Raw genomic sequence first — 56872 nt, 5'->3', positions numbered from 1 at the left:
CCCGCCGACCTGAAGCGCACTCACACGCATGGCCTGCTCGGCATGCGCCAGCGCGTGGCGGCGCACGGCGGCCGCTTCGATATCCGCCGCGGCGTGCCGAACGGCACCGATATTCACGTGGTGATGCCTTGCGTCAGCACGACCGCGTCGGCGCTCGACGCTCCGTCTGCTTCGATGTAGCCGCGCAGGTGGTACTGCGCGGATGCACAGGCGCCTGTAGGACAGCGCCGACGCAAACAACGGATCGCGCCTACAACAAAATCGCGGCGTGACCGACATCGCCGCGACGCCCCATTTTTTAAGATGCAATCAGACCAGATCGGCTGGCGCGATGCCCGGTTGGTCGACAGGGAGCGCGCGCCGCTCATCAGGCGCGTCAATCGATGCATTCTTCAGAAGGGGAAAACTCATGACTCGACTCATCGCCATCGCTTTGCTTCTGATTACCGGCACTGCGGCCCTCGCCGGCTGCAACACCGTGGCTGGCGCCGGCCAGGATATCTCCAGCGGCGGCCACGCCATCACGAACAGCGCGGAAGAAGCCAAGTAACGCGGCTTGCTGGCGCCGTGGCGGCGTCAGCGAGATCGCTTTCGATGTGATCTGCAAGTTGAGCCCGATGCGTTTGCGCGTCGGGCTTTTTTACGTGCTGCGGGGTGGCAAGGACACGCCATCGCATGCCAATCGCGCCGCACACGATGTTGGCCGACACATAGCAACGCGGCGACCCACCATTGGTGGATCGCCGCCCTGCTCCTCCCTGCCATGCCGAACTACGTCGGTCTTATAGTTGCCTGTTAATCGCTAATGGACTCGCTTTTGAGCGCCTGTTGAGGGCCGCTTGACCGCTTATTGGCCCGTCAGCGTGTTGGCCAATTCAATCGCCGGCGTGCCGGTGTTACCGCCCTGTGCAACCAGCAAGTGAATCTGGCCCGGCAGCAACTGGCTCAACGTGCCGGCGATCGGCACCGTGGTGACCAGCCAGTCCGCGTTGTTAGCAAGACTAAACGACGCCGACTGGAAAATCGCCGTCTTGCTGCCTGCTACCGTGGCGATCGCGATATAGGTGCCACCCGACAGATACAGCGAGTCCTGACCGCTAGCCGGTACGGCATTGCTGAACGAAACACCCGCCATCGTCGGACTGACAGTGTTGATGTTGGTCCCGGCCGGCACGATATAGAGGTCGAGATTGGTCGCGTTCGCCGAGGCATTGAACGCCCGCACGCGTGCGTCGTTCGACAGCAGGCCCTTGTCGAACGGATCGTCGATCAGGCCGATACCGGGGCTCGTGAGGCCCGGCAAGGCGATCACGGTGTATTCATGACCGTTGGCCACGTCCGGGAAACTGCCGCTGGCAAGCGCCGTCTTGGTGCCCGTGGCGGCATACGCGACCGTGGTCGCGCCCGTGCCGATGTTGGTGAAGTTCGTCACACCCAGGTAGGCGACATTGGTTTGTCCACCTGGCGCCGAGCCGTTGACGAGGAAGTCATAGGGCGAACTGCCGGGCACGGCATTTTCGAAGTGGATTTCCGGATCGGTGATCCCCAGCGTTTTCGCGGCGTCGCTGCCGCTGCCACCGCAAGCTGTCAGGACGGCCGCAACGCCAATCATGGCCGCCATGGTTCGGATTAGCTTCATATGTGCACCTGTATCGATGTCGGGTCTCGACCCATTAGTTGTACGAACGCCGTACCCGCCGGATGGCGCGTTCGTTTTCAGGCGAACGGCCCCGATGAGCTGTCTCAGCGACGCTCTCTCTTATCCCTGTTGCGCATCGGTTCAGTGTGACGCGCGTGATATGGACGCTCGCATTCAGCAATCGATGTGCCGCATGCACCAGACTGGATCAGATACCGTCGGTACAGGCCTGGTGGCCAACGAGTTCGCAGGATTAGAATTTTTCCTCGGAAGGTTCGGCCGATCGGCGGTGTATTGTTCGGGCGCACCCCACTTTTACAAGGTCCGTTGCATGCCTTACCGATTCTTGCTCGCCGAACTCGACCTCGGCTTCACGACTCTGCGCAACCGGGTCGTCATGGGTTCGATGCATACGGGCATGGAAGACCGCTTCTGGAACTACCCGAAACTCGCCGCGTATTTCCGCGAGCGCGCCAGAGGCGGCGCCGGTCTGATCATCACGGGTGGCATCTCGCCGAACCGGCAAGGCTGGCTGCTGCCGTTCGGCGGCACGCTAAACTCAGTGTTCGACCTGCGCAATCACCGCCTCGTGACCGAGGCCGTGCATGCCGAAGGCGGCAAGATCGCGCTCCAGATCCTGCATGCGGGACGCTATGGGTATCAACCGTTCGTGGTGTCCGCTTCGGCGCTGAAGTCGCCGATTTCGAAGTTCAAGCCGCGCGCACTGACGCTGGCCGGCGTGGCGAAGACCGTGCGCGACTATGCACGCTGCGCGCGGCTCGCCCAGCGCGCCGGTTACGACGGCGTCGAGATCATGGGCAGCGAGGGATATCTGCTCAACCAGTTCCTCTGCCCGCGCACCAACCAGCGTACCGACCGTTACGGCGGCAGTCTCGAGAACCGCATGCGGCTTGCGCGCGAGATCGTCGAAGCAGTCAGGGCCGCGTGCGGCGAGCGCTTTATCGTGGTGTACCGGTTGTCGCTGATCGATCTCGTCGAAGGCGGCAATACGTGGGAAGAGACCGTGCAGGTCGCGCAGGCTCTGGAAGCGGCCGGCGTCACGATGTTCAATACCGGGATCGGCTGGCACGAGGCGCGTGTGCCGACCATCGTCACCTCGGTGCCGCGAGCGGCCTTTGCGCCGCTCAGCGCGCGCCTGAAGGCAGCAGTCAAAGTACCGGTGATCGTCTCGAACCGCATCAATACACCGGACGTCGCCGAAGATCTGCTCGCTCAGGGCGCGGGCGATCTGGTGTCGCTCGCGCGGCCGCTGCTCGCCGACCCGGACTTCGTCATAAAGACCGCCGAGGGGCGCACGCACGAGATCAACACCTGCATCGCGTGCAACCAGGCCTGTCTCGATCACACGTTCCAGAACCGGCGCGCCACCTGTCTCGTCAATCCGCGCGCGGGACGCGAAACTGAACTGGTGTACCGGCCGCTCGCCAGTCAGGAGACGCCGCGGACGATTGCCGTGGTGGGTGCCGGGCCGGCCGGGCTATCGGCAGCAACGGTGGCCGCCTCGCGTGGCCACCGTGTGACGCTGTTCGATGCGAGCACAACCATCGGCGGACAGTTCAATCTCGCGATGCGTGTGCCGGGCAAGGAAGAATTCAGTGAGACGATCCGCTATTTTCAGAGCCAGTTGCAGCGGTATAGCGTCGACGTGCGGCTCGCCACTCGCGTCGATGACGCGCTGCTCGGCGCGGGCGGCTACCACGACGTGATCCTCGCCACAGGCATCGCTCCGCGCCGTCCGGCGATTCCCGGCATCGACGGGCCAAACGTCTTGACCTACGTCGAGGTGCTGCGCGGCGCACCCGTAGGCCGCAGCGTCGCGGTAATCGGCGCCGGTGGGATTGGCTTCGACGTCAGCGAGTTCCTGCTGCATCATCCCGGCGAGCCGCTGCCGCAGCCGCGCGACGCGTGGCTCGAAGAATGGGGCGTCGATCTGGCCGTGCGCGAGCGCGGCGGTCTGAAAGCGCCGCTGCCTGCGCAACCGGTACGCGACATCTGGCTGTTGCAGCGCAAAGCCGGCAAGCTCGGTGCGGGGCTCGGCAAGACCTCGGGCTGGGTGCACCGGGCCACGCTAATGCGCAACGGTGTGCGGATGCTCGACGGCGTGTCGTATCTGGAGATCAGCGAACGCGGGTTGAAGATCGCTCGCGAAGGCACCGAGCAGTGGCTCGAGGTCGAGACGATCGTGATCTGCGCGGGGCAGGAATCCTTGCGCGATCTGCAGCCGGCCACGCCGCCTGCGGACGGCCCGCGGTATCACGTGATCGGCGGCGCGGCGCTGGCCAGCGAACTCGATGCCAAGCGGGCAATCCGCGAAGGGGCGGAGCTGGCGGCGCGTTTATAGTCAGGCAACGCGGGGGCGCGTTGCGGGCCTCTGCCCCTCACGCCAGACCACGGCGCCGGTAATCGAACCAGAACGACAGACCGACACTCGCCAGGATCACCACCGTCGCAATCACCGTTGCGCCGGTCACCGGTTCGCCGAGCAGCAGCGCGCCAAGCGCGACCGCCACCACCGGGTTCACGTACATGCAACTGCTGGCGATGATCGGACTGGTATGCCGGATCAGATAGCCGTACGCGACATACGCAGCCATGGTGCCGACCAGCATCAGGTAGAAGAACGCCAGCAGCGGCAGGATGTGCAGTTCGGCCATGCGCTCGCCGGACAGCCACGCGACGATCGTCGACATCGCGCCACCCAGGCCGATCTGCAACGCGGTAGACATAAACAGGTCCGACGGCAGTTTCAGCCGTCCAGCCAGATGCGCGCCGCCTGCCCAGAAGAGCGCGCCACACAGAATTGCGAGACTCCCGCCGGCCGAACCCGACGCTCCACCGCCCTGGCTCAGGATCGCAATCCCCACGAGTCCGAGGCCCACGGCAAACCATTCGCCCCGCCCGATCTTGCGTCCCGCCACAGCGGCGATGACGGTAGCGAACAGCGGCACGGTAGCGACCATGACCGCGGCAGTGCCGGTGCCGACCGTGCGCATGCCGAAAGCCAGCATCCCGCTCGAGAGACCCACCAGCATCGTACCGACCAGCCCGGCGTTGCGAATCTCAGCGGCGTTTGGCCAGACCGGGTCACGACGCGCGGCGAAGACGAACAGGCCGATGCCCGCAAACAGGTTGCGCAGGCCGGACAGAAGGAGCGGCGGGAATGATCCGAGCGCCACGTGCACGGCCAGATACGTGGAGCCCCACACGAGGTAGACGACGCTCAGCGCGAGCGCAATCCGGCCAGCATGAGACTGAGGCAGGCGAAAGGCAAAACGGAGGGGAAAACGGCCAGGAGGTTGCAGCGACATGCGTTCAATCCATCCATGTCGTTCGAGGCGTTGCGCCCCCGCTGGGGACGCTGGGTCCAGATGGCGGGCGCCGCATCGTGGATGCGGCCTGGCAGGCAAGGCTCAAAGACATGGTGGTAGAACGGGCAGAAGTACTTGGGGACGGCAACGGCGGACAACCGCGGCACGCACCGCAGCATTATGCAGGAACGCGGTTGGGCGTCCATGAAAGAATCGTAAATTCTGTATCCGGAAAGCGGCTGGGCATCCGTGCGAGCGACTGCCTGCCGAACAGACGCCGCGACGGCTAGAGCATGCGAGGTTTCAAGTCTCCGAAAATCAGGTGCGAGGTTCAGATCGAGGGTTACTCATGGCGAAGGCGTCGACCTCAATCGATCGCCGGCGGCCTCACTGACAGGCGGCCAGTTCCGTCACCTGCAACACCTCGCCGGTGGATGCGTTTTCGACGAAGGCCACGACGCCGAACCTGTCCGGCTGCGCGTGCTGGTCGGCGGCATCGGTGGCATCGAGTGCGATCTCGCGGCGAATCTGCGCGCTGCCGCCCGCAAGCGGCACCGGACCGATCCATTGCCGCACGACGCGTTCGTGATGCAGCGTCGCGCCATTGTTTTCGCCGGCGCGCACTTGCGACGTCAGCGCGTTTTCATAGACAGCGACGTACGCGTTCAATGGATCGTGGACCGTGGCTTTGGACGTGAAGCGCGCGTCGACGCCGAAACCGTTCGTGCCCTGAGCAGGCGGCGCGAGTTCAAGCGCAACGTCTGCCTGCGCCGGCTCGGCGGTCACCTCGTGAACACGCTCATCGAAGCTCTCGGACCGGGACCAGCTACGCAACTCACGCCCTGACACGAAGATTTCCGGCGTGTAGATCGTGTGGCCGCCGGCGAGATCGGTCAGCGTCTGCTGCCGTTCAGTGAAACGATGCTGGGAGAAGCGGTCGTTCCAGCCAAGGCTGTTCCAGTAGTCGACATGCAAGGCAAGCGGCACGACGCCTCGAGCGGCACCGCTGTCCTTCCACTGACCCAGCCAGTGATCCGCCGGCGGGCAGCTATTGCAACCCTCGCTGCTGTACAACTCGACCAGCGCGACACGGTGGGCCGGGCTGTGCGCCTTGCACATCGCATCGGCGGCCTGAGCGGCACCGCTCGTGGCTAGCGCGGCAAAAAGCGCGATGGCACGCACCATCGGCGAGTCGGCAAAGCGGCGCGTGAGTGAACGCACGCGTACAGGCATAAGCGGATACGCGTGGGAACGCATAAGGGGATTCATGGCAGGCTCCATCTGGAAATCTGCACGTTAGTCGGCGAGCGTCGCCCGTTATGACAGCGCCTCTGAAATTTTATTGCGGGACTGGAGGACATGGCGTGGCTGACGATAAAGATCGGGCAACGCCACCTTTCATGCTGCGGCGCATCACCCCGCGCAGCCCAATAGAGATAAGCACGACAGGCTGTAAGCCGGCCACCATTCGGGCCACGCCGATTTCGAGACCGGTTGCCAAGCACTGCGCCGGCGGTGTATCGTGTGCGCTGCTAACGCGGGGGTCCTGCGTCGCACGGAGGTTGGAGGTCCGTGTTGCGTGGGTGAGAAATACCCTTTGAACCTGATCTGGATAATGCCAGCGCAGGGAAGCGTACGGAATTCGTAGCGCAGCACCGCCTCATCCTCTGGCGAATTCCGACAACTTCCATTTCGTCTCCTGCTTAGCGGCCCCACATAGAGCTTTGCATGGAGAAATGCATGAACGCCAATCCGAAGTTCCTTTCCGCCGACGCTCACGTCGATGCGGCCGCTGTCGCCCCGCTGCCGAATTCCCGCAAGATCTACGTCACTGGCTCACGCGACGATATCCGCGTGCCGATGCGCGAAATCAGCCAGTCGGATACACCGGACAGCTTCGGCGGCGAGAAGAATCCCCCGGTCTTCGTCTACGACACGTCGGGCCCCTACTCCGATCCGGATGCCACGATCGATATCCGCGCGGGTCTGCCGGCTTTGCGTCAACGCTGGATCGAAGAACGCGGCGACACCGAAGCGCTAAGCGGTCTGTCGAGCGACTTCAGCCGCGAACGCGCCGCCGATACGGCCACCGCCGATCTGCGCTTCCAGGGCCTGCATCGCACGCCGCGCCGCGCCAAAGCCGGCGCCAACGTTTCGCAGATGCACTACGCGCGCAAAGGCATCATCACGCCGGAAATGGAGTACATCGCGATCCGCGAAAACCAGCAGCGCGCGGCGTATCTGGAGTCGCTCAAGACGAGCGGCCCGAACGGCGAGAAGCTCGCTGCGATGATGGGCCGTCAGCATCCCGGCCAGGCATTCGGCGCGAGCGCCTTCGGTCCGAACGGCCTCACCGAAATCACGCCGGAATTCGTGCGCGACGAAGTGGCCCGCGGCCGCGCGATCATCCCGAACAACATCAACCACCCCGAAAGCGAGCCGATGATCATCGGCCGTAACTTCCTCGTGAAGGTCAACGCGAACATCGGCAACTCGGCGGTGACCTCGTCGATCGGCGAAGAAGTCGACAAGATGACGTGGGCGATCCGCTGGGGCGGCGACACGGTGATGGATCTTTCCACCGGCAAGCACATCCACGAAACGCGCGAGTGGATCATCCGCAATTCGCCGGTGCCGATCGGCACGGTGCCGATCTACCAGGCGCTGGAAAAGGTCAACGGCAAGGCCGAAGACCTGACGTGGGAAATTTTCCGCGACACGCTGATCGAACAGGCCGAACAGGGCGTCGATTACTTCACGATCCACGCCGGCGTGCGTCTTCAATACGTGCCGCTCACAGCGAAGCGCATGACGGGTATCGTCTCGCGCGGCGGCTCGATCATGGCGAAGTGGTGCCTCGCGCATCACAAGGAAAGCTTCCTGTACGAGCACTTCGAAGACATCTGCGAAATCATGAAGGCCTATGACGTGGCCTTCTCACTCGGCGACGGCCTGCGTCCCGGCTCGATCTACGACGCCAACGACGAAGCGCAACTCGGCGAACTGAAGACGCTCGGCGAGCTCACGCAGATTGCGTGGAAGCACGACGTGCAGACAATGATCGAAGGCCCGGGCCACGTGCCGATGCAGCTGATCAAGGAGAACATGGACCTGCAACTGGAATGGTGTGACGAAGCGCCGTTCTATACGCTGGGACCGTTGACCACCGACATCGCCCCTGGCTACGACCACATCACGTCAGGCATCGGTGCTGCGATGATCGGCTGGTTCGGCACGGCGATGCTCTGCTACGTCACGCCGAAGGAACACCTGGGTCTGCCGAACAAGGACGACGTCAAGACCGGCATCATCACGTACAAGCTCGCGGCCCATGCGGCGGATCTGGCGAAGGGTCACCCGGGCGCGCAGGTGCGTGACAACGCGCTGTCGAAAGCGCGCTTCGAATTCCGTTGGGAAGACCAGTTCAACCTCGGTCTCGATCCGGACAAGGCGCGTGAATTCCACGACGAAACGCTGCCGAAGGACTCGGCCAAGGTCGCGCACTTCTGCTCGATGTGTGGCCCGCACTTCTGCTCGATGAAGATCACGCAGGACGTGCGCGAGTTCGCCGCGCAGCAAGGTGTGACCGACGACGAAGCCTTGAAGAAAGGCATGGAAGTGAAGTCGATCGAGTTCATGAAAAAGGGCGCTGAGATTTATCAGCGGCAGTGAGGCCGGTGGGTGGCACCTGCAGGATGCGCCACCTCGCTTCTCGTGCAACTCAAGGGCTCGCCGCTGGCGAGCTCTTTTCTTTTGCGGGCACGGTTTGAAGCGACCCGAATGCGCGCCAATCCCGACAAGCCCTTACCCAGGACACATCCGGCACGGCACTGAAATAAGCGGTAACCTGTTTGCAACCTGACCCGAATCGCTCAGGGGTATTCTGAGTGGAAGATGCCGGTTTGCAACCTCTCGAACATTAACCATCGCGGCATCGAGCTGCATCAGGAGCATGCCATGAGTCCACTTTCGGCTATCACCCGTCTTGGCGCCGCGGCTGCCGCGCTCGCCCTCGCGGGCTGTTACTACCCCTACGGCTACTATCCCTACGGCGCAAACGGCTACTACCCAACCACGGGTTCCTCGCAGACGTCCGTGGCGGTGAATGCGAACGGCGAGCCCGTTGGCGCGCTGAACCAGCACAACCCGATCCCCGCGCCGCCACCGCCGTCGGTAACGGCTTCGGGTAGCTATGTAGTGCCGTCACCGGCGGCGACCGCGGCTAGCCAGCAGATCTATACGCCGGCCCCGGATGTCGGGCCGGCCTATTCCGCTTATCCCTATGCGGCTTATCCGTATGCGGCCCCGGCCTATCCGTACTACGGATATGGCTACGGTTATGGTTACCCGTATTGGGGACCATCGGTATCAGTCGGGTTTGCCGGCTTCTGGGGCGGCGGCTGTTGCTGGGGTGGTGGCTGGCACGGCGGTGGCTGGCACGGCGGCGGTTGGCATGGCGGTGGCGGAGGCCATTGGCACTGAGCCGATGAACCGATGAGCCACGTCGGAACACACACCCAGCATCACCTATTTCCACGGCCTGTGACAGACCCAATCTGACCGCCAGGTCAGGCCCGCGCCAGGTGCCAGCCACCTGCGCGCCATCTAGGCCCATTGCCGCCCATACGCCGCTGGTTTCCCCGTCTTGACTGCGCCAGCGCGCGCTCTATCCTGATGCTGCCGCATGCATTATCTGTTTAAATAGAGAACACGGTGCTGTCCCACACGCAGCCATACCGTCATCCGTTCTGCCACATTCGACGCGTCACATAACATGCAGCGGGTCGCGTCGACTCGAACAACAACGAAGGAGACGTGATGTTTCACCAACTGTTGACCCCGATTAGCAATTCGCTATTCCCGTCGTTCATCGTCGCTGCACTACCTATCCTCGTGGTCCTCGTGCTGCTTGGCTGGGCCCGTCGCCCGGCATGGCAGGCGTCGCTCGCCGGACTGATCGTCGGGCTGCTGGTGGCGATCTTCGGCTGGCAATTTCCGGTCGGGCTTGCCATCAATACGGTCGTCGCCGGCGCGGTCTTCGCGCTCTGGCCGATCATGTGGATCGTCGTCGCGGCGATTCTGCTCTACAACATCGCGCAACGCTCGGGACGCTTTGCCGCGTTCCGCATGTGGATGATCGACAATCTGCCGAACGACCGCCGTATTGTGCTCGTCGTGATCGGCTTCTCGTTCGGCGCGCTGCTCGAAGGCATCTCCGGCTTCGGCACACCGGTCGCGATCACCAGCTCACTGCTGATCCTGCTCGGCTTCCCGACACTCGAAGCCCTGACCTTCACGCTGATCTTCGATACCGCGCCGGTCGCCTTCGGCGCGCTCGGCGTGCCGGTCACCGTGCTCGCCGCGGTCACGCACCTGCCGGCCAACAGCCTCGCCCAGATGATCGGCCGCCAGTTGCCGTTCTTCGCGTTCCTGCTGCCGTTCTATGTGATCGCCGTGTATGCGGGCTTTCGTAACATGCTGCGCATCTGGCCGGTGCTGCTGGTGGCCGGCGGCAGCTTCGCCGTCACCCAGTTCATCTCCTCGAACTACGTCAACTACAGCCTGACCGACGTGCTCTCGTCGCTGGTTTCGCTGATCGTGACGGTGTCGTTCCTGAAGTTCTGGAAGCCTGCCCCGGATCCGAAGTTCGCCATCAACGTCGATCGCATCAACGAAGTGCGCGACAGCAAGATCAGCGGCGCGCAGGGCTGGTATCCGTGGATCATCGTGTCAGTGGTCGTGATCGTCTGGACGATCGCCAAGGTCTTCACGATCGGCGACGTCAAGGTGCCGTGGCCCGGTCTCGACAAGGCGGTCTACATCACGCTGTATCACACGGCGTATGGGGCCATCTGGGACTTCCAGCCGCTCGCCACCGGCACGGCCATCCTGGTTGCCGCGATCATCACGGCGTTGCTGGTTAAGCTCTCGCTGGCCGAGTTCGGCCGCGCCATCGTCGACACCTGGGTGCAGACGCGCATCGCCATTCTGACGGTAGCGACCATCGTCGGGCTCGCCTATCTGATGAACTACTCCGGGCTCACCTACACGCTCGGTCTCGGCGTCGCGTCGGTGGGGGCATTCTTCCCGCTGGTGTCGGCGTTCCTCGGTTGGGTTGCCGTCTTCCTCTCGGGCAGCGACACGTCAGGCAATGCGCTGTTCGGTAATCTCCAGGTGGTGGCTGCCAACCAGCTCAACCTGAACCCGATCCTGATGGCAGCGACGAACTCGTCGGGCGGTGTGATGGGCAAGATGATCTCGCCGCAAAACATCTCCACCGGCGTTGCCACCACCGAACTCAAAGGCAAGGAAGGTGTGGTGTTCGCCAAGACGTTCAAGCACTCGCTGATTCTCACGATCGTGCTTGGCATCATCGTGTGGCTGCAGCAAAACTATCTGCAGTGGATGATTCCGCACTGAGCGAGCGCATAGCCGGAGGCATGACGGCGGGCACGCTTGAGGGCGTGCCCGTTTTTTTTTGCCTCGGCTTTCCGTCAATTTTCCTCACATAGCCGTGAGAATTGCTCGTTTTACGCAAACGAGCGCGCCGCCTACCCTATCCCCGTCGAAGAAGCCGGTCGGCAAGAAGATCTTGCTGTTTCATTCCAGCGTGAAATATCCGCGCGTTCACGCGGGTACCATCACTTCGCGTCCCGACTCAACCGCGCGAGACGCGCCTCAAATGAACTCCAGAAATCTGCTCCAGCTCATCATCCTCGCCGCCCTATGGGGAGCGTCGTTCCTTTTCATCCGGGTCGGCGTGACCGACTTCGGGGTCGCCCCGCTGATGGCCCTGCGGGTCGGCATCGGCGCACTGTCTCTCGCGATCGTGCTAATCGTGCGACGTCCACTGCGCGAGTCGCTCGCCACGCTGCGCAGCCGGGCCGTGCCGCTGGTGATAGTCGGCATTCTCAATTCGGCGGCGCCTTTCTGCCTGTTCGCGTATGCGGAGTTGACGCTGTCGGCGGGCGTTACCTCGGTGATCAACGCCAGCACGCCGCTGTGGGGCGCGCTCGTGGCCTTCCTCTGGTTAAAGGACCGCTTGAGCGCGTTGCGCAGCCTCGGCCTCGTAGTCGGTTTCCTCGGCGTGTTGATGCTGGTATGGGATCAGATTGCCTCGCCCCACGGCGGCAGCGCGACGCCATTGACCACCGCGCTCGCTGCGGCCGCCGCACTCGGCGCGACGCTGCTGTACGGCATTGCCGCCAACTATGCCAAACGGCACCTGAGCGGCGTCGACGCGCTCACCGTCGCCACCGGCACGATGACCGGCGCCACCGTGGTTTTGCTGCCGCTGGCGGTGATCTACTGGCCGGCCGCGCCGATCTCGCTGAACGCGTGGGGAGCGGTTATCGCACTGGGCGTTGCCTGCACGGGTGTCGCGTACATGCTGTACTTTCATCTGCTCGCCGCCATCGGTCCTGCAAAAACCATCACCGTCACCTTTGTGATCCCGATCTTCGGCATCCTGTGGGGCGCACTGTTTCTCGGCGAAAGCGTCTCGCCGGGGATGCTCGAAGGATGTGTGGTGATTCTGATCGGTACCGCGCTCGCCACGGGTGTGGTCAAACGGATTCCGTGGGTGAAGCCGCGCCGTCCCAGCAGCGCAGACACCTAAAACCGCTAGCGCAAAAAAAATAGCCCGCGCTTCATGGAAGCGCGGGCGAAACCGTCGCCCTACGAGGATAGGCGACGGGGCCACCAGGGCCGCGCGCGACGCGCGCAGGCCATCATCGGGCAAAACACCGGGTCGTTAGCCCGGGGCTGAATCGTGCTGTAGTGAGGCAAACCGACGTCGCGCGCCAGCACCGCGTGAGCGGCTTGCGTGCGGCCAGTCAGGCCTCATGAGGTAGATAAAGCAGCTTGTGTGCCAATCTGAAATACCTTTGACACGAAAACGCAGGTCATTGATTTTTATATTTATTTTTCGCGTCGTCGGGAAAAGAGGCGGGCTTTTGCGGCGCGTTACGCCGTAACGTCACGTTACGCGCGCTCGGCACACAAGCCCGCCCGGGCGGTGCGCCGTTCAGCGCACGCGCCATTTGGCGCGTGCCGCCACGCCCCGGACTCGCGTCGGCGCATGCCTCGACTCATGCGCCGAGAGGGCCGCGCCGCACACCAGCGCGAGAACGAGCAGGCTGGCTGCCCACATCCAGTAGGGAATCACGTCGAACATGGCAGGTCTCCTTGGTCTTGGTTCAGGCAGACAAGCAAACTCCATGCGAGGCGCACATCCGTTGCTGGGCCAGCCATAAGGCGCCGGCCACGGGCATAAAAAAGCCCGCCTGGAAGCCATACCAGGCGGGCTTTTGACGAAGCAGCGAGGGCTCAGTGCAACTGATCGACCACGAGGGCCATGATCTCTTTGGCCGGTTGCGACGAGTCGATATTGCCCTTGTCGTCAACCACGGCTACACGGGTCTGATCCGGCGTAACGGCCCGCACGTTCACCAGATACGTCTTGGCGACCTTCTCGGTATGGCCGTGCATGACCTGGCTCCAGAAGCCCTGCTCTTCCGAGCGCATGTCCTTCGGATCGACATAGCGGATCGAATACAGCCCGCGGGTACGGTCGCGGGTATCGACCGTGAAGTTGCTGCGGTCGAGCGCAAGACCCACGCGCGCCCATGCGCGATCGTACGGCTCGCCCAGCGTGAGTTCGGTGGAGGTGAACTGAGCCGAAGTGTTCGACGTCTGGTTCTGGTCCGGGAAGGGCTGCTGGGCTGCCAGCGCGACGTTTTGCGCAGCCGTCTTCGCAATAGCGGAACTCGACCCGGCGGTCGCCGCGCCCGGCGCCGTCTGCGTGCCGGCCGGCGAGAGAGCCGTGCTTTGCGTATCGCCCGAAGCGCCGCGCGCATCGGCCAGCGCCAGCGACGCCATCAGGCGCTTCAGGTATTCGGTTTCGAGGCCGGGATCGTTTGGCTTGGGCTGCCACGTGGTCGACTCGTTGTTCGCGCCGCTCAGGGCTTCCTGCATGCCCTTCTGGCTGATGAACACGTAGGTGCCGCCGTTCGGCGCCGTTTCGAGGCGGGTGCGGTACTTGTTACGCTCGGAAGCCACGTACGAGTTGCCCATCGCCTTCGACAGCGTGTCGCGGATCAGGCCGTCGTTGATCTGCGCGTGGGTCTCGTTCCAGTCGGTTTCCATCACGCCCTTGTCGCGCTGGTCGACCACCAGCAGGAAGCCCTGTTCCTGCCAGAAACGGCGGATTTGCGCCCAAGCCTGGTCGGGCGTCTTGTTGTCGATGACGAGCCAGCTTTCGGTGCCGTCACGCTGGATATGCATGCCTTTGACCGGCGGCAGCACGCCCAGGCTGGTAACCGGCGCCTGTGCCTGCACCTGGTTGAGGGCGGACAGCGAGGTTTGACCGCCCTGCGGCGGAAGCGAGCGCTGATCGGACGTCTCATCGATCAAGTTCGGCGGCACTGCCAGCGACACCTGCTTCGATTTGGAGTCGCTCTTGTAGTCAATCTGGGTCGGCGACGAGGTACCGCAACCGGCGACGCCGGCAACCAGCCCGCCTGCCACCAGCAATACTGCATACCGCTTGGTAAGACGAAGATCAGTCATGTTCAGGGAATCCTTCCGCTACGCCACGGCAAGTTTCCGTGGATCAACCCGTTATTTTACCGATCCCGGACCGACCTGTGCAAAAAGCCGGTTTGGCCCCTGCTGGACGACACCGAAAACACGGTTTTGAGGGCTTGCATCCACCCCTCGCCGAAGCGGTTGATAACACCTCGAAAAACGCGCCGAGCGCGCGCCAAAATCTGACACGAGGGGCAGATTTAGCTCCCACTCCGTCGGTGCAATTTAACAATTCACAACACTCCCGACAGCAACGTCAGAGAGTCCTGTCAGAAGCAATATCTCCTTGTTTTAACGGACCATTCCCGACTTCCGCGCCCGCTTCCTTTTGAGATTTGTAGCCAGTCCGCCAGGCCCCACCCACATTGATCAGGAAACCTCAGTGATATCTTGAATTCGTCATATTAAAAAACAATGAGAGGGCCGCCATGCAAGTGTCGAGGAACATCCTAATGCCTTTCTACAGAGGCGTCGTGCTATCGGCGGCGATCTCCGTATTACTTCCCGTGACAACCGCTCACGCGGCGCTCGGCGGCACTCTGGCCGGCATCGCGGGAACCCCGCCGGTGCCAATCCTCAACGGCGCCGTGGAGCGCCTCACGAGCGTGGACGCGGGCGGCACGACGATCAACGCCTACGCATCGAACACCGGTCAGATCTTCGCCTACACCTGGCAGGGCCCGACCGTGCCCGACCTGCCGGCGCTGCTCGGCCCCTACTACGCCTCCTATCGGGCCGGGGCGGCCGCTGCGCTCGCGGCGAGCCATGACCTGCACGACTCGCGCGTGGTCCAGCCCGACGTGATCGTCGAATCGGGCGGTCAGATGCGCAGCTACGTGGGCCGCACGTGGCTGCCGGGCGCGCTGCCTGCCGGCGTCACCCCTGACGATCTGCCATGAAGGAGCCCGCCATGAGGACCCACCTCGTCTTCTTTCTTTTCCTTTCCAGCGTGCTTTGCAGCGTACTCGCCGCCTGCGGCGGCGGAGGCGGGAGCGCCGCCAGCGGTGCCGCCGCGCCGGCGGCGGCGTCTGGCTCCACGAAAACGCCGACCACCCCAGCCAGCGCTCCGGCGGCGGTCGGGCAGTCCACCACGCCGAATGTGCAGCCGATCGCAGTCACCGCGGCGCCCGGACTCACCCGCAATATGCTCACCACCAGCGTCACGATCTGCGCGCCCGGCACCAGCAACTGCGCCACCATCGACAACATTCAGGTCGACACCGGCTCGCAGGGCTTGCGCATCCTCGCCTCGGCGCTGCCGGCCAGCCTGCAACTGGCGGCCCTGCCATCGGGCAGCGGCAGCGCCGGCGAATGCGCGGTGTTCGGCGGCGGCTACACGTGGGGAGCGGTGCGCAGCGCGGATGTCAGGATGGCCGGCCAGCTCGCCGCGTCGCTGCCGATCCAGCTGATCGCCGATCCCGTCGTGCCCACCGTACCGTCGGACTGCGCCGGCACAGGCCTCGCCATGCAGACAGTGGCCACATTGCGCGCCAACGGCATTCTCGGCGTTGGCCTGTTCGCGGCGGATTGCGGCGGCACCTGCAACAGTTCCGCGGCGCCGCGCTGGTACTACAGCTGCACCGCGAGCGGCGCCTGTCAGGCGAGTGCCCAGCCGCTCGCCCAGCAGGTCACCAACCCCGTGAGCGCGTTCCCCCTCGACAACAACGGCGTCGTGATCGACCTGCCGGCGGTGGCGGCGGGCGGCGCGCCGTCGGTGGCGGGATCGCTTATTTTCGGGATCGGCACCCAGGCCAATAACGTGCTCGGCGGCGCCACCGTGCTGCGGGCGAATTCACAGAGCGGCTACGTGACCACGGTCAGCGGCGCGCAAACGTACTCGCAAAGCTACCTGGACAGCGGCTCGAACGCGCTCTTTATCGCCAACGCGGGGTTGCCTGAATGCGGCCTGTGGTATTGCCCGGCTGCGACGGTATCGGCCAGCGCGAGCATCCGGGGCACGGACGGCACCAGTTCGACGGTGGCCTATTCGGTGGGCAATTCGAGGACGCTGTTCAACAGCACCAACAACGCCTTCGACAACCTTGCCGGCATCACCAGCAACAGCTTCGGCTGGGGCCTGCCATTCTTCTACGGACGGCGCATCTACACGGCCATCGAGTCGCGCCTTACCTCGGCCGGCAGCGGTCCTTACTACGCCTTCTGAGACATGACGATGGGGTCCCGGCCTGCGTGCAAGGAAAATTCCCAAAGTCCCAGGCCGGGCTTATTTGATACAGGCCAACTGCGATAATCCGATTCTTGAGCGGCAACATTTCAACATTGTTAGTCGTGCCTATCTTTAAAGAATCGAAACCATGGCGTTCACGCTTTCGCCTGCAGATCTTCATTGCTGCTCGCGCGACGAAGATCCCGTTGTCTGTATAGAAGATTGAAGGAATGGAAGACTCATTTTTGCTCGACGAATTCGAGCAACTCGTATATAGCCAGGCGCACGACCAGGCTTCGGTCAAGTTCGTCGCGGCGCTGGCGCTCCTGCAAATGAAGCGTGGCCAGCTGGATGAGAGCTTTCGTGCTTCGGGCATGGAAGGATTATCAACTGCCGAGCAGCATGAGCGCTTTTGCACGCGTCTGACGAGTGCAGCATCCACGCTATTCGCCAACCCGGAGTATCGCCCTCACGCAGTATGCTTGCAGCTGATGCTGACGCTGCACGAGTGGATCAGCGTGCTGTTTTCATCCACGGCGTTCGGCAACGCGGATCACGTGGTACGCCACCTGAATCCGCGCGGTCCTACCGACCGGCAATTCATGCCCGGCGACCGTTTCGTCGAAAAGCTGTGCGTGCTCTATTCGAGCGAGTCGGACCTTGAGCTCGACTTTGCCGCCCTGTGGGCGCACGACAAAACCATGGCCGCCTGCCTCGCATTGGTCCTGATGGCGCCGCTCTTTCACGGCTCGGCCAATGCACACGGCAAACGCGAGGCGCTGCTGGAATGGCTGCCCGGCAGGCTGCGGCAGATCGACGATCTCGACGACCTGCCCTCGGCCGTACTGCACAACGCGTATATGTTCTGCAGCTACGCCGACACGCCGCGGCGTCACGCGGTGAAGCGCGACATCAACGTGCTGGTGCGCCGCAAGCTCGACCAGCTTGGCCTGACCGATCTGCCTCCGCCTGTACAGCCGCGCCTCACCGACGGCGCGCGGCGCGGCAAGAAACCGTTGATGCTGGTGGTGGTCGAGTGGTTCGGCGGCGCGCATTCAATCTATCGCACGCATTCGCGGACCATCGAAGCCGCCCGCGAGCATTTCGAAGTGGTCGGCTTCGGTTTCGGCTACGCGATCGACGACGCGGGCCGCGCCGTCTTCGACCGCTTTATCGAACTCGAGCAGCCGGACTACATCGGCGAATGCCTGAAAACGATCCGCGATTTCGCCGTGGCCGAGCAACCGGACGTGCTCTATATGCCGAGCGTCGGTATGTTCGTCCTGACGGTGTTCATGTCGAACCTGCGGATCGCGCCGCTGCAGATAGCAGCCCTGGGCCATCCGGCCACCACCCACTCGGACAAGATCGATTACATCAGCGTCGAAGAAGATTACGTCGGCGATGCGGCATGTTTCAGCGAACGCCTGCTAAGACTGCCCAAGGACGGCCAGCCGTACCGGGCATCGCTCGCGCTGCCCGAGATCGCTCCACGCGTGCCGCAGCGGCGCGAGACTGTCCAGATCGTCATCACCGCGAGTCCGATGAAGCTCAATCCGGCCTTTCTCGATGCCTGCAGGCAGATTCAGGAGCGCGCGGGGCTTCCGGTGCAATTCCACTTCATGACCGGCAATAGCTACGGCTTGCCGCTCCAGCACATGCGCCGCGTCATCGGCGCGGCCGTGCCCGGCGCCATCACGCATGGCTTTCACCAATACGCCGACTACCTGGCGCGCGTCGACGATTCGGATCTGTTCCTGAGCCCCTTCCCGTTCGGCAACACCAACGGGATCGTCGACGCGTTCACGCTTGGCCTGCCGGGGGTGTGCAAGACCGGTCCGGAGGTGTTCGAGCGTATCGACGGCGCGCTGTTCGCACGCGCTGGCATGCCGGCATGGACCACGGCGCAGACAGTCGAGGATTATGTCGAAGCGGCGGTGCGAATGGTGACCCGGCACGACGAACGCGAGGCCTTGCGCCGCCAGTTGATCGAGACCAAGGCGGTGGAGCGGTTCTTCGAGGGATGTCCGGAGGTATTCGGCGAGCGCGTGCTGCGTCTCGTGCGCGAGGAGCGCAGGCGTAATGCGCGAGCGGCGGTGGCTGGTGCTGCCGGTGCTAACACCGTCGCCCACGCTTGAGGTTTGGAGAACGCGCGCCCGGGTCACGGGCCGCCGGCCTGCACGCCCCGCCAGAAGATCAGACGGGGCTTGGCGGCTCAACTCACGGCAACGCGGTTATTCCTGGGTATCGCTCGCGGCGGTGTCGTTGGTCTTCACGAGTTCCGGGGGCGCCAGCCAACGGAACGACGCCAGATTCAGGCCGTCGAACCTGCATTCGACAGCGGCAGACTTGACCACCTTCTTGGGCTTGACCGGTTTGCCATTCGCCGCCGCCGCAGAGGCGCCCGACGCAGCTGCGACGACCGTGGCTGGCTTGGCCGTCGTGCTCACCGCGTCCGACGCCGCAACCGACGAGTCCACCGCAGCAGCGGCCGCCGCCGAAGCCATCTGCCCGTGCGACGCCCGCGGACTAGCGGAGGCCACTGAAACAGCCGAAGCCGCCGCAGCCCCCGAGGCCCCCTTGGGCGCCGACGCCGCCGCGACTTCCGAAGCCGTCTGCATATGCGACAGCGACGCCTCGACCACCACCCGCGAACCGTGGATGCCGGTACCCGTGTGATCGACGGACAGCTTGTCGATCGACGCCTCGGGCATCTGCTCAGGCGACACGTCAGCCAGCTTGCTGCGCATCGCCTGTTCACACGCGTCGGTGTTCTTGTAGACTGCCGTGCACCCCGCGAGCACCACGGCGGCGGTCGTTACGCATGCGATAGATAGAGTGCGGATCTTCATTGATATTCCGGTTTTCAGGCTGTCGGCATTGTAGCGTACGGGCCGCGCTGCGCGCCTGAAAGCCGGACGCATGATCCGCACCTGCGGATCATGCGCACATACGCTCAGTTCGACGGGGCCACAGCGGTGCGCACACCGGCGAGCGGCGCGCCGTACCCGCCCGCCTCCACATTGTTCGGCAGTCCATTGGCCAGTTGCGCGCGCGGATCCACCGGGTTGAGGTTCATTTCACCGGCCTGCTGATTGCCGTGCGACGGATATTCGCTGCCCAGCGCCGCGTTCGGCATCAACTGCTTGCCGTTCTGAGGGGCATTCACATCGTCCTGCGGAGAAAGCCCCTGCGCGCCTGCTTGAGCCGCGACGCCCAACGCTGCCGCACACAATACGGCCTGCCAAAACTTCTTCGATGTTAGTTCCATGTTGCCTCCGACAAAGTGAAGTGGGTCGCGTACGCCGCATTGCCCGCAAGATTGCGCGCAAACATATCTGCAAACTCATCTGCCAAATTAGCTGCAGTAATTCGACCGGACCTTGTACCAGCATAGACGAGTCGCGATGCTCTTGCATGGCAGGACTGCCATGTACGCATCCTTTATACGCAGGCCGCGCGCGGCTGGTTTCAACCTTCGTGTTTCGCCCCTTCACTTCGCTTGAAAAGCCGTATGCTGTTTACGTTTCACCTCCGTTTCAGGGGTGCCATCGGTAACCCGCAGTCACGTGCGGAAAAACCGGTTCTCCGGCCGCGGCAGCCCAAGATTTTCGCGTAACGTTGCGCCTTCGTATTCACGCCGGAAAATACCTCTGCGCTGCAACTCGGGAATTACCTTGTCGACGAAATCGTCGAGGCCGCCAGGCAGGTACGGGAACATTACGTTGAAACCATCCGAGCCTTCGCCGACCAGCCACGCCTCCATCTGATCGGCGATCATCGCGGGCGTGCCCACCATTTCCAGTCCTGAATAACCGCCGATGCGCTGCGCCAGTTGACGGATGGTGAGCTTGTCGCGCTCGGCCCATTCAACGACGCGCAAGCGGCTCGTGCGGCTCGCATTGCTCTCGGGAATTTCCGGCAGCGGACCATCTGGATCGAAGCCCGACACATCGTGTCCGAGTGCGATGGAAAGCGACGCGATACCGCTGTCGTAATGCACGAATGTGTCCAGACGTGCGCGCTTTTCCAGCGCCTCATCGAGCGTGTCGCCAACCACCACGAACGCGGCCGGCAGAATCTTCATATGGTCACGCGAGCGCCCGAGTTTCTCCATGCGGCCTTTGACATCTGCGTAAAAGCGTTGACCGTCCGCAAGCGTCGTCTGCGCAGTGAAAACCGCCTCTGCAGTTTCGGCGGCGATCTGCCGTCCCGCTTCGGATGAACCGGCCTGGACGATCACAGGCCAGCCCTGCACCGGACGTGCAATGTTGAGCGGCCCGCGCACCGAATAGTATTCGCCCTTGTGATCGAGCACATGCAGCTTGTCCGGATCGAAGAAGATGCCGGACTCGACGTCGCGAATCAGCGCATCGTCGGCCCAGCTGTCCCACAGTCCGGTGACGACATCGAAGAACTCGCGCGCGCGGCGATATCGTTCGTCATGCTCAACATGTTCTTCGAGACCAAAGTTGAGCGCGGCGTCCGGGTTCGAGGTGGTGACGAGATTCCAGCCCGCGCGGCCGCCGCTGATGTGATCGAGCGAGGCAAAGCGGCGCGCGACGTGATAAGGCGCGTCGAACGTCGTAGACCCCGTGGCGATCAGGCCGAGACGCTCGGTCACGGCGGCGAGCGCCGGCAACAAGGTCATCGGTTCGAACGAGGTGACCGTGTGACTGCGTTTGAGCGCCTCCACCGGCATGTTGAGCACGGCCAGATGATCGGCCATGAAAAACGCGTCGAAACGTCCACGCTCGAGTGTCTGTGCGAAGCGCTTCATGTGCGAGAAGTTGAAGTTGGCGTCGGGGTAGGCGCCCGGATAGCGCCATGCGCCGGTATGGATCGTCACAGGGCGCATGAAGGCGCCGAGGCGCAACTGGCGTGGCGGGCGTGGCTGGCTAGACATGCAGGACTCTCCGGTTGATCGGCTAACTGGCGAGTTACGATACGCCGAATCCACGGAACCTGCTGAAACCGCGCCCGCGTGCAAAGCGCGCCACAAACGCTTATCTTTACGCCTGTTGCCGTTTGCATTGCGGCCCACCCGAACCCATCACAGGCGCCATGACTCACCACTCCCATCCGATGCTTCGCACGCTGCGCAACACCCTCGCCGGACTGACCGCCACGCTACTCGTTGCGGCCTGCGCGTGCGTCCCATCGAACGATAGCTCGCTAGCCTCGGCCGTCGCCGGCCCGCAGCGCAGCGACGCCGCGAAGGCGCGCGACGTCTATCGCCATCCGCAAGGCACGCTGCAGTTCTTCGAGATCGCGCCGACGCAAACGGTCCTCGAAATTGCGCCGGGTGGCGGCTGGTACACGGACATTCTCGCGCCCTACCTGCACGATCACGGCACGCTCTACGAGGCCGAATACGAAAGCCCGTCGCCGGCCGCCGCGGCAGAAGAGAAGGCAGGTGACGCCGCATTCGCCCGCAAGCTGGCGGCGACACCGGCCCTCTACGGCAAGGTCGTCGTCGGCACGCTGCAGGCGGGACAGTTCAATGGCTTCGAGGCGAACGGCAACGTCGACCGCGTTCTCACGTTCCGCAATATCCACAACTGGATCAAGGACGGCCAGATCGACGCCAACCTGCAAGCGTTCTACCGCGCGCTGAAGCCGGGTGGCATCCTCGGCGTCGAAGAGCATCGCGCGGCGCCGGGCACGTCGCTGCAACAGATGATCGACAGCGGCTATGTCACCGAAGCCTACGTGATTGAACATGCGCAGGCCGCCGGGTTCAAGCTGGCCGGCAGCAGCGAGATCAACAGCAATCCGCGCGACACCAAGGACTATCCGCACGGCGTCTGGTCCCTGCCGCCGACCTACGAAGGCGGCAGTGTCGATAAGGCGCGCTTTGCCGCGATTGGGGAATCGGATCGCATGACGTTGAGGTTCGTGAAGCCGAATTGATGACACGCAGCAGGCCGGGCGGTGCGTGGTGGCAAAGACGCACGGGTCCGGGAACGGAAGGGGTTGCGCATCGGGAACGCCACGAAAATCGTCGTCCTGACGCCGATCAATACGGATAGTTCGCCGAAAATCGAATGGCGTTTCCGCTGATGTCATTCACGCACTTTCGCGACCTCAGCATCGCCAGGTTCAACTTCGTCGTCAAAATCGGCAACATGATTGTCGGGCCGACTTTCTGCATGTCCGATCACGCCGGTAAGCCAGGAGCGCAACGCGACGACCTTCGCGCAGTTAGCGAGATCGCGCGGCGAGACGAGATAGAAGGCGCGATCGGTCGTGACCGACTTGCCGAACGGCGCGACCAGTCGGCCGGCGCGCAGGTCGTCCTCGACATAGGCGCGCCGGCCGATGCATACGCCCTGGCCGTCTGCGGCGGTCTGCATGGCCATCAGCGCGAGATCGAAAGTGAGGCGCGGGCCACCCGCCAGGTTGGCAGGTAGCCCGGCCGCCTCGAGCCAGATGCTCCAGTCGTTGCTGGTCACTCCGCTCACCTGCAGCAGCGTGTGATGGGCGAGATTGTCGATGCTTGTGAGCGGATGTTTGCCCGTCAGCAACTTCGGACTGCATACGGGGAAAATCTCATCGGCCATCAGCCAGTCGGCGCGCAGCCCTTTCCATTCACCGCTGCCGTAACGAATTGCCGTGTCGGCGCCGCCGACCACGAAATCGACGAGGTCGGTAGAGGCGCTTACGCGAATGTCGATCTCGGGATGCTCGAGACGAAACGAGCCCAGACGCGGCAGCAACCATTTTGACGCAAACGTGGCAAGTGTGGAAATGGTGAGCGTGTTGTTATTACAGCCCTCGAGCAATTGCTCGGTGGAAAAACGCAGTTGATCGAACGCAAGGCTCACACCTTGCAGATAGGCCTGCCCCGAGGCAGTCAGTTCGAGCCGCTCTTTGAAGCGGTGAAACAGGCGGATTCCCAGTTCATCCTCGAGACGCCGGACCTGATGGCTGATCGCCGTCTGTGTGACGTTCAGTTCGGAGGCCGCTTTCGTGAAACTCATATGACGCGCCGCACATTCAAATACTTTCAGACCGTTCAGTGATGGAAGTTTTCCCGCCATTGGATCGCACCGTGTACTGGGTAGCGGTAAAGAAACAGAGCTTTAGCAGCAGAGATTCGAACGGTATTAACCGGTTGTGGGCATATCAAAGTTTTCCGACAGAAAACATGTCACCTGGATGATTAAATCAACGAACCGGCGCACTGAAACCAGGCCCATGACAATTTCTCATATGGTAGCACGCAAGATGTCATTTGCCGAGAAGCTGGCTTCTTGCGATGCTTCGCGCCGTATCTTTGCCGTAAATCCCACCCGTAAGCAGCATATTCAATCGACGGATATACCAATGAATAATCTCAATAATATCGACATCGGCGCGTTGACTAAACCGAGGGCGCGTAATGCAGCAAGAATGGCAGAAATTAGCGGACCTCATTTTAATGCAGCATATGAGAAAGGATTGATGGGCGTATCGTGCCGCGTGGGCGATTTTCGTCGCATCGAAATCGCGGCCACCGGGCAGCAGGTGGTTGACTACACACGTTGCGGCTATCTGAACCTCGACAGCCATCCGCGTGTGCTCGCCGCCGCTCGCGCCGCGGCCGACGAGATCAAGTCGGTGCACTTCTCGGTGGCGCGCACACGCCTGTCAGCAGAACCACTGGCCCGTCTGGAACGCACGCTGTCGAACCTGTTCCATGTCAACGGCGTGGTCGTGTTCCCGACTGTTGCAGCCGCCAACATGGGCGCGCTACCGCTGCTCGCGGCGGGCCTGTTCACGGATGGTGTCAAGCCACTGATCGTATTCGACCGCTTCGCCCACGTCACACTGCAATATCATATCCCTGTGCTGCGTGAGGAAACCGATGTGATCGTGATCGAGCACAACGATCTCGAACAGCTCGAGCGTCTGTGCCAGACCCATCCGCTGGTCGCCTATGTCGGCGACGGCGCCTACTCGATGGGTGGCGCGGCACCTGTGCGCGAACTACGCGCGCTGCAGGACAAGTATGGCTTGTTCGTCTATCTCGACGACGCACACGGCATCTCGGTCGTCGGCAAGCGCGGCGAAGGTTTCGTTCGCTCGCAACTACGCTCACTCGATCACCGCACGATCGTCGCAGCCTCGCTCGGGAAAGGCTACGGCGCAGCAGGTGGCATGTTGATGCTCGGCTCGCGCGACATCGAAAACGCTGTGCGCCGTTATGCGCCAACCTACGGTTTCTCATGCGCGCCGAGCATGGCTTCGGTGGGTGCGGCGCTGGCATCGGCCGAGATCCACATGAGTGAGGAACTCGGCATGCTGCAACGTTCCCTGCAGCAGAACCTGGCTCTATTCGATCACGTGATCCCGACCGAGACGATCGGCAGTCAGTTGCCGATCCGCATCTACCGCATCGGCAATGAGGAGCGCGCAATCGCAACAGGCGAATATCTGCTCGAACGCGGTCATTACGCCTCGGTGGTGTTCTTCCCGACCGTACCGCGTGGCGAGGCTGCACTACGCATGGCTGTCACAGCAGCACACGATCCAGACGACATACGCGAGCTTTCCGCCCTGCTGCGCGCGGCCGAGAGCGAGGAGACGATGGAGATCAATCGCGTGGCCATTGCGGGTTCGGGCGAAGCCGCGCCGGCGCTCGTCTGACGCCATCCGTTTCGGGAACATACACATGAAAAAAATCGATCTGGGTCAATCGTTCGCGACGGCGATCGTCGATTTCGACATCGCCGCGGCAACGGACCGCGAAATCGCCGCGATCCGCGAGCTGACGTACTCACGCAAGGTCGTCGCGCTGAAGAAACAGCCGATGAATCGCGACGCGTATCTGGGTTTCGGCCGGCACTTCGGCGAACCAGAACAGTTTCGGCTCAAGAACTATCACGACCCCGACTACCCGAACATCCTCGTGATCGACAACCGGAACGGGGGCGCCAGCGGTCTATCGGTAGGCGCACGCAAGCTCGGCAACATGTGGCACAGCGATTCCTCGTATCTGACCGAACCGCTGCCGCTCACTTTCCTGCACGCGCAGCGCGTGCCAGACGGCGAAGGCCAGGGCGACACGCTGTTCATCGACATGCAGGAGGCGCTGCGCACGCTGCCGGCGCGCCTGCGGAAGCGCATTGAGGGTCGTCAGGCGACGCACGACGTGCGCTGGACCTATAAGGTCAAGCAGAGCGATCTCGGTGAATCGGTGCAGGAGATCTTCCAGCGCCTAGCCACCACGTTCCCGGCCGTCTCGCATCCGACCATCGTGCGTCATCGCCACACGGGCCACGAAACGCTCTACTTGAGCCCCGGCTACACCACGCATATAGAGGGATATTCGGACGAAGACAGTCGCGCGTTGCTCGGCGAGATCTTCGCCCACGTGCTGCAGCCCAGACATATTTTCACCTACCACTGGGGAACGAACGATCTCCTGATCTGGGATAACCGCTCGGTGATCCACTGCGCGACCGATCTGCCGCGCGAGGCTGAACGCATCATGCATCGGATCGGTATCAACGACGGTGGATTCTTCGCCACGCAGGAAGAGGGGGTGACGGCATGACGGATTCCCAGGCAAACGCCAACGGCGGCAAGAAACGGCTGCTGGTCGCGCACATTCTCGGGCATACGGGCAAGGATATCCTCGCCGCTCGAGAGGATGTCGAAGTGATCGAGTTCGCCAACACGATCGGGCAGGACGCGTTTCGCGCCCTGCTGGCCGCCCAGCCGGTCGTGCACGGCGTGATCCTCGGCCTGACCGCCTTCGGTCGCTCCGAACTCGCAGCCGCCAAGGGCCTGCAGGTGGTGTCGCGGATCGGCGTCGGCTATGACGCCGTGGACGTGCCGGCCATGAGCGCGGCCGGCATCCCGGTCATGATCGGCACCGGCGCGAACTGCGACACAGTCGCCGAGCACACGTTATCGTCCATGCTCGCGCTCACCAAGCGCGTGCACGAACTCGACGCGCTGGTTCGGATGAACCGATGGCACGAACGCTACCGCTATCTGCCGGGTGAACTACGCGGCCGTGAGGTGCTGATCGTCGGATTCGGCCGGATCGGCTCACGCGTCGCACGGCTGTGTCAAGCCTTCGGTATGCGCGTGCGCGCCTATGACCCGTACGTGGCCCACGACGCGCTGCGCGCAGCCGGTGTCGATCCGGTCGCCGATATCGATGCGGCATTGCCCGGCGCCGAGTTTGTCACGCTGCACTGCCCGAAGACGACCGAGACGATCGGCCTGATCGACGCAGCGCGCCTAGCCCGGTTCCGGCATGGTGCGTTCCTCATCAACACGGCGCGCGGCGGCATCGTCGACGAAAACGCGCTGGCCGAGAAGCTGTCGAACGGACGTCTCGCCGGCGCGGCCATAGACGTGTTCGTGCCCGAGCCACCCGCACCAGGCAACCCATTGCTGGAGATGTCAAACGTGATCTGCTCGCCGCATCTGGCGGGAGTCACGCGCGAGGCGGTCGAGCGCATGGCGCAGTTCGCCGTCGTCAACGCGCTGAGCGTGTTGGACGGCGAGCCGCAACTCGACAACGCCGTCAATCGCAACGCCGGTGCCACGCTAGCGACCGCCTGACACGTGCCGGTCCGGCGGACCGCCGGACCGGAGCTTACCCATGCACAGGAGCACAACAATGACAACGCTTCGCTACCACTTCCTGGAAGACCAGCGCGACGCCATGATCCTGCTCGCGAGGATCATGATCCTCGCGATCTATCTCTATTTCGGCTGGACCTACCTGACCGATCACGCTACGGTGCTCGCCTACCTGCGCTCGGTCCATGCACCGGTGCCAGAATTCACGGCGATCGTCGCAACCGTCATCGAATTCTTCGGCGGCCTCGTGCTGCTGTTCGGTTTCTGGACGCGCCCGCTCGCTGCGCTGTTCGCCGTCTATACGATCGGCACCGGCATCATCGGCCACGCGTTCTGGAATTCGACGAATCCGGCCGAGCATCACGCCTTCTTCGTCCACTTCTTCAAGAACATCAGCATCTCGGCCGGCTTCCTGTTCCTATGCGCGCTCGGGCCAGGCAAATACTCGATCGACGGCAAGTAAGGCCCCCCGCCTTGCCGGGCACGAAAGGACGATGCGAAGGCATCGTCCTTTCGTCAATCTTCCAAGAATACGGAGTCCCACATGACTGACAACACTGGACCGGTCGCCGACTTGCGCGACTGGCTGGCCCGCGTCGAGCGCATCGGCGAGTTGCAACGGATCGACGCACCCGTCGACGCCCGCGAGGAAATGAGCGCGATCACCTATCTACTAGCGAAGACCGAAACCTCGCCCGCCGTGCTATTCGACACCGACGCGAAGCCCTACGGCTTTCGCCATCTCTGGAACCTGTTCGGACCCAGCGTCGCGCGCACCGCGATCACGCTCGAGGAAGACCCTGCCACGCCCACGCTGGAACTGATCCGCCGCACCAAGGAGAAGCTGCGCGTTGCGATCGACCCGTGCGAAGGGCCAGCCGCCGAGGCGCCGCTCTACCAGAACAGCCTGTACGGCGCCGACATCGACCTTTCGAAGCTGCCAATCCCGCAGCATTGGCCGCGCGACGGCGGCCGCTATGCGGGCACGGCCGACGCCGTCATCACTCGCGATCTCGAATCGGGCTACCTGAACGTCGGCACCTACCGGATGATGATCCAGGGACCGCGCCAGGTCGGCCTTTCGCTGGCGCCGGGCAAGGACGCACTACGCCATATCCACCTGGCCTGGGCGCGCGGCGAGGCGCTGCCAGTCGCGGCGGCCTGGGGCGTTGATCCGCTGCTGATGGTGGCGGGCTCGCAATCGCTGCCGCCGGGCGTGTCGGAATATGGCTTTGCGGGCGGCATCAAGGGTCGCGCCATCGACGTGGTTCGCGCGACGCAATCCGACCTGCTGGTGCCGGCCGCGGCCGAGATCGTCATGGAAGGGCTGATCCATCCAGGCGCGACGAAGGAGGAGGGTCCGTTCGGCGAATTCACCGGCTACTACGGCACCAAGGACATCAACTGCCCGCTGATCGAGGTGACGGCGCTCCACTTCCGCCACCGACCGATCCTGACCAATGCGTTGATGGCCGACTATCCGTCGAACGAACAGAGCGCGTTCTTCTCGACCATCCGCTCCGCGAAGATTTGGGCCGATCTCGACAAGCTCGGCATTCAGGGTATTAAGGGCGTCTATGCCCATCCGGCTGCGGCCGGCGCGTTCGCTCTGGTCGTCATCAGTCTCGAACAGCGTTACGCGGGCCACGCCGCACAGGCGCTATCGCTCGCGGCGCAGGTGCCCGGCGGCGCCTACGTCACGAAATGGATCATCGCCGTGGACGACGATGTCGACCCGACCGATATGGATCAGGTGCTGTGGGCGATGGGCACGCGTACCAACCCGGTCGACGACATCGACATTCTGCGCAACACACGTGGTTCACCGCTCGACCCCTCGCAGAACCCGCCCGAGAAGCGGCTGTACGGCTCCAAAGCGCTCATCAACGCCTGCAAGGACTACCGTCACCTCAAGATATTGCCGCGCCGCACGCTGCTGCGCGAATCAGTCTACCAGCAGGTTGCCGAACGCTGGCGCGAACTCGGGCTGCCAGGCGAGCCGGCCCGTGTCGAGCGCTTCGACACGGTAGACAGCGAGGGTGAAGCATGAGCGCGGCCGCACCCGTGCGGCGCGTAGTCGTTGGCATCACTGGCGCGAGCGGCATCCTGTACGGAATCCGCACGCTGGAATGCCTGCGGCGCCTCGAGATCGAGACGCACCTTGTCATGACGCGCGCCGCGCACGTCACGCTGACCCACGAACTGCCGTGGACAGCCGAGCAGGTCAAGGACCTGGCAAGCGTCCACTACGCATCGACCGACATAGGCGCGGCCATCGCCAGCGGTTCGTTCCGCACCATGGGGATGATGATCGCGCCGTGCTCGATCAAGAGCCTGTCCGAGATCGCCACGAGCGTGACCGGCGGCCTGCTGTCACGCGCTGCCGACGTCACGCTCAAGGAGCGGCGCCCTCTGGTGTTGATGGTGCGCGAGACGCCGCTGCATCTCGGCCACCTACGTTCGATGACGCAGGTGACCGAGATGGGTGCGATCGTTATGCCTCCGGTGCCGGCGTTCTACGCGAAGCCGGAATCGATCGACGACATCGTTGACCACAGTGTCGGCCGCATGCTCGACCTGCTCGGGCTCGACAGCGGCAGTGTGCGGCGCTGGGGATCGTGATGAGACCCTCGCCGCGCACGGCGATCCCGCCTTCTTCGAGCGGTCTGTCAGGCCTCGACGGAGGCCGTCCCGCGCGCAGGGCGATAAAGGCGCGCGAAGCTCAGCGCCGCGGCGCCGCAGAACGCGGCCGCAATAGCGAGCAGCGCGAGTCGAGTATCGACGCGGCCGTTGTTCATCAGCGCGCCAAGGCATGCGATGCCGAGCGCACCGCCACTCTGCCGCGCGGCATTAACCACCCCAGAGGCGATGCCGGCTCGCTGCGGCGGCACCTCGGCGAGCGCCGAGGCAACGATCAGCGGCAGCGTCGCGCCGCCCGTTCCGAGCAGCAAGGCGGTCAGCGTGAAAGGTCCGCGCGCCACGCCGAACAGGCACGACACGAGCGCACCGACGGCGCCGGCCAGCATGCCGAGCGCCATCACGCGGTGCGCGCCGAACGCCTCGGCCAGGCGTCCAGAAAGGGCTGCGGCTACGCCTGTCGTGATCGTCATCGGCGCGAGCCGCAGGCCCACCGCCAGCGGCTCGCTGCCATGCACCTGCAACGCAACGGGCAGCACGAACAGCGTCCCGAAATAGGCAAAGGTCTGCAGGAACGCGATGCCGACCGTTGCCGCGAAGGGGCGCGACGCGAACAGTTGCGGCGGCAGCATGGGCTCGGCGACACGCCGCTCGAAGGCGACCAACGCGCAAGCGGCCGCCATGCCCATGACCAATGCTGTGACGATCGCCGGTGCATGCCAGCCGAGCACGGGCGCCTCGATCAGCGCGAATGTGATGGCCGCAAGTGCCACCGCCGACAAGGCCACGCCACACGGATCGAAGGCGCGCGCATGCTCGGCGCGCTGCTCGCCGCAACGCAGCGCGGCGCCGATCGCGACCAGGGAGAACGGCGCGTTCAGATAGAAGATCGCGCGCCAGTTCGTCAGTTCGCAGAGCAGGCCGCCGACGACCGGGCCGGCAACCAGGCCGACCGCCGAGATGCCGCCCCACAGTGCGATCGCGCGGGCGCGCCGGGCTGGGTCGGGATAGGCGGCGGCGAGCAGCGCCATCGAACTAGGCAGCATCATCGCCGCGCCCAGGCCCTGCGCCGCGCGCGCCGCAATCAGCGCGCCGATGCCGGGTGCGCCGCCGCAGGCCATCGACGCGCCCATGAAGACGACCAGGCCGACCACAAAGGTGCTGCGCGCGCCGAGCCGGTCGCTGGCCGAGCCGGTCGCGAGCAGCAAGCTCGCGAACACCAGCGTGTAGGCGCCTGCGATCCACTGGAGCCGGTCGATGCCGACCGCGAACGAGTGCCCGATGCCCGGCAGAGCGACGTTCAGTGCCGTCACGTCGAGCGCAGTCATCAGCGAGCCGAGCGCAACAGCGACGAGCGCGGCGCCTGCCACGGCAGGCGCCGCGGACGCAGGAGCGGAGGAGGGATCGCGGGAAAGACCTAGTGTCATGGCGGCGGGCTTGATGGGCAGATCATCACCTTACCCGGCGGCCTGCCGCAAGGGAAATTACTTGTTCAACTTTCAACCATAAGTCGGACTACTGATCATGATGAATTTGATGCATTGGCGTTTGCTGGTGGCCGTGGCCGATGCTGGCTGTGTCTCGAAGGCTGCCTCGCAGGTCGGCATCACGCAATCGGGTGCGAGCCAGGCCATCAGCCACCTGGAGGACATGCTCGGCGTGAAGGTGCTGTTGCGCGATCGACGCCGCACCACTGTGACAGCGATCGGTGAACAGGTGATCGCGCAGGCGCGGCGCATGCTGATCGAGTGGGAGTCGATCAAGACACTGGTCGATACTTCGCGCGGCCTGCATGCGGGACGCATCAAGCTCGCGACGTTCCCGTCGGTCTTCACAAGCCTGCTACCAAGCTTCCTGCAATCATTCGGGCAGCAGTATCCCGGCATTAACGTCGTCACGCTCGACGGCACCGACGAGGAAATCGAGACATGGCTCGCCGACGGCACGGTAGACGTCGGCGTGGTGATGAACCCCAGCGCCGAGCGCGAGGCGTTCGTACTTGGCCGCGATATGTGGGTGGTGGTCGCGCCGACCAGCCACCCGTTCGCGCGGCGCTCGAGCGCGATCGGTGTCGCGCTTGAGGAACTGGCGGACGAGCCGTACGTGCTCGCCACCGGTGGCTGCCGCTTGAACAGCCGGCGGCTCTTCGAGGAAGCGGGCTACGCGCTGTCCGATCTGCGCATCTCAGTGCGCGACTGGCCGACCGCGTTCGAACTGATCCGCGAAGGCATGGGTCTGTCGCTCGTGCCGGAATCGATGCTGCCGCTTGCGCGCCAGGGGCTGCGCGTGCTGAACCTCGCTAAGCCGATATATCGCGAGTTCGGGTTGGTCTGCTCCGAAGCAGGCCGGCCCTCGCCTGCCATGCACGCATTCTTCGATCAATTGCGACACGCACGCGGAGTAGCGCGGGTCGCTGCGCGCCGTCACGCGTCGCTCGAACCGCGCCCCATGACGGTCCCCGCCGTCGTGGCGGACGAGCATGTCGACAAGGTCATAAGAATTGCTAATGCTCACCCGGTCGAATGCTAACTTTGCGTACTGCTCTAGCGGGCTCTAGGATCGTCTTACCCACCGAACGCGACACGATGCGCAGCTAACGCCGCTGCACCCGGCGCGTCTCAACGTCACAGAAGGATCCAAACTGATGAAACTCTACTTCGCTCCCAATGCATGCTCGCTCTCACCGCACATCGTCCTTCGCGAACTAGGCCTGCCGTTCGAGCTGATCCGCGTTAACAACAAGACCAAGCAGACCTCCGAGGGTCGCAGCTTCCTCGAAGTAAACCCGAAGGGTTATGTCGCCGCGCTCGTGCTCGACAACGGCGAGGTGCTGACCGAAGGCCCAGCAATCCTCCAATACCTGGCCGACCTGAAGCCCGAAGCGAAGCTCGCTCCGGCGAACGGCACCTGGGAACGCGTACGGCTCCAGGAAGTGCTGAATTTCGTCACTTCGGAAATCCACGCCGGATGCAGCCCACTGTTCAGCAGCGATATTCCCGAGAACGTGAAAGACATTATCAAGGAGAAGTTTTACAAGCGCCTGGATAACCTCGACGCCACGCTCTCGCACAAGGACTGCCTGCTTGGGGAGTTCGGCGTGGCGGACGCGTATCTGTACACGGTACTGACGTGGCTGCCGCACTTCTCGATCGACATCAAGCGCTGGCCGTCACTTGCACGCTTCATGGACCGCATCGGCGCACGCGCCGCGGTAAAAGCCGCGCTCGCCGCCGAAGAAGCAACAAGTCCCGTATAAAACCGCGCATTCAACTGCACATCCATTCCCTGACGACACCTCGATAACGATGAGAACCAAGACCGTACTGACCAACGACGACGTTAAAAATATTGCCGCTGCCGCCGAGCGGCATGCACTGGCCCGCAATTGGCCAGTGACGATCGTCATCTTCGACGACGGCGGCCATCTGCTGCACCTCAACCGGCTCGACGGCGCCACGCTCAGTTCGATCGAGATGGCGCTCGCGAAGGGCCGCACGGCTGCATTGGGCCGCCGCGAAAGCAAGTTCTATGAGGATCTTGTCAAGCAGGGGCGCGTCGCCTTCCTGAGTGCGCCGATGATGGGTTTCCTCGAAGGCGGCGTGCCAATCGTTGTTGCGGGCGAGGTCGTCGGTTCGGTCAGCGTATCGGGTGTGAAGTCGGAGGAAGACGCCGAAATCGCGCGCGCCGGAATCGCCGCGCTGGAAATCTGAGAGACTCGCTGAAGCGAGATCTGGCAAATCGTGAAGCACGACGAGGCAGGTGTTACGGCGCTCGTTCAATGCTGGGGGACTAGATGTCGCACCGCAAGCGCCCCTGGAACCAGCAAAGCAACCATCGTTCGAATTGCATGCATTTCCGGCGATCCAGTCAGTTCTGTGCTCACGAATCCAGCCAGTCCCGCGAAGCCAGCCAATTCCTCTTACCTGCGCCACCGGAGGTCACGCCGTCGACTTAACGCCAGTTCCGACGCTTTAACGCCGGCAAACGCCGCCCCCACTCCGCCACGCATGCGATATCGCTGCCGCTGGTTTCCTTGTGATCTTTCGTTAGTTCGTAAAAGCAGCGTCTTTCATTACATTGATCGGTCTGTTCACACCGATCTCTGGAAACTGGGAGACCTAAATGAAGCGGTTCTTCGATCGTTCGTCGGCCCGGCTGGCCATGCTGCTGGCTGTGCTGACATCAGGCCTCGCGACGATGGCGACGGCCTATGCCGCGACCCCGCCGGAGATCCGCGTCGACTATGCGTACTACTCGCCAGAAAGTCTCGTCATCAAACGCTATGGCTGGCTTGAAGACGAGTTCAAGCCCGACCATGCGCAGATCAAATGGGTGTTGAGTCTCGGCAGCAACCGCGCGCTTGAATACCTGAACAGCGGTGCAATCGACATTGGCTCGACAGCAGGCCTCGCCGCCGTGCTTGGCAAGGCGAACGGCAATCCGATCCGGGCCGTTTATATCTTCTCGCGACCCGAATGGACCGCCCTGGTGGTGCGCAAGGACTCGCCGATCAAGACGCTCGCCGACCTGAAGGGTAAAAAGATCGCCGCCACCAAGGGCACCGATCCGTTCCTGTTCACGCTGCGTGCGCTTCATACGGTGGGGCTGACGCGCGACGACGTCGAGCTCGTGAACCTGCAGCATCCGGATGGGCGCACCGCGCTCGCGAACGGCCAGGTGGATGCATGGGCGGGTCTCGATCCGCATATGGCCGCCGCACAGATCGACGACGGTGACCGCCTGCTGTATCGCAACGTCGACTTCAACACGTACGGCTTCCTGGACGCGCGCGAAGCGTTTCTTCAGCAATATCCCGAGACGGTTGCGCGCGTGCTGAAGGTCTACGAAAAGGCACGCGTGTGGATCATTGCGCATCCGGACGACGCCGCGCAAATCGTCGCAGACGAATCGAAGGTCTCGCTGCCGGTCGCAAAGCTGCAGTTGCAGCGCAACGATTTCAGCCACCCTGTTCCGGGCGCACAGCAGATTGAAGCGCTCAAGGCTGCAGCGCCGATTCTCGTTCAGGAGGACCTGGTAAAGCCCGGTACCGATCTGCCGCAGGTGATCGATGCACTGGTCGATTCGCAGGTCGCGCAGCCGGTGGTGACAGCGGCACGGGCCCAGTGAGTTTGACGATGGCGTCTGCTTCCAACGAATCGGTACCGTTCGACGTCGCTGCGGCGCAGAGGCTCACGGAGCATGCGCTACCGTTGGCCGATGGGAATAGCGCGGACGCCGGCGGCGATAATGCAAAGGCACGCGTGCCGCAGTCCCATGGCAGCCTGCGCCACTGGCATATCGCAGGCCTCGCACTACCCGTTGCGTTGCTCGTGCTGATCGAAGTACTGGTGCGCACGAACGTCGTGCCGGATCATCTCCTGCCCGCGCCGAGCACGATTGCGCAGACATTGTGGCAAATGGGTGCTGCGCGCCTCACGCGTCATATTGCGGCCAGTACGCTGCGCGTGCTGGCGGGCTTCGGTATCGGCGCCACGCTAGCTTTAGTCCTCGGTGCCGCGATGGGACTCAGCCGACGCCTCGAAGCCCTGCTCGAGCCGTGCTTTCAGGCACTGCGCTCGATTCCATCGCTGGCATGGGTGCCCGTGTTGCTGCTGTGGATGGGCATCGACGAGGCTCCCAAGATCACTTTGATTGCAATTGGCGCGTTTTTTCCCGTGCATCTGAGCGTGGTGGCGGGCATTCGCGGCGTCGATCGCAAGCTCGTCGAACTCGGCGCGATCTACCGGCTCACACCCACCGCACTGTTCAGACGGATTCTCCTGCCCGCCGCGCTGCCGCAAATTTTTACGGGCTTGCGTACAGGCTTGAGCCTCGCATGGATGTTCATGGTCGCCGCCGAACTGATCGCGGCCACCCGCGGCCTCGGCTACATGTTGAGCGACGGCCGTGAAACCGGTCGCCCCGATCTGGTATTCGGCGCAATCATCCTGCTCGCCATACTCGGCAAGCTGAGCGACGGCGCCATGCGCTGGCTGGAAAACAGCGTGCTTGGCTGGCGCGATGCTTTCGACGCGTACAGCGATCAGGCACACGCACGAGGGAAACGATGAGTAAATCCAGTCAATCGCCCCTGCTGGACGTGCATGTCGAAGCCAAGCACTACACCGCGCGGACGGTGCTCGATCATCTGTCGTTGCGCATCGGACATGGCGAGATTGTGAGCCTGGTTGGACCCAGCGGCTGCGGCAAAAGTACGTTGCTGCGTATAGTCGCCGGACTGGACCGTCAGTATCACGGCGAAGTGCGTTTGAACGGTGTGCCATTGAGCGGACCTTCGTCGCAGATTGGCGTGATCTTCCAGGAGCCGCGTTTACTGCCGTGGCTGACAGTGGCCGATAACGTCGGCTTCGAGGCAGGTTCTGGCGGCGGACGCGAGCCGCGGGTGGGACAGTTGCTCGTCGAAGTGGGACTGGCAGGTCAAGGGCGCACGTTGCCGAAAGCGCTCTCGGGTGGCATGGCGCAGCGCGTCGCAATCGCTCGCGGATTGTTTTCGCAGCCTGATCTGCTGTTGCTCGACGAACCGTTTAGCGCGGTCGACGCGATGACGCGCATGCGCCTGCAGGCATTGCTGTTGTCCGTAGTGCGAGCGCACGGCACAGCCGCCCTGCTGGTCACGCACGATCTGGACGAAGCCCTGTATCTAAGCGACCGCGTGCTGCTGATGGCGGCGGCGCCTGGGCGCATCGACCGCGAGTATCGCGTCACACGACCGCGGCCGCGCGACCGGCGCGATCCTGTGCTCACGGATCTGCGTGCGCAGTTGCTCGAACGGCTCGACGCCTTCGAAGCGGTCTAAAGCAATCCAAAGCGATTTGAAACAGGAAGCGGCGAGGCACGCCGCCATTCACAAGACCAACTCCTATGTCTAACCGTCTGACTTGCCACGCAATGACACAACCTTCCTATCGGCTCTGGCTTCGCACCTTCGCACGGGGCACCGTAATCCGCACCACCCTTCTGCTTGCCGTCGCCCTCGGCGCGAGCGCGGCTCACGCCGACAGCACGCTAGACCGCATTCACGAACGCCACAAAATCGTGGTCGGCGTGATCCTGTCCGGACCGCCGTTCGGCTCGCTCGACCCAGCCACGCAAAAGCCGCTCGGCTTTAACGTCGACCTCGCTGAGAACCTCGCAAAACACCTTGGCGTGGACATCGAAATGATCCCTGTCCAACCATCCAATCGTGTGCAATTCCTGCAGCAGGGCAAGGTCGACGCGCTGATCGCCAACATGGAAGTGACTGAGGAGCGCGCGCAGATTCTCGCGTATCCGCCAACACCGTTCGAGGAAATCGGCGGCGCGCTGATCACTCGCAGAGACAGCGGCATCAAGTCATGGAACGACCTGCGCGGCAAGGCCGTGTGCGTTTCGCAAGGCAGCAACTACACGAAACCGCTCGCCGAGCAGTACGGCGCACAGGTGAAGGCGTTCCGCGGCCAGCCCGAATCGCTGCTCGCATTGCGCGGCAACAACTGCGTAGCCGCAGTGCATGTCGCGCCGACCCTGCGCCTGCTGGTCGCACGCAATCCGGACTGGAAGGACTACACGATCCCCGTGTCGAACGATCTGATCCCCTCGCCCTCGGTAATCTGGGTCCGCAAGGGTGAAACCGATACGCAGAACACCTTCGAGAAAGTGGTCGAGGACTGGCATCGTTCGGGATGGCTGATCGATACCGAACGTAAAAACGGCATGCAGCCGTCGCAAGCGGTGCTCGACCTGCACGCGAAATTCAAGGCACAACCGGCATGAGCCAGGGGCTGCCCGAACAGGCCGTAGCCGCACTCAACAAGTTTGGGCTCGACTACAGTTTCCTGCTCGCCGCCGACGAACGCGCGTCGTTCCTCCACGGCATGCTGGTAACGCTCGAACTTTCCGTGGTGACCGCCTTTTTCAGCCTGATAGCAGGCGTGCTGCTGGCTGCCATGCTGATCTCGCCACGCGCGGCGCTGGCGCGACCCGCGCGCATCTTCGTCGAGGTCACCCGCAACACGCCGACGCTAGTGCAACTCTTTTGCGCGTTCCTCGTGCTAAACATGTTGCTGAGTCAGGCGCTGCGTGAACTAGGTGGCAATCCGTTGACGCCGTTCATCTGGAGCGTCATTGTGATCGCACTGCATAAAGGTGCATTTCACGCGGAAGCGCTACGCGCCGGCATCGAAGCGGTGCCGCGTGCAACGCTCGAAGCCGCGCAATCGCTCGGCTACAGTCGCAGGCAACGGCTATGGAACGTGCAGTTGCCGCTCGCCGTGCGCTTCGCATTGCCGGCACTCGTCAACAACATGGTCGATCTGGTGAAGATGACCACCATCGCCTCGGCCATCGCAGTCGGCGACGTGACATATGCGTCTATCATGATCTGGACGCAGCGCGACAACGTACTTGAACTGATGATCCTGATCCTGCTGTTCTTCGGCGCGCTGACGTACGTGGTCAACCGTGCGGGACGCTGGCTCGAAACCCGTCTGAGGATGCCCGGCTATGGCCACTGAGCCGTTCGCTCTCGATGCCGGAGATGCACGCGGGCGCCGGCCGCGCGCGGTGGTCGCCGTTATCGTGGTGGGCGTGCTCCTCGCGCTGCTCGAACGCGAGCTTGCCGGCCACACCCGCAACGTGACGCTGGCTGCGCTCGTTACGTGGGCCCCTGCACTCCTCAAATCCTTGTGGGTCAACGTCGAAATCAGTCTGCTGGCTATCGCGCTCGGCACCCTGACGGGACTTGCGCTCGGGCCACTGCTGCTGTCGCCGCTGCGTATCGTGCGCGTGCCGGCCCGCATCTACGTGCAGGTGTTTCGCAACGCGCCGCTGCTGGTGCTGATCTACTTCTCGACCTATGTGTTTCCGTTCGAGATTGCGCTCGGCCATCACACGCTGCCATTTCCCGACTGGTTCAAGGTGACGCTCGGCCTCGCCTTGCCGGCGAGCGCCAACGTGGCCGAGATTTTCCGCGGCGCGATCCAGTCGATTCCGCACGCTCAGTGGGACGCCGCTCGTTCGCTCGCCTTCCGCCGCGCCCAGGTGTTCCGCTGGATCATTCTGCCGCAGTGCGTGAAACGCATGCTGCCGCCGTGGATGAACCTGTACGCAAGCATCACGATGGGCACTGCGCTCGCCTCCCTGGTCGGCGTGCACGATCTGCTCGATACCGCTCAGGTCGCGAGCAATACGGTTGCGCGCGCCGACTTCACGGTGCTGGTCTACTTCACCGTACTGGGGCTCTTCTTTGTCTACTGCTACCCGATTGCGCGCTTCACGCGACGCCTCGAAAAACGCTATGCCTTCCGTTGATCCCTCCTCCACAGCGAGCGCTGCTGCGCGCCCACTCGTCAGCCTGCGCAACGTACACCTCGCGTTCGGCGCAAATCCGGTGCTCAACGGTATCGATCTTGACGTATTCCGTGGCCAGGCCGTTTCGATCATCGGCCCGTCGGGCTCCGGCAAGTCCACTATCCTGCGCTGTATTACCGGCCTGCTCAAACCGCAAAGCGGCAGCATCGAGGTAGACGGCACGCGCGTCGATCAACTCAATTCGGAGCGCGACGAAATAGAACTGCGCAAGCGCGTGGGTTTTGTGTTTCAGCAGTACAACCTGTTTCCGCATCTGAGCGTGCTGGACAATCTGGTGATGGCACCCGTGCGCATCCTGCGCCGCGACAAGGCGGACGCAACCCGCACGGCCTACGATCTGCTCGAGAAGGTGCGGCTAGCCGACAAGGCCCACGCGCATCCGGGCGAACTGTCGGGCGGCCAGCAACAGCGGGTGGCCATCGCGCGGGCACTCGCCATGCAACCGGATCTGATCCTGTTCGACGAAGTCACGTCGGCGCTCGATCCGGAGACGGTAGGCGAAGTGCTGACCGTGATCCGCGATCTGGTGAGGGACGGCATGACCTGCGTGCTGGTGACGCATGAAATGCGCTTTGCGGAGGAAGTCAGCGATGCGGTGTACTTCACGGAGGCTGGCGTAATCGTCGAACATGGTCCCGCGCAGCGCCTGTTCCGTGAGCCGGCAAGTCCGCGCACCCGGGCCTTCCTGACGCGTTCGCTGACGGCCGCAAACGACCAGCGCAACGCAGCGCGCTACGACGCGGCGCGTGAGACGATCCCGCTCGATCTGCGTAATTTCGCTATCTGATCTGATGAAGGCCGCGCAGAGGACGCGGCGTATCTGGCAACTCATTCGCACACGCATGTGGCCACATTCGTCGTTACCCGAACTAACGATCAGCGCGCCGCGTAACGACTCGCAGGCCGCGTCAGTCCCAGATGGTCCCGCAGCGTCGTGCCCGAATACTCCGTGCGGAACAGGCCACGCCGCTGCAACTCCGGCACCACCAGTTCGACAAAGTCATCGAGGCCACCCGGGAAATACGGCGGCATGATGTTGAAACCATCCGCACCTTCGCCGACGAACCATTCTTCCAGCGCATCCGCGACCTGGGTCGGCGTGCCCCATACGATGCGATGTCCGCGCGCGCCCGCCACCAGGTGATACAACTCACGTAGCGTCAGGTTTTCGCGGCGTGCGAGGTCGGTTAGCAACTTCGCACGGCTTTTCAGTTGCTCCGATTCCGGCAGTTCCGGCAACGGACCGTCGAGCGGAAACTTCGAGACATCGTGACCGAGACGATCGGACAGCAGCGTCAAGGCACCCGACGTATCGGTCCACTGCTGCAACTGGGCATACTTGTCCTTCGCTTCCTGCTCGGTTCTGCCGATCACCGGGAACACGCCTGGCATCACATGCAGTTGCTCACCTTCGCGGCCGAACCTCGCCAGCCTGCCCTTGAGGTCGCGATAGAAGATGCGTGCTTCGTCGAGGGTCTGCTGCGCGGTGAACACTACCTCCGCGGTGCGCGCGGCCAGATCCTGCCCTGGACCCGAGGAGCCCGCCTGAATCACCACGGGGTGACCTTGCGGAGGACGCGATGCGTTCAACGGGCCTTTCACCGAGAAGAAGCGGCCCTCGTGAGCGAGCGTATGCACCTTGGTGGGATCGAAGTAGACGCCGCTTGCCTTGTCGCGCACGAGCGCATCGTCGTCCCAGCTATCCCACAGACCCTTGACCACGTCGACGAATTCACCGGCCATCTCGTACCGCAACGCGTGATCCGGATGATTGCCGCGCGTGAAGTTCGCGGCGGTCCGGTCGTACGAGGTGGTCACGACATTCCATGCGGCACGGCCCTGGCTCAGATGATCGAGCGAGGCAAAGGCACGCGCCACGTGATATGGCTCGCTATACGTCGTCGACGCGGTGGCGGCGAGGCCGATGTGCCGCGTGCCCATCGCAAGCGCCGACAGCAGACACAGCGGCTCGATGCGCATCGCCATCGACGGATGCGCATCCGGCCCGCTCGTCAGGCCGTCGGCGAGAAACACCATATCGAACTTCGCGCGTTCGGCGGTCTGGGTGATCCGCTGCATCAACGCGAGGTTTTCGCTGCCGGCCTGCGCGTCGGGATGACGCCAGCCCGCGACGTGGTGACCTGCGCCCTGAATGAAGAGTCCAAGGCGCATCTGCCGCTTTTCGGCTGTGGTGTGAAGGGTACTCATGCTTTGATCTTTGCAAACGTTTCGAAAATGAAGGCGAGTTCGTCCGCGCTCTGCATCGTGTCTACCACGGCTGGCAGCGTGGCGAATCCGGCGTGCTGGTCGACCGCATCCGCGAATTTGGCGGGGAGGTCTGCGGCGCTATAGAGCCGGTCGGTTTTATGGCTGAGCACGGTGCCGTTCTTCAATGTGATCGCGACGGTGGAGAAACGCGTCGACGGATCGGTCGAGGCGCGTGGCGCAGTCTCGTCGTGGGTACGCGACACGCGTGCTGCCAGCGCCGTCAATTCGGCGCGTACCCGCACGTCAGCGAAGGTGGCGACACCCGCCCCGCCGTCCGTCAACACAGCGGCCACCGCGTATTCGACGCTGAAGCGCGCCTCGAGACCGGTCGACGGTAGCTCGCCTGATAGTGGCGTATCGCCGCCGGGCGGGAAGGTCACGACCACGCGCTCGATATCCCGCGGTGTCAGTCGATGCGCGGCGCGCAGCGTCAAGGCTGCATGCACGGCATAGTGCGTGGCCGTGCAGCAAGGCCACGGCTTGAAGTAGAGCCCCGGCGCGACAATCTGCCAGGGCGTACCCCAGCCTTCCAGCACCCTTTCAGGCTGCGCTGCGCCGGCTCCGAACACGGAGAAGAAGCCGGTTGGGCCATCCAGAGCACCGGGCGAGCCGTGCAAACCGGCGGCGGCGAGTTGCGCTGCCAGCAGCCCGGCGCGGGCGGCCTGTCCCGCGTGCAGAGGTTTCGCTTCACTGCCGAACTGCAGACGCAGGCCAGCCGATTGCGTCGCGGCAAGCCCCAATGCGTTTTCGATCGCCTCGGCATCCAGCCGCAGCAGGAACGACGCAGCCGCCGCGGCGCCTAGCGTGCCAAGCGTCGCGGTGTTGTGAAAGCCCTGCTCGTAGTGGCGGCTGCCGAGCGCCAGACCTAGCCGCGCCATCGTCTCGACGCCTACCACGTAGGCGGCCAGCAATTCGTTTGCGCTGCTGCTCTGCGTCTGCGCCAGCGCAAACAGCGCCGGTAGCAGGACCGTGCTGGGATGGCCACGCACGCTGCTGTGCACGTCGTCGTAGTCGAGCGCGTGGCCCGCATAGCCGTTGAGCAAGGCTGCATCGAGTGTGCTGACGCGTGCCGGGTAGCCGATCACAGCGGCCTCGCCGCGACTGCCCGCACCGATCACCGCCAGCAGCTTGCGATAACCGGCATCGTCCGCGCCCGCGAAGGCTGCAGCAAGAAAGTCGAGCACACCGAGCCGCGCGGCAGCGATTGCTTCGGTGGAATCAGCGGGTGAGGTACTGGTAATGGCCAGTGCGAGGCGGCGGGTTACGTTGCCGTCAGATTCAGGAGGGGTCAATGTGGATAGGCTGGACATATCGGACAGTGGAGACCTGCAGAGCGCACGCCGGACCCGGCGGAGTTTCCGTTGCCAGAAGACCGACCGGATTCGAGCAGCAAGACGAGAAGCATGCGGCACGAGCGTTTAAACGCGCATCGCCAGCATACGGCTATGAGTCGGATGCTAGCGAACGGCTCCGCCTGTCACAAACAAGATTTCCCGCTTTCGATATCGCGTTTACAGCGATGCTGCAACGGAGGCGTCCGCAGCGCCGTTCGGCCAATCCTTGTGCCGTTGTCGGAGGGGCAGGTCACGCCGGCCAGGTGGAGCAGTACTCGCGCGCTTCACTCCACCCAGGCATCCGGCAAATGCTGCGTCAGTGTCGACACAAAGCGCGCCGTCTCCGCCTCGCGAGGCTGCGTAAAGATCTGCCGCGATGCGCCCGCCTCCACCACGACGCCGTTATTCAGAAACACCACGTCCCGTGCTATGGATGCCGCCAGACGCAGATCATGCGTCGCCATCAGCATCGTCATGCCCTCGCTGGCGAGCTGCCTCAGCACCTCGACCACTTCGGCGGCCAGGCCCGGATCGAGCGCGGAGGTCGGCTCGTCGCACAACAACACCTCCGGCGACGGCGCCAGCGCCCGCGCAATCGCGACACGCTGCTGCTGCCCGCCCGACAGCGTGGCGGGCCACGCATCCGCCTTATGCGCAATGCCGACCTTCGTCAATAGTTCATGCGCCCGCTCGCGTGCCCGCGCCTTGTCCCACTTCTGCACCGTCAGCAGTCCTTCCATCACGTTCTGGATGACCGTCAAATGCGGGAACAACTGGAAGTTCTGAAACACCATGCCCGTGCGGCGCCGGATCGCCAGCACGGCGTCGCGCGCGGGCTTTTGTTCGCGGCTAAATTCGAGCCGCTGGCTACCGAGTTCGAGTGCACCGCCCTCGGGAATCTCCAGCAGGTTCACGCAGCGCAATAGCGTGCTCTTGCCGCTGCCCGACGGGCCGATCAAGGCGGTGACGTTGCCGGAGGCAAGCGTCAGATCGACCTTGCTCAACACCCGGTGTTCGCCAAAGAACTTCTCGATCTGTTCGAGCTTGATCATCCGTTACCTGCCTGGAACAATGCATGGCGGCCGAACCGCTGCTCGAGTTTCACTTGCGCCGACGACAACACCGAACTGATCACCAGATAAACGAGTGCCGCCTCCGAATACAGAATCAGCGGCTCATAGGTAACCGCGGCGATGCGTTGCGCGGCCTGAAACACCTCGGGCACGGTCAGCACGGCCGCAAGCGAAGTGTCCTTGACGAGCGAGATAAACGAATTGGACAACGGCGGCAGCGCAACCCGCGCCGCCTGCGGCAGGATCGCGCGGCGCAGCGCTTCGCCGCGCGTCATCCCCATCGAATAGGCGGCCTCCCACTGCCCTTTCGGAATCGATTCGATCACTCCGCGGATCACTTCGGAGTTGTACGCACCGACATTCAACGAGAAACCGATGATGGCCGCCGTCAACGGGTCAAGCACGATCCCGACATTCGGCAGTCCGTAAAAGATCACGAACAGTTGCACCAGCAACGGCGAGCCGCGAATCAGCCAGACATAGAAACGCACGATCGACACTGCCCAGCGTGGGCCAAACAGGCGGATCAGGGCGGCGGCGAACGCCAACAGTAATCCGAGCACGAACGAAGCGAGCGTGAGCGGCACAGTAAACACGAGCCCCGCGTAGACGAGGGGCCACAGCGACTGCGCCATCAGATGCAACCAGGCTGGCATGATTCAGACCGTCCCGGCGCTTACTGGGAGACGTCCTTGCCAAAATACTTCGCTGAGATCTTCGCGTAGGTGCCATCCGCCTTGATGTCGGCCAGCGCCTTGTCGATGGCGGCCACCAGTGCCGGGTCGCCCTTGCGCAGCAGCACGGCCGACTGGTCGGCGTCGCTCGAGTTGTCCGTGGCGACGACCTTCACCTGCGCATCCGGCTTGTGCTTCTTGAAGTCGAGGAACGACAGCGAATCGTTGACGGTCGCGTCGACGCGGCCGGAGGTCAGCAGATCGATCGATTCGTTAAAGCCCTGCACGGGCACCACATCGGCGCCATGATCCTTGGCGATCTTGCCGAAATTGCTGGTTAACGTGTTGGCCGATTTTTTACCCTTCAGGTCATCGAATGTCTTGATCGTCGTATTGTCCGTGCGCACGATCAGCACCGCGCGGGTGGTAATGTACGGCGTCGAGAAATCGTATTTGGCCTTGCGTGCATCCGTCACCGAGACTTCGTTGATCACCGCGTCGTAGCGGTTCACGTCGAGGCCGGCAATCAGACCGTCCCACTTGCCTTCGACAAACTCCGGCTTGACGCCGAGACGTTGTGCGATTGCAGTCGCGATATCCACGTCGAAGCCCGTCAGCTTGCCCGATTCGTCGTGGTACGTGAACGGCGCGTAGGTGCCTTCCGTGCCGACCTTGAATACACCTGCCGACTTGATCTGGGCGAGTTCGTCCGCAGCGAACGCAGACGTGACGCTCACGGCCTGCAGCAGTGCAATCAGCAGAATGGAACGAATCGATTTCATGAGAAGGTGCTCCGTAGGTATTGGTATGGAGATTCAGTGCTGCCCGGCTAGCCACCCCGGCAGAGTGGGCGGACTGTAGCAAAGCGCCTCCATTTCTACAAAGCATCAAGTTTCCGAAGAATATGCGCCATGGTGATAAGCCGCACAGCCACGCGCTGCGGGGGTTTGGCGCATGTCAGAAGCGCAGCACCTCATCGGCTTTGATGATCGCTTCGGCGATCGTTTCGATGTGCTCGCGCTTGACCATGGCTTGCGAGCGCAACAGGTCGTAGGCCTCCTGCTCGGAGAGATTACGGGTTTCCATCAGGATGGTCTTGGCGCGCTGGATCTGCCGTTGCTCGGCAAGCTTGTCCTCGACGCGCTGTATATAGCGCTCCATTTGCAGGCGATTGCGGTGCTGGTTCAGCGTGACGGCAATCGCCGTCAGCAGGCCGAACGAACGCACCGGCGACGGCACCACGCAATACGCGCCCAATTGCATGACCGCCTCGATGATGATCGGATTCTCGTAACTGACGACGGGAATCACCGGCGGCGCGTTCTTCGCGTTCATCCACGGCAGGCTGACCGAGAGTGTCTCCGGACGGACGGCGAGAAACACGACGTCGGTAGCATCGGGCAACGTGTCGACCGCGGGCCAGATCATCTGAACCTTGCAGCCGATGCGGCACAGTTGTCCAAGCAGCTCTTCGCCGTCCTGATCCTGAGGATGAATGGCCAGCACGCTGAGCGAGCGGATATCGCGAAGCGCCTGAGGGGTACGGGAAGACGAGCGCTGCTTCATGACCGCACCTCGTCGGGGCCACCATGTGGGGCTGCCTCATCGACCAGCGAGTGCGAAATGACAAACGGGTCCGCGCGCGTCCACCCCGGCGAATCGCTCAGGATATCGAACTGGCCATGCCGGTTCAGGCGCCCGATTCGAGGATGCAGATAGGTGTGGTGATTATGTTCGTCGATCCGGATACGCCCCTGCGGCGCATTCAGCTCGAGCCCCGGCAACGTCTTGAGCAAGGCGTTGGTGTCGTCGCCACCGGTAATGCGCATCGCGTTGGCGAGCACGTGCATCTGAAAGTAAGCGGCCTCCCAGCACATGTCGGTGACGACGCCATCGCCGAAGCGCCGGTGATAGTTGGCGAGGCAACGCTGATTGACCGGATCGCTCACCGATTGAAAGTAGGTCGCCGCAGTGATGTGCCCTTCGCCAAGCGCGGCGCCCATCGCCGCCACTTCCGTTTCACTGGTTGTCAGGCTCGCGATCGGGGTCTTGTAAGGATCGAGACCCGCCTCCGCAAACGCGCGATACATGTGCGAGATCCCGCTGCCCACCACGGTCGAAAAGACGAAGTCGGGCGCCTGCGCCGCGATCTTCTTCGCTACGCTCAGATAGCTGGACCAGCCGGCATCGAGAGGCAGATAGATTTCTTCGAGCTTCTCGCCGCCGCGCTCGAACACGAGATCGCTCATGATGCGATTCGACTCGTAAGGGTAAATGTAATCCGAGCCGACCATGAACACACGAGATCCGAATTGCCCGAGCATATAGTCCGCCAGCGGCAGACTGTTCTGGTTCGGTGCGGCGCCGGTGTAAATCACATTGCGGCTGTACTCGAATCCTTCATAGAGTGTCGGGTAGAACAGCAAGGCATTGTGCCGCTCGACGATTGGAATCACCGCCTTGCGCGTGCTCGACATATAGCAACCCACCACGACGCGAATCTGTTCCTCGACGATCAGCTGCTGGATAAGCGCGGCATAGCGGGCCGGCGTCGAAGCGGGATCGCGAAACACCAGTTGCAACTCACGGCCATTGATGCCGCCGGCAAGGTTGATTTCCTCGGCCGCCAGAATCGTTGCGCGCTGCTGCGACAACTCGATCGGAGCGGTCACGCCGGACGAGGAGAACAGCACGCCGACCTTGATCGGCCCATTGGATGATGAGGTCATATTTCAGCCAGAAAGTGACGGCAGGTTGAGCGGCCCACCAGCGCGCAGCGTTGTGCACGACTCCGGTTCCATGCACGGGCATTGTGCGCGTTCACACCAGCTTGGGGAACACGCGGCACGGCAAAACGATGAAGCCGGAAAGACGATCACTGCCTGCGAGCTGACGGTAATGTACCGAACCAAAAGGCGTTGCGCGTGAATTGCGTGCTTGAGGACGCCTGGAAACTTGCGCACACAACACCGATGGCACAGCTTTTGCGTTATCGCTGCTCGTGATCGAGTGTGAAGCCGAGACCTGCACCCTCGATCCTAACGAGTTTCGTTGTGCGAGACAAAGGCGTCTTGCATGACACCGGCCAAAAAAGCCCGAAAACCAGCTAACCGCTGGTTTCGGGCTTTTTTTTGTCTTCAACTTTTGTGAAGGGCGCCATGAAGAACAATAGACGTGACTTTTTGAAGACCGCGATCGCCACTGCCGCTGCCGGCGCCATCCCGGGTTCGCTGATGCTGGCCTCGCGTGCCGCCTCGGCGGCAGACCCGGTGAAGGTCGGCATCCTGCATTCGTTGACGGGGACAGTCGCGATTGCCGAAGCACACGTGGTCGATGCCGAGAAACTCGCGATCGACGAAATCAACGCCGCGGGCGGCGTGCTAGGCCGCCCGATCCAGCCCATCGTCGAAGACGGCGCCAGCGATTGGCCGACCTTCGCCGAGAAGGCTCAAAAGCTGGTGGAAAGCGACAAGGTCGCCGCCGTGTTCGGCTGCTACACATCGGCCTCGCGCAAGGCCGTGTTGCCCGTGTTCGAACGCTATAACGGTCTGCTCTACTATCCGACGTACTACGAAGGACTCGAGATGTCGAAGAACATCATGTACACGGGTCAGGAGGCCACGCAATCGGTGATACCGGCAGTCAACTGGCTCGCCAAAAACAAGGGCAAAAAGTTCTATCTGATCGGTTCGGACTACATCTGGCCGCGCACCACCAACCGTATCGCGCATCCGACCATTGCGAAGGCAGGCGGCACCGTCGTGGGCGAAGACTACTTCCCCCTCGGCACGGTCGAGTTCTCGTCGGTTATCAACAAGATCAAGGCCGCCAAGCCCGACGTGATTCTCTCGACGATCGTCGGCGGCTCGAATGTGGCGTTCTACAAGCAGCTGAACTCGGTCGGCATCACCGGCCAGAACCAGCCGATCATGGCGCTCGCCGTGACCGAAGAGGAAGCCATCGGTATCGGCCGCGACAACCTGACCGGCGTGCTCTCGTGCATGGGCTACTTCCAGAGCGTGCAGAACCCGGTGAACGCGAAGTTCGTCCCGGCGTTCAAGGCGAAGTACGGCGCGGACCGCGTGATCGGCGACACGATGGAAGCCGCCTATACCTCCGTGTACCTGTGGAAGCTCGCGGCGGAAAAGGCCAAAAGCTTCGATGTGGAGAAGGTGGTCGCGGCGTCGTCGAATCTCGGCTGGGATGCACCGGAAGGACAGATCCATTTCCACGTCAGCAATCACCACCTGTGGAAGCACGCACGAATCGGCGCCTTCAAACCCGACGGACAGGTCGACATTCTGTACGAGTCGCCGCTGATCGAGCCGAACCCGTTCCCGAAACTGGGCTAAGGAAAGGCTCGTGCGTTACCCGGGCGACGATGGGCATGCTAACCCATCGCGCCTTGTCTTCCAGGCATCCTTTCCGGCAAAAGAACTGCGATGACTCTCGATACTTTTCTAACCCAGGTCTTCAACGGCCTGTCGCTCTTCACCGTGCTGGCACTGATGGCAATCGGTCTTGCGATCGTGTTCGGCCTGATGGGCGTCATCAACATGGCGCACGGCGAGCTGATGGCGCTCGGTGCGTACATGACCTATCTGACCTCGATCGTGTTCGCCCGCTATCTGCCTTCGCTAATGGGCGCGTATTTTCTGGTCGGGATCGTGGTGGCGTTCGTGGTGACGGGCGCGGTCGGCTTTGTGCTGGAACGCGCGATGATCCGCTTTCTCTACCACCGGCCGCTCGACACCATGCTGGCCACCTGGGGCTTGTCGCTGGTACTGCAGCAACTCTACCGGCAGGTATTCGGCCCCATCGATGTGAGCGTGCCCACCGTGACGTGGCTGCAGGGCGCATGGAATCCGACACCCGGTATGGCGATTCCGCTCTCGCGCATCTTTATCATCGGTCTCACGCTGGCGGTGGCGCTCGCGGTGTACCTGTTTCTGTTTCGCAGCCGCTGGGGCCTGCGGATCCGCTCCGTGATGCAGAACCGCGCGATGGCAGGCGCCGCCGGCATCAACACAGAACGCGTGGACGCCGTCACCTTCGCGGTGGGTTGCGGCCTCGCTGGCATTGCTGGCAGCGCCCTCACGATGCTCGCCTCGACCGGTCCGGTCACCGGGCAGCAATACATTGTGGACACCTTCATCGTGGTGGTGTTCGGCGGCGTCGAGAGCCTTGTCGGCACCTTCCTCTCGGCGTTCTCGATCGGACAGTTGCAATCGATGTTCGAACTGGTCCTGAGCGGTTCGATGGCGAAAGCGGCCATTCTGCTGCTGGTGATCGTCGCACTGTATTTCCGGCCCAACGGGCTCTTCGCACTCAAGGTTCGCCGCTAACATGAAAGACCTTCCGATTTCATCGCCGCGCACATCGAATCCGCCGGCAGCGGCACTCAGCCCCGGCTTGCGTGCGACGCTGCTGCTCGAACGCTATTCCGTCGTGATTCTCGCGCTGCTCCTGCTGGTTGCCATTCCTGCGGTGTCCGGCTCCTTCCGCCTCGGCCTGTTCGCGAAGTATCTGAGCTTCGCGTTCTGCGCAGCCGGGCTCGTGCTCACCTGGGGTTACGGCGGCATTCTGAGTCTGGGACAAGGCATTTTCTTCGGTCTCGGCAGCTACATGATGGCGATGTACATGAAGCTCGAGGCAACCTCAGCCGATCCTGCCGCCGCAGTCTTCGGCAACGGTGGACCGCCCGTGCCTGACTTCATGACGTGGAACAGCATCGACAAGCTGCCCTGGTGGTGGGCACCCTTTGAGCACGCGTGGTTTGCCCTGCCCGCCATCGTGATCCTGCCGACGCTGCTCGCCTTTATCCTTGCCTATGCGAATTTTAGAAAACGCGTAGGTGGGGTGTACTTTTCGATCGTGACGCTCGCGCTCGCGTCGATCATGTCGATCGTGATCATCGGTCAACAGGGTTACACGGGCGGCATCAACGGCATCACGAATCTGCCCACCTTCATGGGTTACAGCGTGCAAAGCGACACTGCTGTCTACCTGCTCTACTACGTGAGCGCATGCCTGTTGCTGGCGGCGATCCTCGCCGGCCGCTTTATTCTGAAGAGCCGTCTCGGCAAGGTACTGATCGCAATTCGCGACCGCGAGGACCGCATCCGCTTCTCGGGCTACGACCCCGCCCTCTTCAAGGGCTTCATCTTCGCTGTGGCAGCGTTGTTCTCGGCCATCGGCGGCGCGATGTTCACGCTGCAGGTCGGCTTCGCCTCACCGTCGGTGTGCGGCATCGTGCCTTCGATCGAGATGGTGATCTACGCGGCGGTGGGCGGACGATTGTCGCTGGTGGGCGCAGTATATGGCGCGATCCTGGTCGGTGCGGCCAAGAGCTTTCTCTCCGAAAACTTCGTTGGCTTCTGGCTGTACCTGATCGGCGGCCTCTTTATCTTCGTGCCGATGTTCCTGCCCAAGGGGCTCGCCGGTGTCATCGAATGGCTGCGCGAGCGCCAGGGAGCCGCGCAATGAGCCAGATGATCCTTTCGGTCGAGAACCTGACGGTGTCGTTCGACGGCTTCAAGGCGGTCGACGATCTCAACTTCTACGTCGAAGAAAACGAACTGCACGTCGTGATCGGCCCCAACGGCGCCGGCAAGACCACGCTGCTCGACATGATCTGCGGCAAGACGAAACCGACCTACGGAACGATCGCCTTTAAAGGTTTGAACCTCGAGCGCATGCTCGAATATCAGATCACCCGTGCGGGTGTAGGTCGCAAATTCCAGAATCCGCTCGTCTACGAAGATCTGACCGTGGCCGAGAATCTGGAAATCTCTTACCCGAAGAAGCGCGACGTGATCGGCTGTCTGTTCTTTCACCGTGATGAGGCCGTGCGCGATGAAATCGACCGCATCGCGCACATGATCTTCCTCGCCGACCAGCTCGACCGCAAGGCCGCGCAGTTATCCCACGGCCAGAAGCAATGGCTCGAAATCGGCATGCTGCTGATGCAGAACCCAGAACTGCTGCTGCTCGACGAGCCCGTTGCCGGCATGAGCGCGAAGGAGCGCGAGCAAACGGGCGCGCTGCTGCGCGAGATTGCCAAGGGACGCTCGGTGGTGGTTATCGAACACGACATGGAATTCGTGAAATCGGTCGCTCACAAGGTGACGGTTCTGCACCAGGGCAAGAAGCTTGCCGAAGGCACGATGGACCAGGTGCAAAACGACCCCCGTGTGATTGAAGTCTATCTGGGACATTGAATATGCTCGCGATCCAGAATCTCAACGTGTTCTACGGCGAAAGCCATATTCTTCACGACCTCAGTTTCGAGCTGATGTCCGGCGAAACCATTGCTGTGATGGGCCGCAACGGCATGGGCAAGACCACCCTGCTGAAGTCGCTGATCGGTATGATCCCTTCGCGCAGCGGCGAAATCAACCTGGGCGGACGCAATCTGGCAGGAACGAAAAGTTACGAGCGGGTTGCCGCGGGCTTCGGGTATGTGCCGCAAGGCCGGATGATCTTTCCGTACCTAAGCGTGGAAGAAAATATCCTCACCGGCATGGACCGGATCCGTAAGCCGAAGATTCCAGAGTACATCTATGAGTCGTTCCCCGTGCTTTGGGAAATGCGCGCCCGGCGCGGCGGCAATCTCTCCGGCGGCCAGCAACAGCAGCTTGCGATCGCCCGCGCCCTCGTTTCCGAGCCCAAAGTGCTGATTCTCGACGAGCCCACAGAAGGCATCCAGCCGTCGATCATCAAGGACATCGCCCGCGCGCTCAATCGCCTGAAGAAGGAACGCAATTTCGCCTTGATCGTCTCCGAGCAGGTATTGAACTTCACGCTCGAGATTGCCGATCGCTTTCTTATCATCGAGAAGGGCCGATTCGTGCATAGCGACCGGCGTGAGAACGTCGACGCAGAACGGATCATGCGCTATCTGACCATCTGAATTCACGACACTCCCTTGCGGGAGTGCACCCTTACCAAAAAGGAGTCCTTATGTTACACGGTGACATTTCAAGCAGTCTCGACACGGTTGGTGTGGCAGTGGTCAACTACAAGATGCCGCGTCTTCACACCAAGGCCGAAGTGCTCGCCAACGCGCGCAAGATCGCCGAGATGCTCAAGGGTATGAAAATCGGCCTGCCCGGCATGGACCTCGTGATTTTTCCGGAGTACAGCACGCACGGCATCATGTACGACCAGCAGGAGATGTACGACACCGCAGCCGCGGTGCCTGGCGAGGAGACCGAAATCTTCGCTGAAGCGTGCCGCAGCGCCAAGGTGTGGGGCGTGTTCTCGCTCACCGGAGAGCGTCACGAGGAGCATCCGAACAAGGCACCGTATAACACGCTGATCCTGATGAACGACCAGGGCGAGATCGTACAGAAGTATCGCAAGATCATGCCATGGGTGCCGATCGAAGGCTGGTATCCGGGCAACTGCACGTATGTGTCGGAAGGCCCGAAGGGACTGAAAATCAGCCTGATCATCTGCGACGACGGCAACTATCCGGAGATCTGGCGCGACTGCGCGATGAAAGGCGCGGAGCTGATCGTACGCTGCCAGGGCTACATGTACCCCGCCAAGGAGCAGCAGGTGCTGATGGCCAAGTCGATGGCGTGGGCGAACAACGTTTATGTAGCAGTCGCCAATGCCGCAGGCTTCGACGGCGTCTACTCGTACTTCGGCCACTCGGCGATCATCGGTTTCGACGGGCGCACGCTCGGCGAATGCGGCGAGGAAGAATTCGGCATCCAGTACGGCGCGCTATCCAAGAGCCTGATCCGCGATGCCCGCAAGAACATGCAGTCGGAAAACCATCTGTACAAGCTGCTGCATCGCGGCTACACCGGCAAGATCAACTCCCGTGAGGAAGCCGACGGCGTGGCCGACTGCCCGTACGACTTCTACTCGAAGTGGATCACCGATCCGGAAGGCACCCGCAAGATGGTCGAGGCGCTCACGCGCAGCACGCCTGGCACCGAGGAATGTCCGATCCCAGGGATTCCGAATCCGTCCGATCTGGCACATCGCTAAACGGCCCGGCGGGAGCGACACGCGATGATTACCTACACGTCGATCATAGGCAGTGCGTCCGAACCGCGCATTGCCGATCTGCTGCACTCGCTCGAGCATCAGGGGCGAGTCGATTATGTGACGCTCGCCGCCGACGATATCCGGCGGCACCGCCTGCGCGCGCGCACCCAGCGCGGCGACGAATGCGGTATCGCGCTCGACCGCGATGCTCATCTCTTCGACGGCGCGGTGCTGCGGCTCGACCGCGATGCGGCGCTGGTCGTGCGTACTGAAGACACGCGTTGGCTGCGACTCGAACCGCGCGATGCGGCCGCGGCGCTCGAGCTAGGCTACTTCGCCGGCAACATGCACTGGAAGGTGCGCTTCGATCGGAACGCACTGGAAATCGCAGTCAAGGGCGCGCTTGACGATTGTCTGCAACGGCTCACCCCGATGCTCGCGGATCAACGCATTCGCCTCGCAACCGAAGGACTCGCGGGGGGAAAGCATCACCATGCCTGAGACGTCCTCCGCTCGCCCACCTGAGGCAATCGCAAACGGGCCCATTAGCCTGCTTGCCAGCCTGCAGCAGTCGGACAGCTTTTTCCCCGGCGGCGCGATGGCGTTCTCGTGGGGTCTCGAAGGTCTCATGCGTGATGCGCTCGTGACCGACGCAACAATGCTGCTTGCGTTTGTCGAATCGCAGGCCTTGTCACGTTGGGCGAGTCTGGATCAAGGGCTGATGTGTGGCGCGTGGCGCGCCGGGGACGCATTTGACGTGTGGCATGAAGTCGATGCGCTGGCCGAAGCCATGAGCTTGCCCCCGGCTCTGCGCAACGGCTCGCGCCGTCTCGGCCGCACGTTGGCCGATGTGCATGCGCGGCTCGGCTCGGAAACGGCGAACCGGATTCGCGACGCCATCGCGGCTGACCGCACACCTGGCCATCTCGCCACCGTTCAGGGCGCGGTGTGGCGCAGCCTTGGTATCGCGGAGGAAGAGGCGCGTGCCATCTCCGCGCACATGACCTGCACCGGCGCAGTGAGTTCGGCCGTGCGTCTGGGCATCGTCGGTCATCTCGACGCGCAGCGCGTTCTAACGCTGCTGCGCGCGCCGCTCGCACGTGTCCTCGCACAGCCGGCGCCACCGCTCGACGACCTGCACGCCGCCACCTTCGCAGCCGATATTGCCGCGCTGCGCAGCCAGACGCACGACGCGCGGCTCTTTGCCAACTAACAGGAAGGAAGACCGCGATGCTGCTGACCCCGACCGAATACGAGCGCCTGACGCTTTTCACCGCCGCACAACTGGCCCGCCGTCATCGCGACAAGGGTCTAAAACTCAATCATCCGGAAGCCGTCGCACTGATTGCGGACGAAATTCTCGAGGGCGCGCGCGAAGGCCGCAGCGTGGCAGACCTGATCGCCTACGGGTCGACGCTGCTATCCGAGGACGACGTGCTGCCCGGCGTCGCCGACCTCGTGCCGATGCTGCAGGTCGAAGGCTCGTTTCCCGATGGCACCAAGCTCGTGACCGTGCATCAGCCGATCCGGCCCGGCACGCAGACACCCGCTGCCGACACCGTAGTACCCGGTGAAATCCTGGCAATGGAAGGGGACATTGAACTGAACGCCGGCCGCGTTCGCACCACCGTGCGTGCCGTCAACACGGGCGACCGGCCGATTCAGGTGGGCAGCCATTTCCATTTCTTCGAAGTCAATCGCGCACTGCGCTTCGACCGCGCCGCCGCGTTCGGCATGCGGCTCGACATCCCGGCAGGCACGGCCGTGCGGTTCGAACCCGGCGACGCCAAGGACGTAACGCTGGTCGCCTTCGGCGGCACGCAGGAAATTTTCGGCCTCAACGGTCTGACGGACGGCGCGCTCGCCGACACCGGCCTACGCGAGGCAGCCCTCGCACGCGCCGCCCAGCGCGGCTTCGAAGGAGCCTGAATGGTTACGATGACACGCCAGGCCTACGCCGAGATGTTCGGCCCGACCACGGGCGACGCAGTACGCCTCGGAGACACGTCGCTCTTCGCCGAGATCGAACATGACTATGCGGTGCCGGGCGACGAATGCCTGCACGGCGGTGGCAAGACGCTGCGCGACGGCATGGGCCTGAAAGCCGGGCATGATAGCGCAGACGGTGCACTCGACATGCTGATCTGCAACGCGACGATCATCGATCCGGTGCTTGGCATCGTGAAAGGCGATATCGGCATCAAGGACGGCAGGATCGTCGCGATCGGCAAAGCTGGCAATCCACAAGTGATGGATGGCGTCGACCCGCGCCTCGTATGCGGCGTCTCGACAACTGTCAAGGATGCCGAAGGACTTATCGCCACCCCGGGCGGTATCGACGTCCACGTGCATTTCGACTCGGCGCAACTCTGCGAACACGCGCTTGCCTCCGGCCTCACCACGCTGATTGGCGGCTCGCTCGGGCCGATCACGGTGGGCATCGATTGCGGCGGCGAGTGGAACGTGGGACGCATGATGCAGGCCTCCGAGCAGTGGCCGCTCAACTTCGGCTTTCTCGGGCGCGGCAACTCGAGCAAGCCGGGGTCGTTGCTCGGCCAGCTACGTGGCGGCTGCCTTGGGCTGAAGATCCACGAGGACTGGGGCGCGATGCCCGCGGTAATCGACACGTGTCTGACAGTCGCCGACGAATACGATTTTCAGGTGCAGTTGCATAGCGACACGCTGAACGAGTCCGGTTTTCTCGAAGACACAGTAGCTGCAATGAAGGACCGCACGATCCATATGTACCACACCGAAGGCGCGGGTGGCGGCCACGCGCCCGACATCATCGCGGTGGCGGGACGGTTGAACTGCCTGCCCTCGTCGACCAATCCAACCAACCCGTATACCGTGAACACCTTCGATGAGCATCTCGACATGATCATGGTGTGCCATCACCTGAACCCAGCGGTACCGGAAGATGTCGCGTTCGCCGAATCGCGCATCCGTGCGCAGACGATTTCGGCCGAGGACGTCCTGCACGATCTCGGGGCGATCTCGATGCTCGGTTCGGACAGCCAGGGAATGGGGCGTATCAACGAAGTGATCTGCCGGACCTGGCAACTGGCCTCGAAAATGAAGGACCAGCGCGGACGTCTTTCCAGCGAACGCACTGCACGCGGCGACAACGAGCGGATCAAACGGTACATCGCCAAGTACACGATCAACGCGGCGCGCACTTTCGGCATTGCCGACACGGTCGGCTCG

At 62.9% G+C, this 56872-nt stretch carries 54 protein-coding genes and 1 riboswitch (2 of these 55 running past the window's edge); of the genes, 37 read left to right on the top strand and 17 right to left on the bottom strand.

Going from position 1 to position 56872, the window contains the following annotated elements:
* Positions 1-180, top strand: the end of a protein-coding gene (locus P3T17_RS01885) for a sensor histidine kinase (RefSeq protein ID WP_429405477.1). The gene continues 1260 nt to the left of window position 1, outside the view; only the last 180 of its 1440 coding nucleotides appear in the window; its start codon lies off the left edge, out of view; the stop codon is at positions 178-180.
* 229 nt (positions 181-409) lie between these two features.
* The gene (locus tag P3T17_RS01880) at positions 410-550 is read left to right on the top strand and encodes an entericidin A/B family lipoprotein (protein WP_074264072.1); all 141 of its coding nucleotides are present in this window, start codon (positions 410-412) and stop codon (positions 548-550) included.
* A gap of 297 nt (positions 551-847) precedes the next feature.
* Here P3T17_RS01880 and P3T17_RS01875 read toward each other — a convergent pair whose 3' ends face one another.
* Complete coding sequence (locus P3T17_RS01875) at positions 848-1639, bottom strand: DUF4397 domain-containing protein (RefSeq protein WP_074264071.1); 792 nt, start codon at positions 1637-1639, stop codon at positions 848-850.
* Positions 1640-1970: 331 nt separating this feature from the next.
* Between P3T17_RS01875 and P3T17_RS01870 the strand changes: the two genes are divergently transcribed.
* Entirely contained in the window at positions 1971-4001 is a 2031-nt protein-coding gene (locus tag P3T17_RS01870) for an FAD-dependent oxidoreductase (protein WP_429404364.1), read from the top strand.
* A gap of 37 nt (positions 4002-4038) precedes the next feature.
* Here P3T17_RS01870 and P3T17_RS01865 read toward each other — a convergent pair whose 3' ends face one another.
* Positions 4039-4968 (bottom strand): EamA family transporter, encoded by a 930-nt coding sequence (locus P3T17_RS01865; protein ID WP_429404362.1) that lies wholly within the window; start codon positions 4966-4968, stop codon positions 4039-4041.
* A 387-nt stretch (positions 4969-5355) separates the two neighbouring features.
* Entirely contained in the window at positions 5356-6201 is an 846-nt protein-coding gene (locus tag P3T17_RS01860) for a DUF1223 domain-containing protein (protein ID WP_429405475.1), read from the bottom strand.
* 296 nt (positions 6202-6497) lie between these two features.
* A riboswitch (TPP riboswitch) is annotated at positions 6498-6616 on the top strand.
* A 92-nt stretch (positions 6617-6708) separates the two neighbouring features.
* Here P3T17_RS01860 and thiC point away from each other — a divergent pair.
* The 4 genes from thiC (at position 6709) to P3T17_RS01840 (ending at position 12586) form a co-directional block, all read left to right on the top strand.
* A complete protein-coding gene (thiC, locus tag P3T17_RS01855; protein ID WP_074264069.1) occupies positions 6709-8640 on the top strand; it encodes a phosphomethylpyrimidine synthase ThiC in 1932 nt (643 codons plus the stop codon).
* Positions 8641-8925: 285 nt separating this feature from the next.
* Entirely contained in the window at positions 8926-9450 is a 525-nt protein-coding gene (locus tag P3T17_RS01850; protein WP_074265999.1) for a hypothetical protein, read from the top strand.
* A 336-nt stretch (positions 9451-9786) separates the two neighbouring features.
* Positions 9787-11388, top strand: coding sequence for an L-lactate permease (locus P3T17_RS01845; protein ID WP_429404360.1), 1602 nt, complete (start codon positions 9787-9789; stop codon positions 11386-11388).
* Positions 11389-11650: 262 nt separating this feature from the next.
* Positions 11651-12586: a DMT family transporter gene (locus P3T17_RS01840; RefSeq protein WP_429404359.1), complete on the top strand. Its 936-nt coding sequence runs from the start codon at positions 11651-11653 to the stop codon at positions 12584-12586.
* A 408-nt stretch (positions 12587-12994) separates the two neighbouring features.
* On the opposite strand, the gene P3T17_RS01835 is transcribed toward P3T17_RS01840, so the two are convergent.
* Both P3T17_RS01835 and bamC read right to left on the bottom strand, forming a co-directional pair.
* Positions 12995-13144, bottom strand: coding sequence for a hypothetical protein (locus P3T17_RS01835; protein ID WP_429404357.1), 150 nt, complete (start codon positions 13142-13144; stop codon positions 12995-12997).
* 152 nt (positions 13145-13296) lie between these two features.
* Entirely contained in the window at positions 13297-14538 is a 1242-nt protein-coding gene (gene bamC, locus P3T17_RS01830) for an outer membrane protein assembly factor BamC (RefSeq protein WP_074264067.1), read from the bottom strand.
* Positions 14539-15008: 470 nt separating this feature from the next.
* Here bamC and P3T17_RS01825 point away from each other — a divergent pair, with 470 nt between their 5' ends.
* The 3 genes from P3T17_RS01825 to P3T17_RS01815 all read left to right on the top strand — a co-directional run bounded on the left by P3T17_RS01825 (position 15009) and on the right by P3T17_RS01815 (position 18861).
* Positions 15009-15455, top strand: a complete 447-nt coding sequence (locus tag P3T17_RS01825) for a DUF2844 domain-containing protein (RefSeq protein ID WP_074264066.1) — start codon at positions 15009-15011, stop codon at positions 15453-15455.
* Positions 15456-15466: 11 nt separating this feature from the next.
* Positions 15467-16720 (top strand): DUF3443 domain-containing protein, encoded by a 1254-nt coding sequence (locus tag P3T17_RS01820; RefSeq protein ID WP_429404355.1) that lies wholly within the window; start codon positions 15467-15469, stop codon positions 16718-16720.
* Between the two features lie 233 nt (positions 16721-16953).
* On the top strand, positions 16954-18861 hold the full coding sequence (locus P3T17_RS01815) for a glycosyl transferase family 1 (protein WP_429404353.1): 1908 nt from the start codon (positions 16954-16956) through the stop codon (positions 18859-18861).
* Positions 18862-18957: 96 nt separating this feature from the next.
* On the opposite strand, the gene P3T17_RS01810 is transcribed toward P3T17_RS01815, so the two are convergent.
* The 3 genes from P3T17_RS01810 to P3T17_RS01800 form a co-directional block, all read right to left on the bottom strand.
* Positions 18958-19575, bottom strand: a complete 618-nt coding sequence (locus tag P3T17_RS01810) for a hypothetical protein (RefSeq protein WP_429404351.1) — start codon at positions 19573-19575, stop codon at positions 18958-18960.
* A gap of 104 nt (positions 19576-19679) precedes the next feature.
* Positions 19680-19994 (bottom strand): hypothetical protein, encoded by a 315-nt coding sequence (locus P3T17_RS01805; RefSeq protein ID WP_429404349.1) that lies wholly within the window; start codon positions 19992-19994, stop codon positions 19680-19682.
* A 294-nt stretch (positions 19995-20288) separates the two neighbouring features.
* On the bottom strand, positions 20289-21629 hold the full coding sequence (locus P3T17_RS01800; RefSeq protein WP_074264061.1) for an LLM class flavin-dependent oxidoreductase: 1341 nt from the start codon (positions 21627-21629) through the stop codon (positions 20289-20291).
* 158 nt (positions 21630-21787) lie between these two features.
* Here P3T17_RS01800 and P3T17_RS01795 point away from each other — a divergent pair, with 158 nt between their 5' ends.
* The gene (locus P3T17_RS01795) at positions 21788-22636 is read left to right on the top strand and encodes a class I SAM-dependent methyltransferase (protein ID WP_429404347.1); all 849 of its coding nucleotides are present in this window, start codon (positions 21788-21790) and stop codon (positions 22634-22636) included.
* A gap of 152 nt (positions 22637-22788) precedes the next feature.
* Here P3T17_RS01795 and P3T17_RS01790 read toward each other — a convergent pair whose 3' ends face one another.
* The gene (locus P3T17_RS01790; protein WP_429404345.1) at positions 22789-23766 is read right to left on the bottom strand and encodes a transcriptional regulator GcvA; all 978 of its coding nucleotides are present in this window, start codon (positions 23764-23766) and stop codon (positions 22789-22791) included.
* A 286-nt stretch (positions 23767-24052) separates the two neighbouring features.
* On the opposite strand from P3T17_RS01790, the gene P3T17_RS01785 reads away from it, so the two are divergent.
* The 6 genes from P3T17_RS01785 to P3T17_RS01760 all read left to right on the top strand — a co-directional run bounded on the left by P3T17_RS01785 (position 24053) and on the right by P3T17_RS01760 (position 29929).
* Positions 24053-25354 (top strand): aminotransferase class I/II-fold pyridoxal phosphate-dependent enzyme, encoded by a 1302-nt coding sequence (locus tag P3T17_RS01785; RefSeq protein WP_429404343.1) that lies wholly within the window; start codon positions 24053-24055, stop codon positions 25352-25354.
* A 25-nt stretch (positions 25355-25379) separates the two neighbouring features.
* Positions 25380-26264, top strand: a complete 885-nt coding sequence (locus P3T17_RS01780; RefSeq protein ID WP_429404341.1) for a TauD/TfdA dioxygenase family protein — start codon at positions 25380-25382, stop codon at positions 26262-26264.
* Positions 26261-27286, top strand: coding sequence for a hydroxyacid dehydrogenase (locus P3T17_RS01775; RefSeq protein WP_429404339.1), 1026 nt, complete (start codon positions 26261-26263; stop codon positions 27284-27286). The genes P3T17_RS01780 and P3T17_RS01775 overlap by 4 nt, the downstream gene beginning before the upstream one ends.
* A gap of 58 nt (positions 27287-27344) precedes the next feature.
* Entirely contained in the window at positions 27345-27770 is a 426-nt protein-coding gene (locus P3T17_RS01770; RefSeq protein ID WP_429404337.1) for a DoxX family protein, read from the top strand.
* A gap of 81 nt (positions 27771-27851) precedes the next feature.
* The gene (locus tag P3T17_RS01765; RefSeq protein WP_429404335.1) at positions 27852-29357 is read left to right on the top strand and encodes a UbiD family decarboxylase; all 1506 of its coding nucleotides are present in this window, start codon (positions 27852-27854) and stop codon (positions 29355-29357) included.
* Positions 29354-29929 (top strand): UbiX family flavin prenyltransferase, encoded by a 576-nt coding sequence (locus P3T17_RS01760; protein WP_429404333.1) that lies wholly within the window; start codon positions 29354-29356, stop codon positions 29927-29929. Before P3T17_RS01765 ends, P3T17_RS01760 begins: the two co-directional genes overlap by 4 nt.
* Positions 29930-29976: 47 nt before the next feature.
* On the opposite strand, the gene P3T17_RS01755 is transcribed toward P3T17_RS01760, so the two are convergent.
* Entirely contained in the window at positions 29977-31314 is a 1338-nt protein-coding gene (locus tag P3T17_RS01755) for an MFS transporter (RefSeq protein WP_429404331.1), read from the bottom strand.
* A 154-nt stretch (positions 31315-31468) separates the two neighbouring features.
* Here P3T17_RS01755 and P3T17_RS01750 point away from each other — a divergent pair, with 154 nt between their 5' ends.
* The 10 genes from P3T17_RS01750 (at position 31469) to P3T17_RS01705 (ending at position 40100) form a co-directional block, all read left to right on the top strand.
* Positions 31469-32473 (top strand): LysR family transcriptional regulator, encoded by a 1005-nt coding sequence (locus P3T17_RS01750; protein WP_429404330.1) that lies wholly within the window; start codon positions 31469-31471, stop codon positions 32471-32473.
* Positions 32474-32588: 115 nt separating this feature from the next.
* Entirely contained in the window at positions 32589-33200 is a 612-nt protein-coding gene (gstA, locus tag P3T17_RS01745) for a glutathione transferase GstA (protein WP_429404328.1), read from the top strand.
* A gap of 49 nt (positions 33201-33249) precedes the next feature.
* Positions 33250-33654 carry a heme-binding protein gene (locus P3T17_RS01740; RefSeq protein WP_429404326.1) on the top strand — a complete coding sequence of 135 codons (405 nt, stop codon included), beginning with the start codon at positions 33250-33252 and terminating at the stop codon, positions 33652-33654.
* A 412-nt stretch (positions 33655-34066) separates the two neighbouring features.
* Positions 34067-35071 carry an aliphatic sulfonate ABC transporter substrate-binding protein gene (locus P3T17_RS01735; RefSeq protein ID WP_429404324.1) on the top strand — a complete coding sequence of 335 codons (1005 nt, stop codon included), beginning with the start codon at positions 34067-34069 and terminating at the stop codon, positions 35069-35071.
* Positions 35072-35079: 8 nt separating this feature from the next.
* Complete coding sequence (locus tag P3T17_RS01730; RefSeq protein WP_429404323.1) at positions 35080-36015, top strand: ABC transporter permease; 936 nt, start codon at positions 35080-35082, stop codon at positions 36013-36015.
* Positions 36012-36761 carry an ABC transporter ATP-binding protein gene (locus P3T17_RS01725; RefSeq protein ID WP_429404321.1) on the top strand — a complete coding sequence of 250 codons (750 nt, stop codon included), beginning with the start codon at positions 36012-36014 and terminating at the stop codon, positions 36759-36761. Before P3T17_RS01730 ends, P3T17_RS01725 begins: the two co-directional genes overlap by 4 nt.
* 92 nt (positions 36762-36853) lie before the next feature.
* Positions 36854-37717 carry a transporter substrate-binding domain-containing protein gene (locus P3T17_RS01720; RefSeq protein ID WP_429404319.1) on the top strand — a complete coding sequence of 288 codons (864 nt, stop codon included), beginning with the start codon at positions 36854-36856 and terminating at the stop codon, positions 37715-37717.
* Positions 37714-38457, top strand: coding sequence for an amino acid ABC transporter permease (locus P3T17_RS01715; protein WP_429404317.1), 744 nt, complete (start codon positions 37714-37716; stop codon positions 38455-38457). Before P3T17_RS01720 ends, P3T17_RS01715 begins: the two co-directional genes overlap by 4 nt.
* The gene (locus P3T17_RS01710; protein ID WP_429404315.1) at positions 38447-39253 is read left to right on the top strand and encodes an amino acid ABC transporter permease; all 807 of its coding nucleotides are present in this window, start codon (positions 38447-38449) and stop codon (positions 39251-39253) included. Before P3T17_RS01715 ends, P3T17_RS01710 begins: the two co-directional genes overlap by 11 nt.
* Positions 39240-40100: an amino acid ABC transporter ATP-binding protein gene (locus P3T17_RS01705; protein ID WP_429404314.1), complete on the top strand. Its 861-nt coding sequence runs from the start codon at positions 39240-39242 to the stop codon at positions 40098-40100. The genes P3T17_RS01710 and P3T17_RS01705 overlap by 14 nt, the downstream gene beginning before the upstream one ends.
* Before the next feature lie 89 nt (positions 40101-40189).
* Here the strand turns inward: P3T17_RS01705 and P3T17_RS01700 are convergent, their stop codons facing one another.
* The 7 genes from P3T17_RS01700 to P3T17_RS01670 form a co-directional block, all read right to left on the bottom strand.
* Positions 40190-41521 (bottom strand): LLM class flavin-dependent oxidoreductase, encoded by a 1332-nt coding sequence (locus tag P3T17_RS01700; protein WP_429404312.1) that lies wholly within the window; start codon positions 41519-41521, stop codon positions 40190-40192.
* Positions 41518-42891: an MmgE/PrpD family protein gene (locus P3T17_RS01695; protein WP_429404310.1), complete on the bottom strand. Its 1374-nt coding sequence runs from the start codon at positions 42889-42891 to the stop codon at positions 41518-41520. Before P3T17_RS01695 ends, P3T17_RS01700 begins: the two co-directional genes overlap by 4 nt.
* Before the next feature lie 308 nt (positions 42892-43199).
* Positions 43200-43967 (bottom strand): amino acid ABC transporter ATP-binding protein, encoded by a 768-nt coding sequence (locus P3T17_RS01690; protein ID WP_429404308.1) that lies wholly within the window; start codon positions 43965-43967, stop codon positions 43200-43202.
* Positions 43964-44644, bottom strand: a complete 681-nt coding sequence (locus tag P3T17_RS01685; RefSeq protein WP_429404306.1) for an ABC transporter permease subunit — start codon at positions 44642-44644, stop codon at positions 43964-43966. The genes P3T17_RS01690 and P3T17_RS01685 overlap by 4 nt, the downstream gene beginning before the upstream one ends.
* A 20-nt stretch (positions 44645-44664) precedes the next feature.
* Entirely contained in the window at positions 44665-45444 is a 780-nt protein-coding gene (locus P3T17_RS01680; RefSeq protein WP_429404304.1) for an amino acid ABC transporter substrate-binding protein, read from the bottom strand.
* 175 nt (positions 45445-45619) lie between these two features.
* Positions 45620-46228, bottom strand: coding sequence for an ANTAR domain-containing response regulator (locus P3T17_RS01675; protein ID WP_074264048.1), 609 nt, complete (start codon positions 46226-46228; stop codon positions 45620-45622).
* Positions 46225-47391, bottom strand: a complete 1167-nt coding sequence (locus P3T17_RS01670; protein ID WP_429288277.1) for a transporter substrate-binding domain-containing protein — start codon at positions 47389-47391, stop codon at positions 46225-46227. Before P3T17_RS01670 ends, P3T17_RS01675 begins: the two co-directional genes overlap by 4 nt.
* Before the next feature lie 429 nt (positions 47392-47820).
* Here P3T17_RS01670 and urtA point away from each other — a divergent pair, with 429 nt between their 5' ends.
* From urtA to ureC, 10 genes are all read left to right on the top strand, one after another.
* Complete coding sequence (gene urtA / locus P3T17_RS01665; RefSeq protein WP_074264046.1) at positions 47821-49014, top strand: urea ABC transporter substrate-binding protein; 1194 nt, start codon at positions 47821-47823, stop codon at positions 49012-49014.
* A 90-nt stretch (positions 49015-49104) separates the two neighbouring features.
* Positions 49105-50007: an urea ABC transporter permease subunit UrtB gene (gene urtB, locus P3T17_RS01660; RefSeq protein WP_074264045.1), complete on the top strand. Its 903-nt coding sequence runs from the start codon at positions 49105-49107 to the stop codon at positions 50005-50007.
* 1 nt (position 50008) lies between these two features.
* A complete protein-coding gene (gene urtC, locus P3T17_RS01655; protein ID WP_074264044.1) occupies positions 50009-51148 on the top strand; it encodes an urea ABC transporter permease subunit UrtC in 1140 nt (379 codons plus the stop codon).
* The gene (gene urtD / locus P3T17_RS01650) at positions 51115-51882 is read left to right on the top strand and encodes an urea ABC transporter ATP-binding protein UrtD (protein WP_429404302.1); all 768 of its coding nucleotides are present in this window, start codon (positions 51115-51117) and stop codon (positions 51880-51882) included. The genes urtC and urtD overlap by 34 nt, the downstream gene beginning before the upstream one ends.
* 2 nt (positions 51883-51884) lie before the next feature.
* The gene (urtE, locus tag P3T17_RS01645; protein ID WP_429404300.1) at positions 51885-52574 is read left to right on the top strand and encodes an urea ABC transporter ATP-binding subunit UrtE; all 690 of its coding nucleotides are present in this window, start codon (positions 51885-51887) and stop codon (positions 52572-52574) included.
* Between the two features lie 50 nt (positions 52575-52624).
* Positions 52625-53665, top strand: coding sequence for an aliphatic amidase (locus tag P3T17_RS01640; RefSeq protein WP_429404298.1), 1041 nt, complete (start codon positions 52625-52627; stop codon positions 53663-53665).
* Between the two features lie 24 nt (positions 53666-53689).
* Positions 53690-54166, top strand: a complete 477-nt coding sequence (gene ureE / locus P3T17_RS01635) for an urease accessory protein UreE (RefSeq protein ID WP_429404297.1) — start codon at positions 53690-53692, stop codon at positions 54164-54166.
* A complete protein-coding gene (locus tag P3T17_RS01630; RefSeq protein WP_429404295.1) occupies positions 54159-54878 on the top strand; it encodes an urease accessory protein UreF in 720 nt (239 codons plus the stop codon). The genes ureE and P3T17_RS01630 overlap by 8 nt, the downstream gene beginning before the upstream one ends.
* Positions 54879-54895: 17 nt before the next feature.
* The gene (gene ureB / locus P3T17_RS01625) at positions 54896-55594 is read left to right on the top strand and encodes an urease subunit beta (protein ID WP_074264038.1); all 699 of its coding nucleotides are present in this window, start codon (positions 54896-54898) and stop codon (positions 55592-55594) included.
* Positions 55595-55603: 9 nt separating this feature from the next.
* A protein-coding gene (gene ureC / locus P3T17_RS01620) for an urease subunit alpha (protein WP_429405473.1) crosses the window boundary here: on the top strand, positions 55604-56872 show its 5' portion. 435 nt of this gene lie beyond the right edge of the window; the window shows 1269 of its 1704 coding nt (coding positions 1-1269); its start codon is at positions 55604-55606; its stop codon lies off the right edge, out of view.

Origin of the sequence: Paraburkholderia sp. GAS82, assembly GCF_050436285.1 — a bacterium.
Lineage (GTDB): Bacteria > Pseudomonadota > Gammaproteobacteria > Burkholderiales > Burkholderiaceae > Paraburkholderia > Paraburkholderia phenazinium_B.
Note: the sequence above shows the minus strand (reverse complement) of the source record. Positions and strands in the feature narration are given on the sequence as shown.

Coding starts and splice junctions, on each gene's coding strand:
- P3T17_RS01880 (WP_074264072.1), top strand. CDS start 410: ATGACTCGACTCATCGCCATCGCTTTGCTTCTGATTACCGGCACTGCG.
- P3T17_RS01875 (WP_074264071.1), bottom strand. CDS start 1,639: ATGAAGCTAATCCGAACCATGGCGGCCATGATTGGCGTTGCGGCCGTC.
- P3T17_RS01870 (WP_429404364.1), top strand. CDS start 1,971: ATGCCTTACCGATTCTTGCTCGCCGAACTCGACCTCGGCTTCACGACT.
- P3T17_RS01865 (WP_429404362.1), bottom strand. CDS start 4,968: ATGTCGCTGCAACCTCCTGGCCGTTTTCCCCTCCGTTTTGCCTTTCGC.
- P3T17_RS01860 (WP_429405475.1), bottom strand. CDS start 6,201: ATGCCTGTACGCGTGCGTTCACTCACGCGCCGCTTTGCCGACTCGCCG.
- thiC (WP_074264069.1), top strand. CDS start 6,709: ATGAACGCCAATCCGAAGTTCCTTTCCGCCGACGCTCACGTCGATGCG.
- P3T17_RS01850 (WP_074265999.1), top strand. CDS start 8,926: ATGAGTCCACTTTCGGCTATCACCCGTCTTGGCGCCGCGGCTGCCGCG.
- P3T17_RS01845 (WP_429404360.1), top strand. CDS start 9,787: ATGTTTCACCAACTGTTGACCCCGATTAGCAATTCGCTATTCCCGTCG.
- P3T17_RS01840 (WP_429404359.1), top strand. CDS start 11,651: ATGAACTCCAGAAATCTGCTCCAGCTCATCATCCTCGCCGCCCTATGG.
- P3T17_RS01835 (WP_429404357.1), bottom strand. CDS start 13,144: ATGTTCGACGTGATTCCCTACTGGATGTGGGCAGCCAGCCTGCTCGTT.
- bamC (WP_074264067.1), bottom strand. CDS start 14,538: ATGACTGATCTTCGTCTTACCAAGCGGTATGCAGTATTGCTGGTGGCA.
- P3T17_RS01825 (WP_074264066.1), top strand. CDS start 15,009: ATGCCTTTCTACAGAGGCGTCGTGCTATCGGCGGCGATCTCCGTATTA.
- P3T17_RS01820 (WP_429404355.1), top strand. CDS start 15,467: ATGAGGACCCACCTCGTCTTCTTTCTTTTCCTTTCCAGCGTGCTTTGC.
- P3T17_RS01815 (WP_429404353.1), top strand. CDS start 16,954: ATGGAAGACTCATTTTTGCTCGACGAATTCGAGCAACTCGTATATAGC.
- P3T17_RS01810 (WP_429404351.1), bottom strand. CDS start 19,575: ATGAAGATCCGCACTCTATCTATCGCATGCGTAACGACCGCCGCCGTG.
- P3T17_RS01805 (WP_429404349.1), bottom strand. CDS start 19,994: ATGGAACTAACATCGAAGAAGTTTTGGCAGGCCGTATTGTGTGCGGCA.
- P3T17_RS01800 (WP_074264061.1), bottom strand. CDS start 21,629: ATGTCTAGCCAGCCACGCCCGCCACGCCAGTTGCGCCTCGGCGCCTTC.
- P3T17_RS01795 (WP_429404347.1), top strand. CDS start 21,788: ATGACTCACCACTCCCATCCGATGCTTCGCACGCTGCGCAACACCCTC.
- P3T17_RS01790 (WP_429404345.1), bottom strand. CDS start 23,766: ATGGCGGGAAAACTTCCATCACTGAACGGTCTGAAAGTATTTGAATGT.
- P3T17_RS01785 (WP_429404343.1), top strand. CDS start 24,053: ATGAATAATCTCAATAATATCGACATCGGCGCGTTGACTAAACCGAGG.
- P3T17_RS01780 (WP_429404341.1), top strand. CDS start 25,380: ATGAAAAAAATCGATCTGGGTCAATCGTTCGCGACGGCGATCGTCGAT.
- P3T17_RS01775 (WP_429404339.1), top strand. CDS start 26,261: ATGACGGATTCCCAGGCAAACGCCAACGGCGGCAAGAAACGGCTGCTG.
- P3T17_RS01770 (WP_429404337.1), top strand. CDS start 27,345: ATGACAACGCTTCGCTACCACTTCCTGGAAGACCAGCGCGACGCCATG.
- P3T17_RS01765 (WP_429404335.1), top strand. CDS start 27,852: ATGACTGACAACACTGGACCGGTCGCCGACTTGCGCGACTGGCTGGCC.
- P3T17_RS01760 (WP_429404333.1), top strand. CDS start 29,354: ATGAGCGCGGCCGCACCCGTGCGGCGCGTAGTCGTTGGCATCACTGGC.
- P3T17_RS01750 (WP_429404330.1), top strand. CDS start 31,469: ATGATGAATTTGATGCATTGGCGTTTGCTGGTGGCCGTGGCCGATGCT.
- gstA (WP_429404328.1), top strand. CDS start 32,589: ATGAAACTCTACTTCGCTCCCAATGCATGCTCGCTCTCACCGCACATC.
- P3T17_RS01740 (WP_429404326.1), top strand. CDS start 33,250: ATGAGAACCAAGACCGTACTGACCAACGACGACGTTAAAAATATTGCC.
- P3T17_RS01735 (WP_429404324.1), top strand. CDS start 34,067: ATGAAGCGGTTCTTCGATCGTTCGTCGGCCCGGCTGGCCATGCTGCTG.
- P3T17_RS01730 (WP_429404323.1), top strand. CDS start 35,080: ATGGCGTCTGCTTCCAACGAATCGGTACCGTTCGACGTCGCTGCGGCG.
- P3T17_RS01725 (WP_429404321.1), top strand. CDS start 36,012: ATGAGTAAATCCAGTCAATCGCCCCTGCTGGACGTGCATGTCGAAGCC.
- P3T17_RS01720 (WP_429404319.1), top strand. CDS start 36,854: ATGACACAACCTTCCTATCGGCTCTGGCTTCGCACCTTCGCACGGGGC.
- P3T17_RS01715 (WP_429404317.1), top strand. CDS start 37,714: ATGAGCCAGGGGCTGCCCGAACAGGCCGTAGCCGCACTCAACAAGTTT.
- P3T17_RS01710 (WP_429404315.1), top strand. CDS start 38,447: ATGGCCACTGAGCCGTTCGCTCTCGATGCCGGAGATGCACGCGGGCGC.
- P3T17_RS01705 (WP_429404314.1), top strand. CDS start 39,240: ATGCCTTCCGTTGATCCCTCCTCCACAGCGAGCGCTGCTGCGCGCCCA.
- P3T17_RS01700 (WP_429404312.1), bottom strand. CDS start 41,521: ATGAGTACCCTTCACACCACAGCCGAAAAGCGGCAGATGCGCCTTGGA.
- P3T17_RS01695 (WP_429404310.1), bottom strand. CDS start 42,891: ATGTCCAGCCTATCCACATTGACCCCTCCTGAATCTGACGGCAACGTA.
- P3T17_RS01690 (WP_429404308.1), bottom strand. CDS start 43,967: ATGATCAAGCTCGAACAGATCGAGAAGTTCTTTGGCGAACACCGGGTG.
- P3T17_RS01685 (WP_429404306.1), bottom strand. CDS start 44,644: ATGCCAGCCTGGTTGCATCTGATGGCGCAGTCGCTGTGGCCCCTCGTC.
- P3T17_RS01680 (WP_429404304.1), bottom strand. CDS start 45,444: ATGAAATCGATTCGTTCCATTCTGCTGATTGCACTGCTGCAGGCCGTG.
- P3T17_RS01675 (WP_074264048.1), bottom strand. CDS start 46,228: ATGAAGCAGCGCTCGTCTTCCCGTACCCCTCAGGCGCTTCGCGATATC.
- P3T17_RS01670 (WP_429288277.1), bottom strand. CDS start 47,391: ATGACCTCATCATCCAATGGGCCGATCAAGGTCGGCGTGCTGTTCTCC.
- urtA (WP_074264046.1), top strand. CDS start 47,821: ATGAAGAACAATAGACGTGACTTTTTGAAGACCGCGATCGCCACTGCC.
- urtB (WP_074264045.1), top strand. CDS start 49,105: ATGACTCTCGATACTTTTCTAACCCAGGTCTTCAACGGCCTGTCGCTC.
- urtC (WP_074264044.1), top strand. CDS start 50,009: ATGAAAGACCTTCCGATTTCATCGCCGCGCACATCGAATCCGCCGGCA.
- urtD (WP_429404302.1), top strand. CDS start 51,115: ATGGCTGCGCGAGCGCCAGGGAGCCGCGCAATGAGCCAGATGATCCTT.
- urtE (WP_429404300.1), top strand. CDS start 51,885: ATGCTCGCGATCCAGAATCTCAACGTGTTCTACGGCGAAAGCCATATT.
- P3T17_RS01640 (WP_429404298.1), top strand. CDS start 52,625: ATGTTACACGGTGACATTTCAAGCAGTCTCGACACGGTTGGTGTGGCA.
- ureE (WP_429404297.1), top strand. CDS start 53,690: ATGATTACCTACACGTCGATCATAGGCAGTGCGTCCGAACCGCGCATT.
- P3T17_RS01630 (WP_429404295.1), top strand. CDS start 54,159: ATGCCTGAGACGTCCTCCGCTCGCCCACCTGAGGCAATCGCAAACGGG.
- ureB (WP_074264038.1), top strand. CDS start 54,896: ATGCTGCTGACCCCGACCGAATACGAGCGCCTGACGCTTTTCACCGCC.